56 protein-coding genes and 3 pseudogenes are annotated in these 57671 nt (G+C 49.5%); 14 read left to right on the top strand and 45 right to left on the bottom strand.

The genetic code is table 11. The annotated features are described in order from the left end of the window. Window positions 1-86: 86 nt before the first annotated feature. The 3 genes from BLD48_RS08180 to BLD48_RS08170 form a co-directional block, all read right to left on the bottom strand. Window positions 87-275: a hypothetical protein gene (locus BLD48_RS08180; RefSeq protein ID WP_071499777.1), complete on the bottom strand. Its 189-nt coding sequence runs from the start codon at window positions 273-275 to the stop codon at window positions 87-89. 13 nt (window positions 276-288) lie between these two features. Then, window positions 289-1164: an SDR family oxidoreductase gene (locus BLD48_RS08175; protein ID WP_071499776.1), complete on the bottom strand. Its 876-nt coding sequence runs from the start codon at window positions 1162-1164 to the stop codon at window positions 289-291. 142 nt (window positions 1165-1306) lie between these two features. Then, on the bottom strand, window positions 1307-1768 hold the full coding sequence (locus BLD48_RS08170) for an NUDIX hydrolase (RefSeq protein WP_071499775.1): 462 nt from the start codon (window positions 1766-1768) through the stop codon (window positions 1307-1309). A gap of 352 nt (window positions 1769-2120) precedes the next feature. Between BLD48_RS08170 and BLD48_RS08165 the strand changes: the two genes are divergently transcribed. Then, entirely contained in the window at window positions 2121-2855 is a 735-nt protein-coding gene (locus BLD48_RS08165) for a peptidoglycan DD-metalloendopeptidase family protein (RefSeq protein WP_071499774.1), read from the top strand. Between the two features lie 395 nt (window positions 2856-3250). Beyond that, window positions 3251-4180 carry a peptidoglycan DD-metalloendopeptidase family protein gene (locus BLD48_RS08160; protein ID WP_071499773.1) on the top strand — a complete coding sequence of 310 codons (930 nt, stop codon included), beginning with the start codon at window positions 3251-3253 and terminating at the stop codon, window positions 4178-4180. Window positions 4181-4221: 41 nt separating this feature from the next. Here the strand turns inward: BLD48_RS08160 and BLD48_RS08155 are convergent, their stop codons facing one another. Then, entirely contained in the window at window positions 4222-5346 is a 1125-nt protein-coding gene (locus BLD48_RS08155) for an FAD/NAD(P)-binding protein (RefSeq protein ID WP_071499772.1), read from the bottom strand. Window positions 5347-5622: 276 nt separating this feature from the next. On the opposite strand from BLD48_RS08155, the gene BLD48_RS08150 reads away from it, so the two are divergent. Beyond that, a complete protein-coding gene (locus BLD48_RS08150; RefSeq protein ID WP_071499771.1) occupies window positions 5623-6054 on the top strand; it encodes a hypothetical protein in 432 nt (143 codons plus the stop codon). Window positions 6055-6221: 167 nt separating this feature from the next. On the opposite strand, the gene BLD48_RS08145 is transcribed toward BLD48_RS08150, so the two are convergent. The 9 genes from BLD48_RS08145 to BLD48_RS08105 form a co-directional block, all read right to left on the bottom strand. Then, window positions 6222-7334, bottom strand: coding sequence for a glycerol dehydrogenase (locus BLD48_RS08145; protein WP_071499770.1), 1113 nt, complete (start codon window positions 7332-7334; stop codon window positions 6222-6224). 99 nt (window positions 7335-7433) lie between these two features. Then, complete coding sequence (locus BLD48_RS08140; protein ID WP_071499769.1) at window positions 7434-8261, bottom strand: sugar phosphate isomerase/epimerase family protein; 828 nt, start codon at window positions 8259-8261, stop codon at window positions 7434-7436. After that, a complete protein-coding gene (locus BLD48_RS08135; protein ID WP_071499768.1) occupies window positions 8206-9207 on the bottom strand; it encodes a DUF6005 family protein in 1002 nt (333 codons plus the stop codon). The genes BLD48_RS08140 and BLD48_RS08135 overlap by 56 nt, the downstream gene beginning before the upstream one ends. Continuing rightward, window positions 9207-9461 carry a phosphopantetheine-binding protein gene (locus BLD48_RS08130; protein WP_071499767.1) on the bottom strand — a complete coding sequence of 85 codons (255 nt, stop codon included), beginning with the start codon at window positions 9459-9461 and terminating at the stop codon, window positions 9207-9209. The genes BLD48_RS08135 and BLD48_RS08130 overlap by 1 nt, the downstream gene beginning before the upstream one ends. Further along, a complete protein-coding gene (locus BLD48_RS08125) occupies window positions 9458-10666 on the bottom strand; it encodes an AMP-binding protein (RefSeq protein WP_071499766.1) in 1209 nt (402 codons plus the stop codon). Before BLD48_RS08125 ends, BLD48_RS08130 begins: the two co-directional genes overlap by 4 nt. After that, window positions 10653-12299 carry an IucA/IucC family protein gene (locus tag BLD48_RS16180; protein WP_071499765.1) on the bottom strand — a complete coding sequence of 549 codons (1647 nt, stop codon included), beginning with the start codon at window positions 12297-12299 and terminating at the stop codon, window positions 10653-10655. Before BLD48_RS16180 ends, BLD48_RS08125 begins: the two co-directional genes overlap by 14 nt. After that, window positions 12256-13983, bottom strand: a complete 1728-nt coding sequence (locus BLD48_RS08115; protein WP_071499764.1) for an IucA/IucC family protein — start codon at window positions 13981-13983, stop codon at window positions 12256-12258. The genes BLD48_RS16180 and BLD48_RS08115 overlap by 44 nt, the downstream gene beginning before the upstream one ends. A gap of 94 nt (window positions 13984-14077) precedes the next feature. After that, the gene (locus BLD48_RS08110) at window positions 14078-14995 is read right to left on the bottom strand and encodes an ABC transporter substrate-binding protein (protein WP_071499763.1); all 918 of its coding nucleotides are present in this window, start codon (window positions 14993-14995) and stop codon (window positions 14078-14080) included. A gap of 88 nt (window positions 14996-15083) precedes the next feature. Then, window positions 15084-16568: a helix-turn-helix domain-containing protein gene (locus tag BLD48_RS08105; RefSeq protein WP_071499762.1), complete on the bottom strand. Its 1485-nt coding sequence runs from the start codon at window positions 16566-16568 to the stop codon at window positions 15084-15086. Between the two features lie 104 nt (window positions 16569-16672). Here BLD48_RS08105 and BLD48_RS08100 point away from each other — a divergent pair, with 104 nt between their 5' ends. Next, on the top strand, window positions 16673-17680 hold the full coding sequence (locus BLD48_RS08100; protein ID WP_071499761.1) for a FecCD family ABC transporter permease: 1008 nt from the start codon (window positions 16673-16675) through the stop codon (window positions 17678-17680). Beyond that, window positions 17680-18675, top strand: coding sequence for a FecCD family ABC transporter permease (locus BLD48_RS08095; protein WP_071499760.1), 996 nt, complete (start codon window positions 17680-17682; stop codon window positions 18673-18675). The genes BLD48_RS08100 and BLD48_RS08095 overlap by 1 nt, the downstream gene beginning before the upstream one ends. A gap of 41 nt (window positions 18676-18716) precedes the next feature. On the opposite strand, the gene BLD48_RS08090 is transcribed toward BLD48_RS08095, so the two are convergent. After that, entirely contained in the window at window positions 18717-19034 is a 318-nt protein-coding gene (locus BLD48_RS08090; RefSeq protein WP_071499759.1) for an antibiotic biosynthesis monooxygenase, read from the bottom strand. A gap of 180 nt (window positions 19035-19214) precedes the next feature. Further along, entirely contained in the window at window positions 19215-20555 is a 1341-nt protein-coding gene (brnQ, locus tag BLD48_RS08085) for a branched-chain amino acid transport system II carrier protein (RefSeq protein WP_071499758.1), read from the bottom strand. A gap of 296 nt (window positions 20556-20851) precedes the next feature. Here brnQ and BLD48_RS08080 point away from each other — a divergent pair, with 296 nt between their 5' ends. Then, complete coding sequence (locus BLD48_RS08080; RefSeq protein WP_071499757.1) at window positions 20852-21106, top strand: hypothetical protein; 255 nt, start codon at window positions 20852-20854, stop codon at window positions 21104-21106. Between the two features lie 85 nt (window positions 21107-21191). Here BLD48_RS08080 and tnpB read toward each other — a convergent pair whose 3' ends face one another. From tnpB to BLD48_RS16655, 12 genes and pseudogenes are all read right to left on the bottom strand, one after another. Then, window positions 21192-22283 carry an IS200/IS605 family element RNA-guided endonuclease TnpB gene (gene tnpB / locus BLD48_RS08075; RefSeq protein WP_071499756.1) on the bottom strand — a complete coding sequence of 364 codons (1092 nt, stop codon included), beginning with the start codon at window positions 22281-22283 and terminating at the stop codon, window positions 21192-21194. 5 nt (window positions 22284-22288) lie between these two features. After that, window positions 22289-22687: an IS200/IS605 family transposase gene (gene tnpA, locus BLD48_RS08070; RefSeq protein ID WP_071499755.1), complete on the bottom strand. Its 399-nt coding sequence runs from the start codon at window positions 22685-22687 to the stop codon at window positions 22289-22291. Between the two features lie 95 nt (window positions 22688-22782). Further along, window positions 22783-22872, bottom strand: a pseudogene (locus tag BLD48_RS16050) (helix-turn-helix domain-containing protein); the annotation flags it as partial. Window positions 22873-23046: 174 nt separating this feature from the next. Further along, a complete protein-coding gene (locus tag BLD48_RS08065; RefSeq protein WP_071499754.1) occupies window positions 23047-23865 on the bottom strand; it encodes a MetQ/NlpA family ABC transporter substrate-binding protein in 819 nt (272 codons plus the stop codon). Between the two features lie 18 nt (window positions 23866-23883). After that, on the bottom strand, window positions 23884-24546 hold the full coding sequence (locus BLD48_RS08060) for a methionine ABC transporter permease (protein WP_071499753.1): 663 nt from the start codon (window positions 24544-24546) through the stop codon (window positions 23884-23886). Beyond that, window positions 24539-25285: a methionine ABC transporter ATP-binding protein gene (locus tag BLD48_RS08055; protein WP_071499752.1), complete on the bottom strand. Its 747-nt coding sequence runs from the start codon at window positions 25283-25285 to the stop codon at window positions 24539-24541. Before BLD48_RS08055 ends, BLD48_RS08060 begins: the two co-directional genes overlap by 8 nt. Before the next feature lie 147 nt (window positions 25286-25432). Then, window positions 25433-26623, bottom strand: a complete 1191-nt coding sequence (locus tag BLD48_RS08050) for an acetyl-CoA C-acetyltransferase (protein WP_071499751.1) — start codon at window positions 26621-26623, stop codon at window positions 25433-25435. 13 nt (window positions 26624-26636) lie between these two features. After that, window positions 26637-27413: a 3-hydroxybutyrate dehydrogenase gene (locus tag BLD48_RS08045; protein ID WP_071499750.1), complete on the bottom strand. Its 777-nt coding sequence runs from the start codon at window positions 27411-27413 to the stop codon at window positions 26637-26639. Window positions 27414-27418: 5 nt separating this feature from the next. Continuing rightward, entirely contained in the window at window positions 27419-28081 is a 663-nt protein-coding gene (locus BLD48_RS08040) for a 3-oxoacid CoA-transferase subunit B (RefSeq protein ID WP_071499749.1), read from the bottom strand. A gap of 12 nt (window positions 28082-28093) precedes the next feature. After that, window positions 28094-28795, bottom strand: coding sequence for a CoA transferase subunit A (locus BLD48_RS08035; protein ID WP_071499748.1), 702 nt, complete (start codon window positions 28793-28795; stop codon window positions 28094-28096). A 32-nt stretch (window positions 28796-28827) separates the two neighbouring features. Continuing rightward, window positions 28828-29535 (bottom strand): annotated as a pseudogene (locus BLD48_RS16660) (GntP family permease); the annotation flags it as partial. Between the two features lie 86 nt (window positions 29536-29621). Next, window positions 29622-30267, bottom strand: a pseudogene (locus tag BLD48_RS16655) (GntP family permease); the annotation flags it as partial. 255 nt (window positions 30268-30522) lie between these two features. Here BLD48_RS16655 and BLD48_RS08025 point away from each other — a divergent pair. Genes BLD48_RS08025 through BLD48_RS08020 form a run of 3 tightly spaced genes read left to right on the top strand, consistent with a single transcriptional unit; the run spans window position 30523 to window position 32293 of the window. Continuing rightward, on the top strand, window positions 30523-31644 hold the full coding sequence (locus BLD48_RS08025; RefSeq protein WP_071499746.1) for a GGDEF domain-containing protein: 1122 nt from the start codon (window positions 30523-30525) through the stop codon (window positions 31642-31644). Between the two features lie 55 nt (window positions 31645-31699). Then, window positions 31700-31876, top strand: a complete 177-nt coding sequence (locus BLD48_RS16380) for a hypothetical protein (protein WP_201723143.1) — start codon at window positions 31700-31702, stop codon at window positions 31874-31876. A gap of 12 nt (window positions 31877-31888) precedes the next feature. Then, on the top strand, window positions 31889-32293 hold the full coding sequence (locus BLD48_RS08020; RefSeq protein WP_012370068.1) for a DUF350 domain-containing protein: 405 nt from the start codon (window positions 31889-31891) through the stop codon (window positions 32291-32293). 38 nt (window positions 32294-32331) lie between these two features. Here the strand turns inward: BLD48_RS08020 and BLD48_RS08015 are convergent, their stop codons facing one another. The 4 genes from BLD48_RS08015 to trhA form a co-directional block, all read right to left on the bottom strand. Beyond that, window positions 32332-32589 (bottom strand): hypothetical protein, encoded by a 258-nt coding sequence (locus BLD48_RS08015; protein WP_071499745.1) that lies wholly within the window; start codon window positions 32587-32589, stop codon window positions 32332-32334. Window positions 32590-32619: 30 nt separating this feature from the next. Next, on the bottom strand, window positions 32620-33318 hold the full coding sequence (rpiA, locus tag BLD48_RS08010; RefSeq protein WP_071499744.1) for a ribose-5-phosphate isomerase RpiA: 699 nt from the start codon (window positions 33316-33318) through the stop codon (window positions 32620-32622). Between the two features lie 46 nt (window positions 33319-33364). After that, window positions 33365-35092 carry a M3 family oligoendopeptidase gene (locus BLD48_RS08005; protein ID WP_161487704.1) on the bottom strand — a complete coding sequence of 576 codons (1728 nt, stop codon included), beginning with the start codon at window positions 35090-35092 and terminating at the stop codon, window positions 33365-33367. 127 nt (window positions 35093-35219) lie between these two features. Continuing rightward, a complete protein-coding gene (gene trhA / locus BLD48_RS08000) occupies window positions 35220-35867 on the bottom strand; it encodes a PAQR family membrane homeostasis protein TrhA (protein ID WP_071499743.1) in 648 nt (215 codons plus the stop codon). A gap of 112 nt (window positions 35868-35979) precedes the next feature. On the opposite strand from trhA, the gene BLD48_RS07995 reads away from it, so the two are divergent. Both BLD48_RS07995 and BLD48_RS07990 read left to right on the top strand, forming a co-directional pair. Then, on the top strand, window positions 35980-36501 hold the full coding sequence (locus tag BLD48_RS07995; protein ID WP_071499742.1) for a DUF1836 domain-containing protein: 522 nt from the start codon (window positions 35980-35982) through the stop codon (window positions 36499-36501). A 54-nt stretch (window positions 36502-36555) separates the two neighbouring features. Then, complete coding sequence (locus tag BLD48_RS07990) at window positions 36556-37530, top strand: DUF4003 family protein (RefSeq protein ID WP_071499741.1); 975 nt, start codon at window positions 36556-36558, stop codon at window positions 37528-37530. Window positions 37531-37665: 135 nt separating this feature from the next. Here BLD48_RS07990 and BLD48_RS07985 read toward each other — a convergent pair whose 3' ends face one another. From BLD48_RS07985 to BLD48_RS07970, 4 genes are all read right to left on the bottom strand, one after another. Beyond that, window positions 37666-37932: a hypothetical protein gene (locus BLD48_RS07985; RefSeq protein WP_071499740.1), complete on the bottom strand. Its 267-nt coding sequence runs from the start codon at window positions 37930-37932 to the stop codon at window positions 37666-37668. A 52-nt stretch (window positions 37933-37984) separates the two neighbouring features. Continuing rightward, the gene (locus BLD48_RS07980) at window positions 37985-39739 is read right to left on the bottom strand and encodes an EAL domain-containing protein (RefSeq protein WP_236629968.1); all 1755 of its coding nucleotides are present in this window, start codon (window positions 39737-39739) and stop codon (window positions 37985-37987) included. Window positions 39740-39760: 21 nt separating this feature from the next. Continuing rightward, on the bottom strand, window positions 39761-41404 hold the full coding sequence (locus BLD48_RS07975; protein WP_236629967.1) for a sensor histidine kinase: 1644 nt from the start codon (window positions 41402-41404) through the stop codon (window positions 39761-39763). An 88-nt stretch (window positions 41405-41492) separates the two neighbouring features. Beyond that, complete coding sequence (locus BLD48_RS07970) at window positions 41493-41933, bottom strand: YaiI/YqxD family protein (protein WP_071499739.1); 441 nt, start codon at window positions 41931-41933, stop codon at window positions 41493-41495. 133 nt (window positions 41934-42066) lie between these two features. On the opposite strand from BLD48_RS07970, the gene BLD48_RS07965 reads away from it, so the two are divergent. Together BLD48_RS07965 and BLD48_RS07960 are read left to right on the top strand one after the other, a co-directional pair. Next, window positions 42067-43815, top strand: a complete 1749-nt coding sequence (locus BLD48_RS07965) for an ABC transporter ATP-binding protein (RefSeq protein ID WP_071499738.1) — start codon at window positions 42067-42069, stop codon at window positions 43813-43815. Then, window positions 43812-44693 carry an NAD(P)-dependent oxidoreductase gene (locus BLD48_RS07960; protein WP_071499737.1) on the top strand — a complete coding sequence of 294 codons (882 nt, stop codon included), beginning with the start codon at window positions 43812-43814 and terminating at the stop codon, window positions 44691-44693. The genes BLD48_RS07965 and BLD48_RS07960 overlap by 4 nt, the downstream gene beginning before the upstream one ends. A 59-nt stretch (window positions 44694-44752) precedes the next feature. Here BLD48_RS07960 and BLD48_RS07955 read toward each other — a convergent pair whose 3' ends face one another. The 10 genes from BLD48_RS07955 to acnA all read right to left on the bottom strand — a co-directional run bounded on the left by BLD48_RS07955 (window position 44753) and on the right by acnA (window position 56198). Beyond that, window positions 44753-45391, bottom strand: a complete 639-nt coding sequence (locus BLD48_RS07955; RefSeq protein ID WP_071499736.1) for a DUF975 family protein — start codon at window positions 45389-45391, stop codon at window positions 44753-44755. Between the two features lie 385 nt (window positions 45392-45776). Further along, window positions 45777-46442, bottom strand: coding sequence for a copper homeostasis protein CutC (locus tag BLD48_RS07950; RefSeq protein ID WP_071499735.1), 666 nt, complete (start codon window positions 46440-46442; stop codon window positions 45777-45779). A 25-nt stretch (window positions 46443-46467) separates the two neighbouring features. Then, window positions 46468-47232, bottom strand: coding sequence for a DeoR/GlpR family DNA-binding transcription regulator (locus tag BLD48_RS07945; protein WP_071499734.1), 765 nt, complete (start codon window positions 47230-47232; stop codon window positions 46468-46470). Window positions 47233-47458: 226 nt separating this feature from the next. Then, window positions 47459-48079, bottom strand: a complete 621-nt coding sequence (gene plsY, locus BLD48_RS07940; protein ID WP_071499733.1) for a glycerol-3-phosphate 1-O-acyltransferase PlsY — start codon at window positions 48077-48079, stop codon at window positions 47459-47461. Window positions 48080-48096: 17 nt separating this feature from the next. Beyond that, entirely contained in the window at window positions 48097-49143 is a 1047-nt protein-coding gene (locus tag BLD48_RS07935) for a M15 family metallopeptidase (protein ID WP_071499732.1), read from the bottom strand. A gap of 95 nt (window positions 49144-49238) precedes the next feature. Continuing rightward, on the bottom strand, window positions 49239-49673 hold the full coding sequence (locus BLD48_RS07930; RefSeq protein WP_071499731.1) for an acyl-CoA thioesterase: 435 nt from the start codon (window positions 49671-49673) through the stop codon (window positions 49239-49241). A 12-nt stretch (window positions 49674-49685) separates the two neighbouring features. Then, window positions 49686-51929, bottom strand: coding sequence for an AAA family ATPase (locus BLD48_RS07925; protein ID WP_071499730.1), 2244 nt, complete (start codon window positions 51927-51929; stop codon window positions 49686-49688). 75 nt (window positions 51930-52004) lie between these two features. Further along, on the bottom strand, window positions 52005-52712 hold the full coding sequence (locus tag BLD48_RS07920) for a hypothetical protein (RefSeq protein WP_071499729.1): 708 nt from the start codon (window positions 52710-52712) through the stop codon (window positions 52005-52007). A 231-nt stretch (window positions 52713-52943) separates the two neighbouring features. Beyond that, the gene (locus tag BLD48_RS07915; protein WP_071499728.1) at window positions 52944-53408 is read right to left on the bottom strand and encodes a DUF3939 domain-containing protein; all 465 of its coding nucleotides are present in this window, start codon (window positions 53406-53408) and stop codon (window positions 52944-52946) included. A 66-nt stretch (window positions 53409-53474) separates the two neighbouring features. Continuing rightward, window positions 53475-56198 (bottom strand): aconitate hydratase AcnA, encoded by a 2724-nt coding sequence (acnA, locus tag BLD48_RS07910; protein ID WP_071499727.1) that lies wholly within the window; start codon window positions 56196-56198, stop codon window positions 53475-53477. Between the two features lie 255 nt (window positions 56199-56453). Between acnA and BLD48_RS07905 the strand changes: the two genes are divergently transcribed. Next, entirely contained in the window at window positions 56454-56948 is a 495-nt protein-coding gene (locus BLD48_RS07905) for a hypothetical protein (protein ID WP_071499726.1), read from the top strand. The last annotated feature ends 723 nt before the right edge of the window (window positions 56949-57671 follow it).

The raw sequence follows: 57671 nt of genomic DNA, 5'->3' as shown, positions 1-57671 counted from the left end.
GTTCCCAAATTAATTGAAATTTTTTTTGTGAATTCACGAACTAAAAAAACTGACTCTGAACGATGTCCAGAATCAGTCTCTCTTGTTTAATATGGTGTTGGGTCTTCCTGTGGTGTCTCCGGGATTTCGGTTGGTTCCGGGAACGTATCCGGCTCCGGTTGACGGATCGGATCTTCCTGCGGTGTCTCCGGAATTTCTGACGGTGGTGTCGTCGGGATCTCGTCCGGCTGTTGATTCGGTTCGTGTTCTGGGACTTCATTCGGATTTTTCTTCATGATCGTTTCCTCCTTATGATGTGATGTAGTCGCCACCATTGATATGAATCGTCTGACCGGTGACATAACTCGAGTCGCGTGACGCTAGGTAGACATAGGCTGGTGCATTCTCAGACGGTTGTCCCCGTCGCTTCATCAGCGTGTCTTCCCCGTGTGCTTCGACTTTTTCTTTTGAAAACGTCGCTGGAATCAAAGGTGTCCAGATTGGACCCGGTGCGACGGCATTGACGCGGATCCCTTTTTCGATCAAGTTCGACGCCAGTGAACGGGTCAACGTCGTAATCGCCCCTTTGGTTGCTGAATAATCAATCAACGACGGTGCTCCCCGGTACGCCGTGACGGACGATGTATTGATGATCGTATCTTCTTTTTTCAAATGCGGTAGTGCGGCCTGCGTCAAATAGAACATGGAGAACAAGTTCGTTTCGAACGTCTCTTTTAATTGCTCTGGTGTGATCGCTAAGAAGTCGTCCTGCGGAAATTGTTTTCCGGCGTTATTGACTAAGATATTCAGCTGACCAAATTCTTGGATGACGGCCTCGATGATCGGTTGGGCGTTTTCCGGACGACTGACGTCTGTCGCCAGTGTCAACGCCTTGACGCCATACCCTTCGATCAACTGTTTCGTTTTTTCCGCATCCTGTCCTTCATTTAAGTATACGATCGCGACATCAGCGCCTTCTTTTGCATAGGCAATCGCGACGGCACGCCCAATGCCGCTGTCTCCACCCGTGACCAAGGCGACTTTCCCTTTTAATTTGCCAGAACCGACATAGTCCGGGTCGTCATAGACCGGTTCCGGATTCATCTCGGATTCAATTCCCGGTTGCTGATCCTGCGTTTGTCCCCGTGCTTGTTGATGCATCTGTTCCAATTCTTCTTCACGCATCTAATCCAACCCCTTTTTCGTTAATGAATGGCTACCTTCATTAACATTCCCTTGCCATGTATCAATAAACGTCCAGACACAAAAAAACGACAAAATTCGTCGTTTTTTCAGAATCGGTTTCTTCTATATCATGATATGTAATTCATCCTTCATTCGAAAATAGTCCTGACCACTCGCCGGACTGAATCATTTCTGTGAGTTGGACTGGATACAACTTCACGGATTGCAGGCGATCAATCGGTACATATTGATAGATGAGTTGTTCTCCTTCGATCCCATGAAACGGCTCTAACGTAAGCGTCTCTAGTGTCATCAACTCAACTTCATAGAAAAAGGCAACTTCATGGAACTGAATCCCTTCATATTCAAAAAAGTTTTCCTGAGCGGATAAAAATTGTTTGACATGAACTTCCTTGCCTAATTCCTCTTTGATTTCCCGGATGATTGCCTGTTCGCCGTGCTCCATCATTTGAATCCGTCCCCCCGGCAATGCCCAAAAGTCATCCCGGACATTTCGATGGATCAACAGATGATCTTCTTTCACGATCACGGCAGCGGCCCGGTGATTAAATCGTTGCTGCTCCACGGTAAAGTTAATATCCATCTACTCTCACTCCTCGGTTTTTGTTATCGACCCATACTTTTTCACATTTTCCCATATTCTCGAATATGTCAAGATTCGTGTTGTTTGTAACAAATAAATTGTTGGTATACCTTCATTTCAGAATTATTCAAAACGGAAGATTACAATATAACTTATTTGAGTATAATTCAGAAATCAAACTGAAATGTTATTTTCAAAACGACCGATGCTATACTCGATTTATTCAATTCACTACTACGACGCAGTATTCATATACAGCCCACACATATAGCTCACATCAAACAGGCAGAATACCTTCTGTCATCCACTTTCATTGACTGTCACTTTTTTCACCATCAGGAGGAACTACAACATGAAACGTATTTTAACAACAGTCACGATGAGCGCACTCGTCGTTTCAGGATTCGCAAGCACGGGTACAGGTAAAGTTGAGGCTGCAAGCTCTTCTTCTTATAAAGTCAAGATCATGGCAGACGGGCTACGCGTTCGGACCGGCCCTTCCACGAAATACAAGGTCATTGCTGGCGTCAACGCAGGTCAAACCTTTAAATATTATGGTAAAACGGGTAACTGGACGAAGATTTCATACGGCGGCAAAACACGATACGTCTATTCCGGTTATGTAAAACGTTATAGCGCCGGCAAAAAAGTATATGCTGCTAAAGCGTCTGTCTCAACTGGCTTCTTACGTCCGACAAGTGGACCTGTCACACAAGGATACGGCAATGCAAGCGGCCGCTACGGATATACGTTCCATAACGGCATTGATATCGCAGCAGCAACAGGGACAACGGTCCGTGCGACTGCTTCAGGTAAAGTGATCACATCTGGTTATCAAGCTGCATACGGTAACTATGTCATGATGACACATAAAGTGAACGGACTTTCCTACACAAGTGTCTATGCGCACCTTAGCAGTCGTTCGGTTTATGCCGGTCAATCGATTGCCAAAGGGACAAAAATCGGAAACGTCGGCAGCACAGGAAACTCAACAGGGTCGCACCTTCACTTCGAACTTCACCGTGGTGGTTACGTCTACAGCGGATCGTCAGCTGCAAACAGCATCAACCCGCTTAACGTCTTATAAGCACAACGTCGGACACTCGATATCGGGTGTCCGTTTTTTAAACCTTTTTTAAAATAGATCATTTGAAATAAACTCATCCTATTTATTGGGAAATTCAGCATACCATAATGAAATCAACATTTCTGTCTCTTTTAACGAAAAGTCAACTCTCTTCAGGTTCAGACACCTTTTCTACCTTCATTTCAAGAGAGGATTATTTTACCATTTAAATCAAATAATCATTTTTAAATCAAAAAAATATAAAATTACGAAACACTATAGAAATAATATTGTAATATTTAAACATTTTGACAAATGGTACACTCATCTAAGAAATTCATATAGTGATATTACATAGAACACACTAATCACAGCCTTACAGATTTACTTACAGATTTAAAGGAGGATTTACTGAATTGAAAAAGTTATTTACTACGCTGACGGTCTCAGCCATCGCCGTCGCCGGATTCTCGACATATGCGGTTCCAAAAGCAGAAGCCGCAACCTTTTATAAAGTCAAAGTGATGAATGATGGACTACGTGTCCGGACAGGCCCTTCGACGACAGCAGGTGTCATCACAGGTCTTGATAAAGGAGATACGTATAAATATTTAGGACGTACGGGGAACTGGACAAAAATTCTTTACGGTTCAAAAAAAGTATACGTCTCCTCTACATATGTCAAAAAGTATTCCGTCACGACGTCGTACAAGATCAAGGTCATGGTCGATAACTTACGTGTTCGCAGCAGTTCTTCGACGAGTAGCCAACAGGTCGGAACCGTCAACAGCGGTCAAACGTTCCGGTATCTCGGTCGGACGGGTGACTGGATCAAGTTTCTATACAACGGGGACAAACGGTTTGTTCATGCGGATTATGTTAAAAAATATACGGTCACCAGCTTAACAAGTTCTGGTGGCGCAACAAAAGCCTCAAACGATTTCATTACGCCGACGAGTGGTCCGATTACACAAGGATATGGAAAAGCCAGTGGCGTGTACGGTTACACGTTCCATAACGGCATCGATTACGGCGCACCGAAAGGCACACCAGTCTATGCGACAGCGGCCGGTAAAGTCATCACATCCCAGTATAAAGGCGCATACGGCAATTACATCATGGTCAAACATACGATTGACGGTGCCTCGTTCACGAGTCTCTATGCCCACTTGAACAGCCGCTCGGTTTCCGTCGGACAATCGGTCTCTAAAGGTCAAGTTCTTGGAACGGTCGGTGCAACAGGTAACGCGTTCGGCACGCACCTTCACTTCGAACTTCATCGCGGGACGTACGTCTACAGTGCGACATCTGCCGCAAGCAGTGTCAATCCCCTCAACTATTTATAAGCCAAAGGACCTGAAGCTTCCGCTCAGGTCCTATTTTAGATTCATAACACCGCTGTCACAATCGCTCTTGCTGCGACCTGTCCACCGTAGATGGACCGTGCAAAAGGACCCACCGTTAAATCGGCAAGACTTCCTGTCGCATAGAGTCCTTCCCCCCACTCAAACGTTTCCTCATTCAGAACGGGCGTTCCGCAAGGAGATAACGGCAAGTCAAACTGTCGTTGGACGCTTTCAAGCCAGGAACCTTGAATCGTCAACGGTCGAATTCCGGTCGCACACACGATGGTCGTCCCTTTCAGATCCGTTCCGTCCGTCAGCAACACACCACCAGTCGTCTGTTGCTTGACCTCACCGATTTGATGATTGACGTGACCGGTTCGAATGAGATGACGCATACGCTGGATCAATTCTTGTGGTGCCGTCCCCGGCTTCCGTTCAGCTGCAATCAGCTGCCGCCGCTCACGCAATGACAACGATTTGAACGGGGTCAATCCTTTGGGTCCCATGAATTTCCGATCCGCGTCAAAGGCACTTTGCACCAGCGAACGTTTCGTAATCAACGTCACTTGTCCCGGAAACTTTTTGGCACAACGGATTGTATAATGAATGGCACTGATTCCTCCACCGATGACAAGAACAGGTGGTGTTTCTTCACGTTCTTCAAAGACATGTTGCGTAGCATCCGCCCAGTCCGGCAGATGAAGACGTTCCGACTGCCCTAAAGCCAAGACGACCCGGTTCGCTTGAAAGGTACGGCTCGATGTCTTAATCTGCCAGTACTCTCCTGATTTGCTTAATCCTAATACTTCCGCTTGAAACCAGCTCTCATCAGCCCCGTTTTGTTTTGCCAACTGTATCGCATGGTCGTTGAACAGTTCCAGTGAAGGACGACCATATGTATCTTTAAAGGCTTGAGACGTATACTCTTGTTCATCGGCAAATCGGCGCAAGCTCGTTGGATTTGTCGATGTATGATGTACACGTGTCGAACGCAGATAAGGCATCTCGATTCGTGCCGTCTGTCGTTGCCAGTTCGCTAACGGCGTCGCATGTCGATCGATGATGGCGATGTTTTTTTGTTTGACGCCACGTTCAAGTAAAGCATGGAATACGGTCATCCCGTGGATTCCTCCACCGATGATAAGCCATTCATATGGTTGGTTCATATCTAAATCCTCCGTTACAGTTATTAAATCGTAATCATTACGTTTTAATAACTGTAACGATTTTTGGCCAACAATTCAACCCCTGCTCGCCAGTAAAATACTCAAACTGCAACATCCATCATGACACGATTACCCTGATCTATTTTTGATCGTTAAGTTGAATTACTTAGGGTTTCTCCCTCTCTAATCGTAGCCTAGAGGAGGGAATTCAAGTATGATAATACAAAAGAAGTTTAAATTGCATGAATTTTCTAATTATAATAAGGGGGCGTCTTGTTGAACAACATAGATCTCGATTTTTTACTCAGCGTTGAAGACTACGAATTGGAATTAGATACGATGTCCTTAAATAGGAATGACCATTTCGCAATCGATATGTACTTTTATGGAGCTGACGATTCGTTAAAATTACTAATTGACGATCCTTCGCGCGATTATTTTTTGATGCGCTTCGAAAAGTATGCTGTGTTCACTGGGACTCTTCAAGAGCATGGAATCATTGAAGAAGGACTCAGAAATCCCTATCCGGTCGTGAAGCTAAAAGAGTCGGTTTTTGGTGATTTCGCTGAGAAACATATGAAAACAAAAGAAATCTACACCGAACGTGGTGAACTAAATTTATTTGTTATCAGGACGTTTGACCAAGAGTTTTACATTCTTTCTTATAGTGAACCGATTGTCATAAACAATATCGCGAAAAGTGAGTAGAAGGATTATGAAAAGTCATGATCTCAGATGAAATGGCCGACGACCCTGTTAAAAGGATCATCGGCCATTTGTTTGAAATCGGACGGAAACATGTATCCCCTCGACTCCTATGGAAAGGAAGGGCAAGTAGTGATTCCAAGGTTACTCAAGAATCAGACTGGGACGTTTTAAGATTTAGCCCGTTTCGCTTGATAGGCTTTGGAGTAACGGTCCGCTGCAATGATTGCATCCGCTACTTCATCAGCAGTGACATCAAATCCGCTGTGGATCGTCTCCCCGTCTGCCGTCGCCGCCTGTCCGACTTTGAGGATGTCTTCGCGTGACGCATCTTTTAATTTAACGTCTTCGAGTGTGACCGGCAGACCAAGGTCCATATAAAACGCAATATACCGCTCAATCTCTTCTTGAGGATGTTCTTCGAGGGCCAGTTGGACAAGTGTCCCGAACGCAACCTTTTCACCGTGCGTCAAGTGATGGATGTCCCCGTCGAGTGCCGTAAAGCCGTTATGGATGGCGTGCGCTGCCGCAAGCCCCCCGCTCTCAAAACCAAGACCGCTCAGCAAAGTGTTCGCTTCGACGACGGCTTCGAGAGCCGGCGTGACGACTTTCGCCTGAACCGACTCGTAGGCGAGGCGTCCGTGCTCAAACAAGACCTCTTCACACCGTTTCGCGATGGCTTCCGCTGCAATCGTCGGGCGTCCACCGGCCATCGTCGATCCGCCAAAAGCAATGACGCTTCGCACTTCGACCCATGTCGCCAGTGCGTCGGCAATACCCGAGGCAAAGAAACGTGCCGGTGCTTCCGAGATCAACTTCGTGTCGACCAGAACAAGATCCGGATTTTTGTTGTAGAATCGATAACTCTCAAAAATTCCTTCATCGGAATAAATGACCGATAAGGCACTGGTCGGTGCATCGGTCGACGCGATGGTCGGGACGATGACGACCGGCAGATGGAGTTCGTCGGAGACGGCTTTCGCTGTATCAAGCGTTTTCCCGCCGCCTACGCCCATGACGAACTTGACACCAACGTCTTTCGCTTGCGTCGCAATCCGTTCGACTTCATGCTTTGAGGCTTCTCCGCTGAAGTCCGCTTTTTCGATTTTGATTCCTTCGGTTGAAAATGAAGCTTGGACACGTTCCTCGACAATTCCCCAGACGACATCATCCGCGATGACGAGGGCCACGTCACCGATCGGGCTCACGTATGTACCGAGCCGATCAATGACATTTTTTCCTTGGACGTACTTTGCCGGACTAATGAAAACACGTTCTGACATGTTCAACATCCTTTCTTTTTCAACGAGACCATCAACAATGACTTACATTCTATTGCTTTCCTTTTCGTCCGGTCCTCTAAACTCCTTGAGCCGTGAACATTAGGTGAATTGCAGAACCGGTCGTGCCAAACGTTGACGTACCAATCGTCCGTCATTCACCAATCGTTCATCCGGATGCTCTCCGAACCATTCGAGACTCGCCGTTTTTGCAACCAGCGCCGATTTGAGTTCGTCAAAAAATCGGTCGTAATCAACGATGCCGTCAAATAACGGCACCATGCCGTCCCGTGAGCCGCTTGCCGCATACACATTAGCCGGTTCAAAGACGTCGAATTGATCGGCTCGTGCAACCGTCTTCAAGTGAAGGTGTTCGATGACCGGTTCGAGCCGGCGGTAAGCTGCGACCGGATCGGCGCCGGATTCGACGACATGAAGGACGTCGAAGTTCACGCGGCAGGCCGGATGATTGACCTCGTGCAATAACCGTTCCGTCGACTCGATCGTGTCGGCCGCCGTATTCGGATGGATTTCAAGCAACACCAACTGCTTCGCTTGATCCAAGACTTTACAGACACCGCTCAATTGATAGACAAGTCGCGCCCGTTCCGCCTCCGTCAGTTGATGACTTGCCTTGTGACCGGCAAAAATCCGGATCCGGCGGGTCCTGAGCCGCTGGGCGAGACGAGACAAGGCTTTCGTTTGTTCAAGCAAGACAGACAGCGGAGCATCAAACGACAGGTAATGGCTGAGCATGCTGACATAAACTCCGCTGTTTTGTAACAAGACGAGGTCTGCTTCCTGCAGATGCTTCGCATGAACACCCCAAACATCCATCGCCTCAAACTCGTTTGCTGCGGCAAACCTCACCAACTCATCGAATGACCGTAGATGATGCCGGTAGCTGATTGTACAAAGTGCGAGTTGCATCCGTTTCCCCTTCTTTCTGTTGAAATCGGCTGAACAAATCGACAAGTTGCCGTTTGATGTCATCTTCCAGCGTCGTTTGTGCGACGAGCCATTGTTGGATATCCTGTAAATCTGCCCGGTCGCGGGTCATGCTGTATTTGATCGCCCGGTGTTGAATGATTGTGTATTGATTGACCAATTGCTCGATTTTGTCACACCAGTCGTCAAAATCGGATGCCACTAAATCAATGCCTAAGCGTTCATAAAAATAAGCAAAGGCATGCTCATAAGCATATTTGCGGATAGCGATGACGGGCAGTTGCTTTAACGCCTCCGGCAACTTTTCCGGTCTCGACGCGTGGTGTAAGATGACCTGTTCGACCGCTTCCGTCAATGGATGGTGCCGCTTGAGACCACTCATGAAATACGCGGAGACGGTTTCCGTGTCCGGCAATTTGACCTGACTCCCGTCAAACCAAAAGCCGCCGGCGACAGTCGGCTGATCGATCGCCTGAAGAATCCGTGTCCGATCAAATTCACCTTCATACCGGAAGTCCGGATCAAGCATCCGCCACTTCTCTTCATCATCCGTTGGTTCGAGCATCACGTAATGCGGAAAGACCTCGTGATGGAATTTGTTCTCCCGCTCCGGTAACCGGGCGAGGTCGAGCATGACGATGACGGACTGTTCCGGTCGTTTTGTTTTCATGAACTGTTCCAGAACGGTGAGGTTCGCTGCTTTAGAGCGGGACGGATCGTACCAGGACTGAACGGTGATTCCATACAGCAAGCGGTACCAATCGAGCATCGCTTCATGACTGATATGCGCCGCATGGTGGGACAGGATAAACTCAGACGTCAACGCAAAGTCAGCGTCCCAGATGCCAAAGTAGTACGGACGATGGTCGGCGTCCGATCGTTTGATTACTTCACACACACAACTGACGAGACAGTGAACTTTAATCATCAGACGACCTCCTTTCGTGCCAACGATTGCAGCAACTGATCGACCGTCATCTGCGGCAGTTGAGCAAGCTTCTCATCAGCCAGGACATACCCGTGTTCGAGTTCCAGATGAACGAGCAATTGCAACAACCGCATCGAATCCAGCTGCAGATCGTCCCGAAGCCGTTCTCCTCCCGTCACTGGTTGTTCCATAGTCACTTCCAGCTGTTCCTCGGCAATCTGACAAAATGACGTGTAATCAAGGAGTGGACTCATGACGTCACCCCCAGACGAACGCGACTGATTTTCCCGTTCGGCAGCTTTTCAATGGCCGGCACAAACGCCCAATCCGACGGACATTGATGCGGTGCAAGCTGTTCCCGACAATAGGTCCGCAACGCGTCTTCCGTCGCCGAGCTGACGACTTGGACACAGACACGTTCACCCTGCAGACGGTCCGTCCGTTTGAAGACGACGGCCTCTTCGACATCATCATGACGGAGTAATACATCCTCAACATCCGCCGGATAAACCGACAGACCGGACACATTGATCATTTCGTCGAGACGACTGAAGAACCGCAATTCGCCGGTACTCGTCTGCCCCATTAAATCTTTGGTTCCGATCCACTGGTCTCCTGCCTTCACCATTAACTCAGCCGGCTCGTCAACGGTGCCAGACTTGATTTGCAGATGTGGCAACGGATAGCCGATCGCTTGAGCTGATTTCGGAGCAGGATGTAAGGCGATGCAGCCGATTTCCGAACAGCCGTACTGTTGCAACAGATGATCCGTTACGTTGTGGATCGCTTCAAACCAGACGGTCGGCAAGGTCATCCCGGAAATCATCACCGCAAACAGCCGTTGCTTAAATTGGCTGAGTAAATAGACGAGTCCCGGTCCGGCATACAAAATGGCGTTTGGATGTGCCTGACAGACGTGTAAAATATGCTTCGGTGACAGATTTTCCAAGATAATCGGTGTCGCTCCGCGCTCAAGTGTCGCCAAGACCCCGCAAATCAATCCGAATGAATGCGACGTCGGGCAGGCAACGATGGTTCCGGTCGTCGCCGTTAACGGAAAACGTTGACCATAGGCTGTCAGTTCCTCGTCAATCGAAGCCCACGTCCGGTGAATGACTTTGGCGTCTCCCGTCGTCCCGGAGCTGAACTGGATCAGTCCACCTGGACGAGGTTTTGCTGCGATCAAGCGGATCGGTTGCTGAAAATCGTGATAGACCAAATAGTCGCACCCGGCTTGTTCTGCCAGACGTCTTGCCCCGGCTTCCGGCAAATCCGGATGGAGCGGTACGACCGTCCCGTTCATCTGTTTCATATAGAGACAAAACGCGATCCATGCCGCTGTGTCCTTGACGCAGACGGCAACGACGGTCTGTGCAGGATCCGTGAGCCAGCTTAATCGACAGACCGGATGATCGGTCAGCATCTGTTTCGTATAAAACGTGTCTTCAATGTATAACATGCATTTCGCTTCCTTTCGGTGTTTGGGATTGCAGAGGATTACGGACCAGATGCCGGCACTGCGTCGTGTTGAATTTCCGTGCAACAAGCGACTCCGTATAGATCGTCGGCGTATCGAGTTGCAACGCTTCCAGACGAGCCGGTGGCAAATTTAGTCCAGCGAGTATGTCGGCGGTCCATTTAAAAAAGGTCGTCTCGTCGAGCTGATGTGTTTCTTTCAGCTGATGCGACAACTCCGTCAGATGAAAGACAAACACCGTATCGACGACCAGCTCACGCAACGCTTCGACCTGGTCCATCTCATAGTACAGATTAGTCGTTGAGCGAAAAGCCGGATGCAGCGTATCGAACGTCGGAATCTTTTCCGGACGTCGGACAAAGGAACGGACAAATTCAACGCTGTCATGAAAATCCCGTAACATCAGCTGCGTCGGCCAACCGTCCTTCAAGACCAACAAAGCATTTTGGGCATGCGCCTCCACCGCGATTCCTTCTTCAACGAGAAGCCGGAAGACCGGTTCCAGATAGACGGTCAGAAACTGTTTCAGCCAGCGCTCCCGTCCGTAGGTCTTGAACCACGGTTCAAGAAACAGGGTCTCGTTCCCTTCACGGAGGGCGAGTGCTGTCAACGGGATGACCGTTTCGTCCGGTGACACAGCCGCCAAGACATTGTCCCGGTACAAACAGCCGATTCGTCCCGACAAGTTTCCGTCTGTCGTCTCAACAACTTGACTGGCAAATTCCCGGAGCACGGTCACCGGCAGTTTTTGCGTCCGGTCGATCAACCAGTCGGACAAAACAGGTGCTGCGACGATGTTCGGAACGGTGAACGTCCGTCGTGAGGACGTCTGCATCAAATCGAGCGGGAGCTTGATGTGCGGAACCGTCGGCGCATCCGGTCGAAAAACGGTCCGGATCGATTGGGTCGCTTGAAACAAGGGACCGGCTTCCCCGAGATCGATACCGCCGGATGCACGGACGTCCGCTTCGACGTGTTGCCATTGCCACGGGTGGACCGGCAGAACGTGATAACAGGTCGGATCGTTGACCGCAGAGGCCAGCTTTTCCTGCAACCGGAGATACGTCTCGTGCCCAAACGTCTGCTCCATCACACCTTCCATGCGTTGTTGATGAACGATTGATACCGGAAGGGCAACAAAGTGCAACCGGAAACGTTGTCCTGCTTCCGGTCCATAGCGCAAGTGGTCGTCACGCGAAAAGCCAATCCGGGACTTAAAACACGGATGGTACGGATGCCCTTCGACCAATGCTTGTTCCAGTTGTTCGTAGGACAGATGCGTTCGCAGCTCGGGATATGTCGGACACACGTCGGCAAACTGAACCGTCTGCCGCAGTTCCAACCGCAGCGGCTCCGCGAGTTGAAAACAGTCCATGATGTGCTTAAGCGTCGGCGATTGCTCGTGATTTCCCCGCGTCAAGACGACCGTCTCGATGTCGAGCCAAACGCGGTCAAACGCTCCCCGTCTGCCGTCGACTGTCAGTTCATACGGCGGACGGACAAAACGAAACGTCGTCTGTCCCTGTCGCCGGTGTTCGATGAACGGTTCGATCCGTTCAAACAGGATGGCTTCAAGAAGTTGTTTGCAGACACGTCGTTCGCTCAATTGTGGCATGGTATCCCTCCCGCTGTAATGGATTATCGATGTCGATGAAGATGACCCGTTCCCCGCTGACTTCCAGTTCGTCAAGTGCATGCAGGCGCGTCAACAAGTTTGCCTTGTAAGGTAACGTCTGACGCGAACGGAGATACTCGATCCAGTCTTTCCCAAGTCCGGATAACGTCGCTTGTCGGTCTTCGAACCAGTTCCCGAGCCAATCGAGCAGATCTTGTTCCGGCAAAAGTCCATCACGGTCGAACCGCTGAATCAGACCGGCCAAGTGATTCCAAATCACGTAATAGGTCAGTCGTTCCTGAATCGTCGTTTCGTCATAAAACAGTTCCGGTGCCCGGGCGAGTGAGGGTTCCAGTCGTACTAATCGTTCTTCGTGTGTCCGGGCGAGATAATACCCTTGGTTATCCCGGAACTGATAGCTGACCGGACGTCCTCGTTCGACGCGGATCAGACTGTTCTGTTGGTGCGCTTCGAGCGCAATCCCGTAAGTCTCATACAAATCAATCAGCGCTCCAACGGTCAGTTCGATATACGCTGCAAACCACTCCCAGGCAGCTTCGTCTAACGATTGACCCGATTGTCTGGCTTCGTGGACAAGCGACATCAGAACAGATGGTTCTTGATCGAGCGGTTCCTGAACGAGGGCCGCGACATTGATTGCGTCTCCTTGCGCTTCGCGGTAGATGACCTCAAAACCGGATTCTGCCGCCTCCGTTTGAATCGTCGCATAGGCCGGATCGTGCGTAATTGAAAACCCCTTTGGTAACGTCAACTGTTCAGCGAGACGTCGCATGACCAGTCCTGCCGTCAATTCATGCCGTTTATTGACCCGGCGTGAATTCGTCACCTGGACCGGAATCGAAAACTTCAGCATGTGCGACCGATCCGCTTGCAGGACCGTCCGAATCGAGGATGTCGCGAAGTACGTCGGACCAAGCCGTCCGAGATGGCGCAGTTGGTTCGTCGCGAGCAACTGTTGCACGGTCGGTTGCAGTAAAAGATGTTGCGTCTGCAAAGGATGAGCGGGTAACAGGCGTTCTGACGCTGACAGTGTAACCGCTGATCCAAGTTGCTTCCGCATCTGTTCACTGATCCATTGATCCGTCGCACTGGCTTCCGTCAGCAAAGACTCGTCGACCGCAAAATAATCGAGTTGGAACCCGTTCCTAAATTCCGGTGCATACGCGACTTGCTCCCAGTCATGCATCCCGACCCGGCTTTTCGGCGTCGGGTGGAACCAATGTCCGAACCGGACCGTCTGCTCGTGTTCAAGAAACGTCTCAGGACAAACCGGCTCGTTCAGCTCATGCGCGATGATGTGACACATACCCCGGTGACTGTCGAGAACCCGGTACAATAAATCCGTCACGCCGGGAGCAAGCCGTTGCAGATGTTGGCAACAGGCGATAATGAAAGTCAACGGTGCTTCCTCTGTCCACCCGCTCGTCGTTTGCCGGTAAATCCGTCCGATTTCGTGACGCCCGATCCGTGAACGGCGGCGGATTTCAAGAATATAGACGGTCCCAACGTCGATCCGGCAGGCGGTATCACCGAACCGGACATTCTCCTCGTCTGTTGGAATGAACCACTCGATCATGTCGATTTCACGGAGGTAGCTGTTACCGAATGCTTGGAGCGTTGCACGGGTTGCAATCTCTTCGGTTCGTTCTGTACGTGTCGTCATGACTGTCACACTCCTTCTAACAATTGATAATCATTCTCACTCTTGAAAAAGAGAAAAACGGGTTTCCCCGTTTTTTCTCCTGCTTTTTCTATGATCATTTCAATAAAACATCTTCGAGTTCTTTTAGCCCTTTTTGACGTTCAATCGGATCCCAGAACCCCCACGTCGTCGACAATTGGTGGACTTGGTCTTGTTTGACTGCCGTCAGACCTTTCCAAACCTTCCCGTTCGTCACTTCATCGTAGTACGGTCCATTGTTGAAGTACGACAGATCAATGATGTGGTCGGGATTATATTTTGCCAGTCCTTCGATCGAAATGTTTTCCCCGAAGTCTTTTGGCAGACCTTTCGTCGGTGTCAACCCGATGTCATCAAACAAGAGCGAGTTCGTCGCGTGGTTCGTCAGACCGTAGACCCGAATGTCTTTTTTGTTGACCGAGACCGCCATGAAGGTCTCGTCCTTGACGTTTTCCTTGATTCGTTGACCGATGTCTTTTGCTTCTTTCGCCAAGTCATCGATGACCGCTTGTCCTTCTTCTTTCTTGTTGACCGCTTCCGCGACCTTCAGGTGATCCTCTTTCCAGTCACCTCCCACCTCGACGGCGACCGTCGGGATCGTTTTCGCCAGTTTGTCATACAGCGGTTTGTACCGGTCACTGATGATCAACAAGTCCGGATCCAGTTTGACGATTTCTTCCGGATTGATTTCGTCCGCATATGGCAATGCCTTCGTTCCTTTGAGTTCTTTCGTCAAATGTGGCGGGAACTCATTATCGTACGCCATCACGGCATACGGTTTAACACCGACCGAGACGAGCGACCCTTCCCATGAGACGTGTGACAGGACAACCACTTTTTTCGGATCATTCGGAACTTCCGTTTTTCCAAAAATATGTTCAACGGTGTGGACGGCGGCTGCTTTTTTTGTCGGTTGTTCGCTTGCCTCGCCCCCACAGGCGGCTAATACAACACACGTCGCAAGGACAGATGTGACACTGATGATTTTTTTCATGTGATTCTTTTTCCCCTCTCACTCTCGTTCTTCACTAGTAATGATAATCATTATCAGTTAAGAACGACATGGACGAACCAATCAACTTTCATGGACAAATCAAGCGTGGTTCATTTTCGATATAGTCTAACAATTGCTTCAGCATGTGGGTGCGTCCGAGTGGTCCCCAAGGATCCCAATCGACGCTGTCCGGATAATGGACTTGATGGTGCCTTACCGCCTGCAAGGTCTGCCACGTCGCTTCTTGTTGCATCCGGTCGACATCAACCGGTTGACTCCACAAAATCAACAGATTTTCGGGGTCGATTCGTTTGATCGTTTCGATCGTGACGATTTCATAGATCGTTTCCGGCAATCCTGGTGCCGGCGTCAAACCCAAATCATGAAACAAGAAGTCGAGCATCGTGTGTTTTCCAGTGCCGTATAACCGCACCTCGTCCGGTCGGATCCAGATGACAGCCCACGTTCCGGTCTTGTTCCACGCCAAACGCTCCTTGACCGTTTGTTCGAGCGCCGTAATCTGCGCGACGATCGGCTCGAGCCGGTCTTCCCGATTCGTTGCGGCAGCAATCAGTCGGAGATAATCACTCCAGCAGGTTTGATGCGGCAACTCAAAGACATGGTCCGCCGGCAACCAGCTGATATCCTGTCCCTTTTCTAAACTCGGTGTCTTGATAATCAAATCCAGTGCCGTCGTCTCGAACCACTCCCGCTCAAGCGGTTGATTGGCGTCGTATAAGCGGGTTCCGTCCAGCCCAGTCAAAAACACCGGTAATCCGCTTGCTCCGTATTCCGTCGGATAACTTGGTGCGAGGATTGGTTGCAGACCAAGTGCCAACAGATGATCCTGTAACAAGAGGCGGCTGGCAATCCCAATCCGGGGCGTGATCCGTTGTAAAAAATGGGTCGGCGACAAACCGGTCCGCTTTTTGAAGAGGCGGCTGAAATAAAATTCGTCCTGCAGCCCCACTTTTTGTGCGATTTGCGCCAACGTCATCTCGTGTGAAGCAAGCATCCACTCCTTTGCGGTGCGGATTCGCAGTTGCGTCACATATTCTTTTGGTGTTGCGTGATACCGCTCTTTAAACAGCCGGTTAAACGTCGGTACTGACATTCCGAGATCAAGCGCCAGCTCAGACACGGACCGTTGCATCGTCAAGTCCTTCAGCCAAGCGGCAGTCACTTCCTCAAACACATGATTCTCCTGTTCGCGGCTCAATGTCTCAAGCAGTTGATACAAGATTCGTAGCTGGGTCAACCTTTCCTGTTCCGAAGTCGGGCTGACATACAGTTGCCGTAACCAGTCGTGCAGAGTTTCTGCGTCTTGCCGGTACAGGGCACACCGGTATCCCGTCAACGTCAGGTGGTAGAACAAACAGGTGTCTTTCGCAGCTGGCAACACCTCGTCGATTTGTTCGATCCAGACGGCGTCGCCCGGGTATAACCGGTGCCGGTTGCTGTATAAAAATCCGCTCCCCGCAACGACGATGACCAGTCCCGGCTTGACTGCTCGTCGGTCACCTTCGAGTAACCAATGCTTCTCGATTAGTAACGGTTTGATCTGTAACTCCATCCTGCCCACTCCCTAAAAAAACATTTGACAAAAAATTGGTCTTCGATGTACGTTTAATCGCGTTGATAATGAATCTGATTCTCAATTAAAAAGGAGAGACGTCTATGACTACATCCGTTCGACCACGCTCGATCCTGACAATCTTTTTTCTCACGGTTGGACTGCTCACGGTATTGAGTGCACTGTCCTTGTTTTACGGTGCCGTGCCGATTTCCCGGGCGACCGTCCTCGCCTCGTTTCACGCCTTTGATGCCGGTAATCTGCAGCATCAACTCGTCCAAGAAGTCCGGTTTCCGCGCCTGATTTGTGCCGGGCTTGTCGGCATTGCATTGGCGTTGTCGGGGACAATGATGCAAGGGTTGACCCGGAATGCGCTGGCTGACCCCTCCCTGCTTGGCATCACCCACGGAGCAGGACTTGGAGTCGCCTTGTCGCTTGCCTTTGTCTCGGAGCATTCATTTGTGACTTCGCTTGCCTTTTCGTTTGGCGGCGCTGCACTTGGGACAGCCGTCATTCTGCTGATCACGGTGTTTGCCCGCGGCCGCTTTTCACCGGTCACGTTGACCGTAGCCGGTGCGGCACTGAGTGCTTTATTCAGCGCCTTGTCGACCGGCATCACTCTGTTTCACCAAGTCGCCCAAGATCTCAGCTTTTGGTATGCCGGCGGGTTATCCGGGGCAAAATGGGCGCACGTGTTTGTTTTGCTCCCGGTCGTCCTGCTTGGACTCCTCATTTCCTTACATATCGCCCGTAGCATGACCGTCCTCTCGCTCGGAGAAGACGTTGCGACCGGACTGGGTTCCTCGTTGACGAAAGTCCGGCTGCTTGGATTTTGCAGCATCGTCCTGCTTGCCGGTGTTGCCGTGTCGGTCGCTGGCGTCATCGGCTTTGTCGGCTTGATCATTCCCCATATCAGCCGTTTTTTGGTCGGGACGAATTATTATCTGTTGCTACCGGTCAGCGCCCTGTTCGGCATGACGTTGTTGATTGCATCCGATTTGCTGGCACGAATGATCAATCCACCGTTCGAAACCCCGCTTGGAGCCGTCACCGCCCTGGTCGGGGTACCCTACTTCCTTTATCTCGCTCGTCGAAAGGAGTTGTCTGTCTGATGGATATCTGGCATGCCGTAAAACAGGCGCGATTGACGCTGTTTTGTTTATGTAGTCTGCTCATTTTGACATTTGTATACAGTCTGTCGACCGGAATTCTCCCCGTTTCGTTTGGGGCGATTGCCCGAACGGTGATCGGACAAGGGACGGAAGCGGAACGATTGATTCTCGTGGACCTCCGTTTACCCCGGATGATGCTCGCGCTGTTGATTGGCGCGGGACTTGCCGTCTCCGGGACGTTACTTCAAGGGATGTCACGCAACGCTCTGGCTGACCCCGGGATTCTCGGAATCAATGCCGGTGCCGGACTGTTCGTTGTTTTGACGCTGTTTTTCTTTCGCTCTGCTACACATCAACTTCCGGTTCTGCCGTTCGTCGCTTTTTTCGGTGCGACGCTTGTCGCCTGGACGATTTACCGGTTGGCGGGAAAAGCCGTCCAACCGGGACGTCTATTGTTGGTTGGCGTCGGAATCAACGCCCTGTGCGGTGCCCTCTTGATCATTTTTCAGTTGAAGATGGATCCGCGCGATTTTCAGCAGGCGACGGTTTGGTTGACCGGAAGCATCTGGCAGGCGGATTGGTCATCCGTCTTGACGCTCGCCCCCTGGATCATCTGCCTCGTGCCGCTTGCTTTTTTAGACAGCCGGTCGTTGAATCTGTTGCAACTGAGCGGCTCGCTCCCGCAGACGTTAGGGTTACAGGTCGAACGTACACGGAAAAGGATCTTGTTGATCGCTGCCGCGCTTGCCGGTTCCTGTGTCGCTGCCGGCGGTGGAATTTCCTTTATCGGATTGCTCGCCCCGCATATCGCCCGACGTCTCGTCGGACCAAACCATTTTAGTCTGATTCCAGTCGCCGCACTCGTCGGCAGCCTGCTCGTGTTGCTGGCAGACTTAATCGGGAAAAACCTGCTTGCTCCGGCCGACATTCCGGTCGGGATTGTCATTGCAATCCTTGGAGCACCTTATTTCATCGTGTTATTGTTCCGGAAATGAAGGCAGACCGATCTGTCACGAATCGACGGATCGGTCTTTTTTTAACTTTTTACTTTTTGACCAAGGACCTCGTAATACGCTTGGCTGCTATCGAGGATAAACGAAGGTGCCGGTTGCCCACGGCGTTCCCGGTGACCTGCGAGATGGACGTCACTCGTCTCCCACGTTTTCCAGTCCTGTTCCGACTCCCAGCGGATCACAATCATGACTTCTTCTTCGCCCCGCGTCCGCTTTTTTTGCAGGACACTTAAATCGACGAAGCCCGGCTGTTGTTCGATGATGCCTTCGCCCGCGAATCGTTCGATCATCGTCTCTGCGTAGCCGACTTCGACCCGGATCGTCTTCAGTTGAATAAACACATACACCACTCCTTTTAATTGATAATGAATCTCATTTGCAATACTACTATATCATCGATCCTGTTCCCTTTGTCAATACCATTCCAATTTGTTTCCATCGATGATGGTTGGGCAGACAGCAAAAAAGCTGCTTCGATTCCAGATCGAAACAGCTTTGAGTCCATTCGGTTTATCGTTTGTTCAGGCAACGCGTGATTGTTCCGTACGGTAGGCTTTTTTTCGCCCAAATAATCCGCCTAAAACGGCACCGATGATGGCTGGTACGACCCAACCGAGACCAACGGAGAAAAACGGCAACACGCTTTCAAACACGCGCAAGACCGGTCCGACTGGTGCTTCTGCCGCCTTCAGTCCGTCAAACAGACTGACGGCAAATGTCATCCCCATTGCTCCCTGATAGACAGCGGGTTTTCCTTTAAAGACGGAATGTAAAAACGTCAGGAAAATCAGACAGATCGCCAGTGGATACAGCGTCAGCAGAACCGGTTTTGAGATCGCAATCAACTGTGTCAGACCGATATTGGCGACGAGTGCGCTGAAGATCGACAGACCAATCGTCCACTTGACGTACGAAATCCGTGGCAACAGGAGTGAGAAGAAGGACGCACAGGCGGTGATCAGTCCGACACTTGTCGTCAGACACGCAACCGTGATCATCAGACCGAGTAAAATCGCACCATACGATCCGAAGTAATAATCGGAGACGGCGGACAGGATTTCTGCCCCGTTCTTCAACGGACCGATTTTGGCGACACTGGAAGCCCCCATGAACGCAAGTGCGGAATACGTAATCGCAAGTAAGCTTGCCGCAATCAGAGCGGCTTTCGAACAAATAATGAGCAATTGTTTCTTCGACGTGACGCCTTTTTCCTTGATGGCTGAGATGATGATGATACCAAAGACAAAGGCTCCGAGGGCATCAAGCGTCAGATACCCTTCTTGAAATCCATTAAAAAAAGCGTTGTGTTGATACGTCGTCAAAGGATTCTGAAAACTTCCGATTGGCTTGATGACGGCAACGAGAATCAACAGTCCGATAAACGTAATCTTGATCGGTGTCAAAATTTTTCCGACGACATCGACGATTTTTGTCGGATTCAGCGACAACAGGCAGGCAAGCGTATAAAACAGAATCGAAAAGATCAGCAGTGGTGTCGATGAAACCGATTCTCCGAAAAATGGTTTGATCCCGATTTCATAAGAAACGGTTCCGGCGCGCGGAATCGCAAAAAACGGACCAATCGCTAAGTACAAGATAATGGCAAAAACCAAACCAAAGATAGGATGGACACGAGACGCCATCGCCCGTAAATCCGCTTCCCCGGAATAGGCGAACGCTAAAATCGCGAGCAACGGCAAGCCGACGCCTGTGACAAGGAACCCGGCATTGGCGACCCAGACTTGCTCCCCTGCCATCTGACCGAGCATCGGTGGAAAAATCAGATTACCTGCCCCGAAAAACAAGGCAAACAGCATCATACCGATGACGACAATAAAGGATGTTGGAACTGTTTTAGACATAAGAAACCCCCACGATTTAGTTACGACCTGATTGTTTTGATCAATCAATCAGGTACTTCGTTCGAAAGGATAACATAGGTCTGTGACCTCGTGCTAGGAGTTTATCTGGTGAATATTCTGACATTTCTCAAAAAACCTTTCTGTTTCACCCTTTTCTAAAATAATGACTACTGATCTGCTCAAATGATGTAATCGGTAACATAAGTTCATCTGACTCAGTTCAGAAAAGAGGAACCTTTTGTCCTTAATCGGTGTATGGATAATTGTGGTATATTTCGTTAAAAGGAGGGTTTTTGATGAAACGATTGTTGATTGGCATGACGGTAGCAAGTCTGCTTGCCGGCTGTTCCAGCACGCCGGAAGCCGAAAAAGTAAAACCACCGGGACTGACCTTCAAACAAGATGAACAGACGATTCAAATCATTCCGCTCTATGATGCGTATCAGTCGTATGTCGATGCAACATTTAAAGAACTGACCGAGAACGCAGAAGAGCTGAATAAAACGATTGCCTACGTGAACTACTCACCACTTATTTGCTTCGCAAATTGAAGTGGGCGCTTCTTGGGAAGACCGTACTTTTACTAGCTACGGTTATTTACCAAGCTCATCGGGTGGTTCCCACCCTGAAGGGTTTTCAGTCTGCTAACAGCAACAAGTTGATACTCGCATTAATATCTCTGTCATGATGAGCGCCACAAGTACACGTCCATTCGCGTACATCGATCGTTTTCTTCTCACCTTTTACTCCACAAGAAGAACAGATTTGAGTAGAGGCGTACCATTGATCCGCTTTGATAAGTGTTCGTCCATAGAATGTGCATTTGTATTCTAACTGTCGGACGAACTCATACCAACTGACATCTCCAATCGATTTGGCGATCTTATGGTTCTTCATCATGTTCTTCGATTTAAGTGTCTCGACGACGATGACTTGGTTATCGTCAACGATCCGTTTCGACAGCTTATGAAGAAAATCTTGACGTTGATGCGCAATCTTTTCGTGCTTTTTGGCGAGGATGATCCTCGCTTTCTCTCGGTTCTTACTCCCGATTTTTTTGCGGGACAAGGCGCGTTGTGCTTTCTTTGTCTTCTCTTCGGACTTTCGAAGGAAACGAGGATTGGCAACTTTCTCAGAAATCCACTTATCATTCGTCATGATGGCGAAATGCTCCAGACCAAGGTCGATTCCTACTTTATTTTGGGCTGGAATCCATTGCGCTTCGGCTTGTTCTACAAGGATGGAGATGAAGAATTTCCGCGTCTTCGTCATCGAGACCGTCGCGGACTTGATGACGCCATCGAACGGACGATGTTGCTTCAACTTCACGAAACCAATCTTAGGAAGCTTCAGCTTACCCTCTTCGATGCGGATGCTCCCCTTCAGATTGTTTGTTGTGTAAGAGGCCCGGTCGTTGTGCTTCGATTTGAATTTCGGAAACCCGACAGACTGATCTCGAAAAAAGTTGTGATACGCCTTGTTTAAGTCCATCTGAGCGTTCGCAAGAGAAAGACTGTCGACTTCTTTGAGGAAAGGGAATTCGGGCTTGTACTTCGCTGGGGTTGGGAGCTTCTGCTTTACGTGAGGGTCGAGCTTCGAATCTTCATACAATTGGATACGCTCTTCGAGCATCTTGTTGTAGACGAAACGGACACAACCGAACGTCTTCATGAAATATTCTTGTTGTGGTTTCGTCGGATAGAGTCGAAACTTGTACGCCTTCAGCAAAGCAATCACTCCTTTCCTTGTTTTTCGATATAGTGTCTGATGACGTCGCTTGTCGCACCTCCGGTCGTCACTAGACAGTAACTTCGAGACCAGAACATTTCTTTCCATAGTTGTTTCTTGACATGCGGAAAGTCTCGTTTGATCAGTCGGCTGCTTGCACTCTTGTAAGCGTTCAGAAACTTTGACATCTCCGTGTTCGGGTGTGCTTTGAACCGCACATGGATATGATCGCCGTCATGATGCCACTCGTTCAGCGTGATATGATACGAGGCGCCGATTCGTTCGAACGTCTGTCTCGCGAACTCCGAGATGGCGTCATCGATCACTTTTCGTCTGTATTTCACGACTAGGACAAGGTGATAATTCAGAAGGAAGACTGAATGTTTATTTGTATCCATTTTCATTGATATATCAGTCCTTTTGATGAGTTACACTGATTATATCGAACGATTGTAGTATTGCCAGGACGGGCGATTCATCTTCCACCTAATTTAGTTAAACGCGAACACCCAATCATCTTCGCAATCAGAATTTGCTGCTCTTTTGTAGGGTAGATTCTAAATTTGTAGGCCTTGTGTTTCAACACCATTTTTTACCTCCTTCAAAGGGAATATACCCGAAAAGCAGGCTAGCGATTCATTTCCCACCTTCAACTTCATTTAGAAGTGGGAGTATTCTCACCTGATTTTGATAAAAAAACCACGGATCACGTGTCTCTGAAACAGACAGGCGAACCGTGGTTTTAATATTTTCCTTTGTTCACTCATTTAAAGGCCGGAATCGCCGTTTCATCATAATTGTCTTCGAGGAACTTTTTGACTTTCGGACTTGTCATCGCTTTCGCAAGCTTCTGAATCGCTTCCGCATCCTGATTGTCCTCACGGGCAACGAGCGTGATCGCAAAGTCATTCTCGACACCTTCCGTGACCAGCGCATCCTTCTTCGGCGTCAGACCGAGCGGTGAGGCATAGGCCGGCGTCATGATGACCGCATCTGCATCGTCATAAAGACGTGCCAGCATCAGTAAATCTACTTCCTTGAATTTAAAGTCGCGTTTGTTTTCCGTGATGTCTTTCATCGTGTAATACGGACCGGTTTTCTTTTTCAACTGGATGGCATCATGTTGGGCAAGTAAAGCTAGCGAGCGGTCGATGTTCGAGACGTCGTTCGCAATCGCGATGACGGCACCTTTCGGCAATTGATCCAGCTCTTTGTATTCTTTCGAATAAAGACCGTAGTTCGCGAAGTAAATCGGTTCAATCGGAACGAGTTTGGCATCGTTGTTCCGGTTAAACTCTTCCATGTACGGGACGTGTTGGAAGAAGTTCGCATCCACTTCTTTTGCCGCCAGGGCACTGTTCGGTTGAACGTTGTCACTGAGGACGACGACTTCCAAGTTAATGCCTTCTTTTTTCAGTTCCGGTTTGACGAGGTCCAAAATTTCCGTCATCGGTTTGATCAGTGAAGCGACTTTTAACGTCTCCATTTTTGCCGCCGAACCCTGTTCGTCATTCTTGTCCGCGTTCCCGCATCCGGCTAATGCCAGGACAGCAACGCTGAGTAGTGCCATGATTTTTTTCATTTGAATTCCTACTTTCGGTTAACGTTTATCGAGCAAGCGTGCTACGGTCGTCCCGGCAAACTGAATCAATTGCACCAGGATGACCATAATTAAAATCATATAAAGCATCAATTCCGTCTGAAACTGCTGGTAGCCGTACCGGACAGCAAAGTCACCGATTCCTCCGCCCCCGACAACCCCCATGATGGTCGAATACGAAATGAAGCTGACGATTGACGTCGTCAGACCAAGGACAAGACCGGACCGGGCTTCGACGAATAAAAACTTCAGGACGACTTCGCGTGTCGAAGCCCCCATCGAGACGGCGGCCTCGATGACACCTTTCGGCACTTCAAGCAGCGATTGTTCGACGAGCCGTGAGTAATGGGCGATCGCAATGACCGCAAGCGGGACGGTCGCCGCTGCTGTTCCGATCGCCGTCCCGATGATGATCCTCGTAAACGGAATCAGGAAAACGACGAGCAATAAAAATGGAAATGAACGGATCGTATTGACGAGTAAGTTCAAACTTGAAAAGACGAACCGGTTCGACAATAACTGTCCTTTGCGTGACAGATAGAGCCAGGTTCCGAGCGGTAAACCAACGAGAACTGCCGCGAGAATCGAGATCCCGACCATCACGAACGTTTGTCCGATCGCCAGTCTGATTTCCGAAGCATATTCGAGCACGATGTCAGGCATGTGAATCCCTCCGCTCTACCAATTGGGTCAGGAACCAACCGGCGTCACTCGTAATTTCCGTAATTCCCGCCGGTTCGGTCGCTACCGTCGCTTCAATCCGACCGTCTGCCATGATCGTGACCCGGTTGCAGATGCTTTGAATCACCTGCATCTCATGGCTGACGAGGACAATCGTCACCCCGAGTGTCTGATTGATGTCCTGCAGCACCCGTAAGATTTCCGACGTCGTACTCGGATCAAGCGAAGACGTCGGCTCGTCACATAACAGGACACGCGGCCGATTCGCGATCGCCCGGGCAATCGCAACACGTTGCTTTTGTCCCCCGCTCAATTCAGTCGGATACTTGCGGGCAAAAGACTCCAAACCGACAAACCGGAGACACTCTTGAATCCGGTCCGTCCGCTCGTGCTTTTTGACACCGGCCAGTTCAAGCGAAACGGCGACGTTTTGTTCGACCGTCTTGTTTCCAACCAGATTAAAGTCTTGAAAAATCATGCCCATCTCTTGCCGGATTTGCCGGAGCTTTTGTTTCGGTAAAATCGTCAAGTCGGTCCCGTCAAACTCGACAATCCCCGCATCCGGTCGTTCGAGCAGATTCATCAGTCGCAACAGTGTGGATTTGCCGGCTCCGCTTGCTCCGATGATTCCATGAATCTCCCCCTGCTCAATCGAGAGGGTGACGGACTGAATAACGGGTTGTTTGGAAAAACTTTTATCAACGTTTCGTAATGAAATCATGTGGCACCCTCCCTTACAACGTGTTTCATTTTACCGTAATCCGTCCATTTTTGTCATGTTGAATGCTTTTTTTCTTTCCCGCGTCATTTCACTAATCAAGTAAATCGTTTTAATAACAAAAAATCTGAACCGAAGTCCAGATTTTGATTATTCTTCGTATTTCTTGACGATCGTCGCAATCCCTTGACCGCCACCAATACAGAGTGTCGCGAGACCATAGCTTTCACCGCTCCGTAACATCTCATGGATCAACGTCACCATGATCCGTGTTCCACTGGCGCCGATTGGGTGACCAAGCGCAATCGCCCCGCCGTTTCGGTTCAACTTCGCCGGATCAAATTGAAGTTCCGCGTCAACCGCAAGCGACTGCGCGGCAAACGCTTCGTTCGCCTCGATGACGTCTATCGCGTCTAGGCTCAGACCTGCTTTTTGCAACGCCTGCCCGACCGCTTTGACGGGACCGATCCCCATGATGCTCGGGTCGACGCCGGACGTCCCGTTTGCGACGATCTCGACGAGTGGGGTCAGTCCAAGTTCTTTCGCTTTACGGGCGGACATGACGACGACTGCTGCCGCTCCATCATTAATCCCGGATGCATTGCCTGCCGTTACCGTACCGCCTTTCTTGAAGGCCGGACGCAAGCGTGCGAGTGATTCCGCTGTCGTTCCGGCACGCGGGAACTCATCTTCGGCGAACACAATCGGATCACCTTTGCGCTGTGGAATTTCAACCGGTGTGATTTCTGCTTCGAAACGACCCGCTTCAATCGCTTGGCTTGTTTTTTGTTGACTGGTCGCTGCAAACTGGTCTTGCGCCTCCCGGGAAATCGTATATTGCTCGGCTAAATTTTCCGCTGTGATGCCCATGTGGTAGTCGTTAAAGGCACACTCCAGACCGTCCTTGATGATCGTATCGACAAGCGGCTGGTCGCCCATCCGTAAGCCGGTCCGGGCACCGCTTAACACGTACGGTGCCTGACTCATGTTTTCCATTCCGCCGGCGACGATGATCTCCGCCTCGCCTGACTTGATTGCTTGAAACGCGAGGTGAATCGCCTTTAAGCCGGAACCACAGACTTTATTGATCGTCATCGCCGGGACCGATTCCGGGAGACCGGCGAGGAGACTGGCCTGCCGTGCCGGATTTTGTCCGAGTCCCGCCTGGAGGACATTACCCATGATGACTTCCTCGACGAGCTCCGGTGCGACATTCGCCTGTGCGAGTGCCGCTTCGATGACCGTTGCCCCGAGCTTTGTTGCCGGAACATCCTTTAAACTGCCGTTAAAACTGCCGATTGCTGTTCGTGTCGCACTGACGATGACAACTTGCTCACTCATCCTGGCTTCCCCCTTATTGAATCGTATAACCGCCGTCTAAGACATTGGCCTGTCCCGTAATCCCTTTCGCTTTTCGACTGGCGAGGAATAACGCATAGTCAGCGATTTCCTCGACGGCAAGCAACCGCTTTTGCGGAATGAGCGGATAGATGACGTCTTCGAGAACCTTTTCCAGTTCGACCTGGCGTGTTTTCGCAAGATCCGCCATCTGATTACGGACGAGCGGCGTATCGACGTAGCCCGGGCATAAGGCATTGACCGTGATCCCGTGTTCCGCCCCTTCCAGTGCCGCCACTTTCGTTAAGCCAAGGAGTCCGTGTTTCGCGGAATTGTAGGCCGCTTTTCCGGCAAAGCCGATCAGCCCGTTGATCGATGCCATGTTGATGATCCGACCGTATCCTTGTTCCTTCATGATCGGGAAAACATGCTTGATGGCCATAAAGGGTGCCGTCAACATAATTTTGATCATCAACTCAAACTTCTCCGTCGGAAAATCTTCGATTGGTGAGACATGTTGCAGACCGGCGTTGTTGATCAATACATCAATCCGACCGTACTGCTTCATCGTTTCGGCAAACGCAGACTGGACTTGGGTTTCATCCGTCACGTTCAGCGTCAGACCAATCACGTCATGTCCCGCTTCCTGCAACGTCTGGGCTGCTGTTTGTGCCGCTTCTGTGTTGACGTCCGTAATGACGACCTTCGCTCCTGCTTCTACGAACGCCTTTGAGATTTCAAGACCAATCCCGCTTCCTGCTCCCGTCACGAGGACGATATCTCCGTTGACCATCTGACTCACTCCCCTACTGGCATACGTTCAAGTTCCGGGCTGACCGTGAAGTTCGCTTCCGTCACGGCACGGATGTCTTCGACCGTCAGTCCGGCGAGCGTTTCGATCAAGACCATTCCGGCATCCATGAAATCGAAGACGGCTTTGTCGGTAATCAACCGGTGGACGACTCGGCTTCCGGTCAACGGTAACGTACAGCTCGACTTCACTTTGGATTCGCCGTACTTATTGACATGTTCCATGATGATGACGACCCGTTTCGCCCCGTTGACGAGATCCATCGCTCCGCCCATTCCTTTGACCATCTTGCCGGGAATCATCCAGTTTGCGAGGTCGCCGTTTTCGGCGACTTCCATCCCGCCTAAAATCGCGAGATCGATATGACCACCGCGAATCATCGCAAACGATTCGGCACTGTCGAAGTAGGACGCGCCTTTTTGTGCCGTGACCGTCTCTTTGCCGGCATTGATTTCGTCGGCGTCGACTTCATGCTCGAGCGGATACGGTCCGATGCCGAGCAAGCCGTTTTCCGATTGCAGCATGACATGCCGATCGTTTGGAATCGCATTGGCGATCAATGTCGGAATGCCGATGCCGAGATTGACGTACATCCCGTCCTCGATTTCCTGCAGTGCGCGGTTGATGATGATGTCTCTAGAGGTTGCCATAGTATCTCCCCCTTATGCTTCCCGGACTGTCCGGCGTTCGATGCGTTTCTCGTAGTCCGTCCCGACGATGATGCGTTGGACGTAAACCGCTGGTGTATGAATCTCGTTTGGATCCAGTTCACCGACTTCAACCAATTCTTCGACCTCGACGATTGTCACTTTCCCGGCCGTCGCGACAAGTGGATTGAAGTTGCGTGACGTTTTACGGAAAACAAGATTGCCGAGTTTATCCGCTTTCCAGGCTTTGACGAGTGCAAAATCACCGACAATCCCTTCTTCAAGCAAATACGTTTTTCCGTCGAATTGTTTTTGTTCCTTGCCTTCCGCAATCGGTGTTCCGACACCGGTCGGCGTATAGAAGCCGGGAATGCCAGCGCCGCCGGCCCGAATCCGTTCTGCGAGTGTGCCCTGTGGTACGAGATCGACTTCAATCTCACCGCTCAAATATTGTTGTTCAAACGTCTTGTTTTCCCCGACATACGACGAGATCATCTTTTTGATTTGACGGGAGTGTAATAAGATCCCGAGTCCAAAATCGTCGACGCCGCAGTTGTTGCTGACGACCGTCAACTCCTTGACCCCTTTCTCTTGTAAGGCGGCGATTGATTTTTCCGGAATCCCGCAGAGTCCAAATCCGCCGACGACGAGCGTCGCTCCGTCAAAAATATCTGCTGTCGCTTCCGTAAATGAATCGTAGATTTTCCCCTGTTGCATCGTTCATTTCCCCCTTTTTTAGACCCAACTTCTTAATAGAGACCAGTCAAATTGTACAGTCCGATCATCAGGAAGACCGTCACCGTTTTTAGAATCGTGATCATGAAGATGTCACGGTAGGACTGCCGGTGCGTTAACCCGGTCACGGCAAGCAATGTGATGACGGCTCCGTTGTGCGGTAACGTATCCATCCCGCCGGACGCCATCGAGATGACACGGTGCATGACATCCGGCGGGACGCCGCCGGATGTGATCGCTTGGGTATATTTATCGGACATCGCGCTGAGGGCGATCCCCATCCCACCGGACGCGGAACCTGTCACACCGGCAAGGGCCGTCGTCGTGACGGCTCCGTTGACAAGCGGATCGGTAAACGTCGTCGAGATTCCGTTTGATACCGTTTTGAAACCCGGTAAGGCGGCGATAACGCCACCAAATCCATATTCTGCTCCTGTATTCATGACAGCGAGTAACGCGCCGCCGATACTGACATTCAGACCTGCTTGGAAGTTCGTCCGGACTTTTTTGAAATCATATAACATCGCTGAGATGATCCCGATGATCAACGCCATCTGGACGGACCAGATCGCAAGGACAGCCGGCGTCTCGATTTTCCCGAACGCTTCGAGACCAATCGCCGCGAAGTCAAAGCCTTCCGGATACCAGTTTGGAATCGCAAGCGTAAAGTACTTGTTCATGACAGCGACTAAAATCAAGGGAACAAAGGCAAGGACTTGACGATAGACCGGCTGTTGCGCCGTCTCAAGCGTTAATTCCGGTTCATTTTTCAGCTCCATCTGCGGGGCCGTACTCGCTGCCGTTGCTTCAAATCCGGCGTACCCTTCCCCTGCTTGATGGGCTTTTCGTTTACGGGACTCCAGGTAGAACATCCCGACGGTCAAGATGATCAAGCCACCGACTGTTCCCATGATCGGCGCCGCATAAATATCCGTTTTAAAGAAGGTCGTCGGAATGACGTTTTGGATTTGCGGTGTCCCCGGCAACGCATCCATCGTAAACGTAAACGCACCGAGGGCAATCGTTCCCGGAATCAACCGTTTCGGGATGTTCGCTTCGCGGAACAAGTTCGCCGCGAACGGATAGACGGCAAAGACGACAACAAACAAGCTGACGCCACTGTAGGTCAAGATTGCGCCAAGCAAGACGATGGCGAGAATCGCCCGTTTCGCTCCGATCATCCGAATGATCGACTTCGCAATCGATTCAGCAATCCCTGACATCTCGACGACTTTCCCGAAGATCGCTCCGAGGAGGAAGACCGGGAAATAGGCCTTGATGAAGCCGACCATTTTTTCCATGAAGATATTCGAGAAGAATGGTAAGACCCAATCCGGGTTCGTCAGTAAGACAGCGAACAAGGCACAGATTGGAGCAAACAAGATGACCGAAAAACCTCGATACGCCACGAACATCAATAAAGATAAGGCAAGAAGAATAATGACAAGTTCCATGGTGTGTCTCCTTTTAACTTTAGTAAGCGCTTTCAATTACTTCTTCATCATTTAACAATTGAATTCGGCAACGGTCAATCAAAATCCACAAACCTATAAGTATAGCTTATAGGTTCTATAAGTTCACATTATAGACATATTTGATTTTTAGATGCTTTTTCTAGAAATCTTTTATTAGAATACAGGATTTTGTAAAGCAACTAGCGTATTCTAACGATAAGTACGATTTGTTTGACGAAAGCAAGGTGAATAAGCTTGAAAGTAATTTTATATGATGTGCTGCATAACCTGACCCTTTTGATGAGTGGTTTTTATCTGCTTGGTAAATTATCACCGCATCCGATCACCGTCGACTCCAAACGGTCGGTCCGGATTCTCTATGGCATCAGTTTAAGTGTCCTGTCGCTTCTGTTAATGCAAATGACGATTGAGCCCGTCCCCGGCGTGCTTGTCGATTTACGACATATTCCCGTCATCGTCGCCGCCTATTTTGCCGGACCCTTACCGACCTTCATCGTCACGGTCGTCATCATCCTCTACCGGTTCAGCATCAGTACGAACGCAGCCGCTTATGCCGCCGCGCTTTTCATCATATCGATTGCCGGCGGGACGTCTCTGCTCGTCAAATGGTTCCCGATCTACTCGAAACGAACCTTTACGCTCGTCACGATTTACGCGACTGTTCTGCACGGTGCCGTCCTGACCTATGTTTTATCCGAGACTGGACTAGTAACAACGATTTTGAGCGTCGTCATCCCCGCCTCATTCGTCAGCAGCTGGCTTGCTCTTGTCATCATCCGCGATATCCGGCTGACGAAACAGTCGATGCGGACGTTACAGCAGACGGCTCAACGTGATTTTTTGACCGGCTTACATAATTTCCGGGCCTTCACGGATCATTTTGATGACTTGAAACAACAAACCATCTTACACCAACACGAAATTGCTTTGATTACGATTGATATCGACCATTTCAAGCAGGTTAATGACACCTATGGACATGAGGCCGGTGATGAAGTGTTACGTCAATTCGCAATCCGCCTGAAGGATGGTGTGACGGATGCCGGGTATGTCTCTCGCAATGGTGGGGAAGAGTTTTCGATTCTCGTCGAGCAGCTGACGATTGCTAAGGTCGTCGCTCTCGCAGAACAGTTACGGGAACGAATCGCGACCTCTCCTTTCCAGTTATCGACCGGTGTCTTTCTGCCATTGACCGCTTCATTCGGTGTTGCGAGTTTTCCGAAAACGACGACAGAGATTCAACATCTTGTCACGGATGCTGATGCAGCGCTTTATCAATCAAAGCAAAATGGACGGAACCAAGTCACTCTTTTTTCAACCGAACAGGAGGTAGCGACGACCTATCATTCGGATTAGGGATGGACGAATCGTGAAAAATCAGATACGTTTGACAGTGAGGTAGGTGAGTTTGATGAAATTAACAAAAGGACCTTACATTATAATCGGTCTGCTCCTGGGGCTTCTCTTTGGTTACATCGGTGATAATTTTTACCTGTACGTCTCAGCCGGGATTTTAGTCGGTGCGATGCTCGAAGGGTATGTCTCGTGGCAACAACGAAAAGAACGAAATAAATCAAATCATTCCTAAGGGGGAAATACAGTGGGTTTTAGTGAACTGTTTTTATCGACGCTTGCGTATATCGGAGTCGCAACGCTCCTGCTTGCAATCGGGGTCGTCCTGTTTGAAGTGACGACGAAATCAAAAGAGATGGAGCTGATCCGTCAAGGGAAAAAAGCGGCCGTCTATGCGTTCGGCGGACGGATCCTTGGTCTTGCGATCGTTCTTTATTCAAGTATCACGAACTCCGTCAGCATTCTCGACATGGTGTTGTGGGGAGCGCTTGCGATTGTTTTCCAGATCGTCTTGTTCTACTTGGCTGACTTGATCATTCCACGTCTCAGTATGACAAAAGAGATTGACGCCAACAACGAAGCCGTTGGTTTACTATTACTGTTTTTATCGATTTCGATCGGATTGATCATCGCCGGTTCCCTTACATACTAAAATCACGCCAGCGCCCCGAACCGGAGTGCTGGCGTGATTTATTTTTCTAAATCTTCGAGTTCTTTTTGGGAACGCGGATAGCCGTTCGCTTGCCACTCGGCACGATAAATCGAATCGAGTTTCGTCAAGCCGACTTCATCCGGATCTTTGTCGGCGTCCGGACTTGCGTCTTGATCCAAGTGAGTCAAATACTCTTTTAACGGATCCATATTTCGTTTGTCTTTGTTCTTTATCAAGAGCAGACCGGCACCAGCCAAGACGCTCGCTCCGAACACATACCGTTTTCGTAATCGCATCGGTTCCCCTTCTTTCTACCAGAACACAGCTCAGACAAGTCCTCCCCCGTCCCGCAAATCCGGGTGAGCCAACTGTCGGATTTTCCCTTGCTCGACGGTCAGGACGTGATCCGGTTGCCGTTCGAAATAACCGGTTTCGAGCACCCCCGTCAAACTTTTTAGTTCCTGGGCAAAATGACGCACATCTTGAACCTGCTTGAGATCCACATCTAAAATCAGATGTCCGCCATCCGTCACGAACGGTTTACCGTCGTGTTCCCGCAGTGTCACGTCCAGCTGCTTGTCCCGCAGATAACGTTCGACATACGGTCTCGCAAATAAATCGATTTCGACCGGTAACGGTCCGGTCAAGTGATGCACGAACTTCGAGGCGTCCGCTAAGTAGAGGACTTCCCGACTCATCAGCGCGACGACTTTTTCCCGGAATAATGCTCCGCCTCCACCTTTGAGCACACGGAACCGTTGATCGATTTGGTCGATGCCGTCGATCACGAGATCGATATGGGTCACTTCTTCCAGTGACAGGAGCGGAATGTTGAGACGTTTTGCTTGTTCAACCGTCTCGTTTGATGTCGCGACCCCCTGAACCTCGCCGCCCGCTTTGACCCATTCGCCTAAGGCATCGATGAAACTCCGGGTCGTCGAGCCCGTCCCAAGACCAAGGATCATGCCGTTCTTGACCTGCTTGATGGCCGCTTCCGCCAGCATCTTCTTCTCCTGCTCATACATCAGCATCCCTCCTTCGTTAGTACTCTATTCCCGGTTGAGGCGGACTTCAATCGACGAGTCCTTCCGTCTCTTGTACATACAACTCGATTGCCGAAAGAAGCGGTTCGAGTGCTTGTTGCCAAAAAGCGACCGAATCCGGTTCTCCGTCCAGGTACTGTTCCATCAACTCTTCGATCGAAGCCCGACCCGATGCCCGTAACAGCGGTTCAAATTGATTGCTGAACGCCGTTTGGGATTGTTTGACCTTCGTATACAACTGATTGCTCAACAAGTAGCCGATCGTATAGGGAATATTGTAAAATGCCTTGCCAGTGTCATAAAAATGACTGACATAGATCCATTTAAACGGAGCCGCCTCGTCCAACAGATCCCCGTAAAAGCCAGCTTCTTCTTCCCGCATCAATGCTGCGATCCGTGCGCTTGAGACCGGTCCCTGCTTCCGCTCGGAATAAAAACGTTGCTCAAACCGGAACATGTTCGGCACGGTCCCGACGTATTTTAAGCCTTCGTTGATTTTGGTCTCAAGCATCGCCAATTTTTCTTTTCCTGCCGACTGTTCGATGACGGCGTCGAGGACCAGATTTTCCATGAACGTCGACGCGGTCTCGGCGATACTCGTTCCTTTGATTTGGTCGAGGAACGGTAGATCGTGCAACAATGAATTATGATAGGCGTGACCAATTTCATGGGCAAGCGTGACGACATCCTGATACGTCTCGCGGTACGTCATGAAAATGCGGCTCTCTTTCAGGACCGGAAGTGACGCACAAAAACCGCCTTCCGCTTTATTGGGCCGGTTTTCGGCATCGATCCAACCTGCTTCAAATACGTGTTTCGTAAAGGTGGCCAACCGAGGATGCAGACGTTCAAATTGTTTTAATATGATTGTTTGCGCTGTTGCATACGAGACAGGACGGTCCGATTTGAAGGTATTTGCCTCTAAATCGTGCCACTGTGGTTCCGTGATTTGGGCGAGACGCAATTTCCGTTCGTAGTACGACTGGAACAACGGACGATTTTGATCAATCGCCGTCAGCATCGCTTCAATCGTCGGTCGCTTGATCCGATTTTGTTCGCAGAGTTCAGTCAAGAGATCGTCCCAGCCGCGTTTTTCATACACTTGTAATCGAAATCCGGCAATCCGGTTAAGAATCATCGCAAAGTCGTCCTGTTCAGCGGCGCAGGTCTGCACAATAGCGGTTGCTGCCGTTTGACGGTCGATTCGTGTCGTACCGTGGGCCGCCTGATGCCAGGCTTGTCCAATCGTGACCGTTGCTCCATTCAAGGGTAGTCGTAATCTAGTCAAACGTTGTTCATACAACTGTTCCCAGGCAGAAAATCCGTCGACTGCCAACGCCTGAATCAACTGTTCCTGCTCCGCCGGCAGACGCCGTTCCATGATGGCACGGCGTTCCGTCAGGTAATAGGACGCCTCTTCGTTTTGTAACGCTGTCCACTCGTCGTTTGACAACGTCCGCAGTCGTTCCTCGAAGAAAGTTCCACCCGTCTCGAGACTTGCCTGCAACGTATCCGTTTGTTCGAGCAGATCAATTACCTCTTGACGTGACACGTCCTCTGCGTACAGGCAATAAACGAAATCACTGAGTTCTTCGACCTGACACATGAGCTGCTCAAGTGTCACTAATTGTGAGCGGATCGGTGCTTGGACGGTTTGGAACCGGTCAAGTTCCTGCTGTAACATCTCTAACTTTTGTTTGACCTCTTCCGTTGTATAGCTAGCGTTCAACTGCCAACGCGATGTCATGGTCGACATACCCATTCCTCCTTTTAAGCCTTTTCTGTCCCTCCCTTCATTCGTTTCCGTTTAAGACAAGTCCTGTTTTTCTAGTTATTTCCACAAAAAAACATCCTTTCGCTTGATGGAAAGGATGTCGGAACCATTAAATGACGAAGAAATAGACACAAAGGAAATGCGCTAAACTGCCAAGCAAGACAAACACATGAAAAATCTCATGGAACCCAAGATGTTTGAACGAAAGGATACTCGGCTTCAGACCGTAGATGATCCCACCGATCGTATAGAAAATTCCACCGAGGAACAGAAGACCGATGCCGATCGGTGACAACACAGCGGCAAGTGGTGTGATCGCAAACACCATGATCCATCCCATCCCGATGTAGAGCGTCGTCGACAACCAGCGTGGACTGTTGAACCAGACCAGTTTGAAGGTGATACCGAAGACAGCAATCAGCATGACGATACTGAATAATACCCAGCCGGTCGGTCCGTTGAGGCTGATCAGGCAAAATGGGGCGTACGATCCGGCAATCAATAAATAGATCATCGAGTGATCGAGACGTCGCCAAGTCGCAATCGCCCGGTCGCTTGCTAATACCATATGATACGTTGCTGAGACAGCATACAAGGCAATCATACTGACTCCGAAGATGATCGTCGCGACAATCGCTAATCCCGTTCCTCGCTCAAGTGCCGCTTTGATGACCAGTGCCAGCAGCCCGATGAAGGCGAAGACTGCGCCTCCGAGATGCGTCAGTCCATTAATCGGTTCTCTCATATACGTTTTCATAATTTCCCTCCATTGTTATGTAGTTTTCAATACTACATAGCGTTATATGAACATTCTATCATATAGTAGAGAAATAGGAAGTCATTCCGTACTATTTTTTGGAGGTTTTTTCATGACACACGCAAATCAACCAAAACCATCACTTGACCGGCAACTGGATTTAACAGACATCCCGAATATCGATCTGTACATGGACCAGGTCATTCAATTGTTTGAACGGACATTCGAAGAGACGACCCGCTCCAAAGGCGAGACGATTTTGACGAAAACGATGATCAACAACTATGCAAAAAAGAAACTGTTTTTCCCGGTGACGAATAAAAAATATAAGAAAGACCATCTCATCTTGATCAGTCTGATTTATCAGCTCAAAGGAACATTTTCGATCAACGACATCAAAACGATTCTGACGGACTTGAATACAGGAATCACCAATCAGACGATTGACCTGGAAGCCTTTTATCAAACGTATCTCGACACGACGACGACCAACCAGACTTTTTTCGCAGAACAACAGCAGCTTCCTGATGACTTGGATCATTTAGAACAGTTACAACTGATTTTGTCACTGGCCCATATGAGCAACTTGTATCGCCGGGCAGCCGAACGGTTGATTGATCAATTAGAAGATTAACTTTCTAACCTCTCTCATGGTAAAATAGGGGAAATGAATAGCGAGGTGGACAGGATGGATGTCGTCGGACCCTTTTTAGCACGACTTGAGGAAACAGGACACTATTTCGTGAATTATCAGGACGGGATTTTAATTGAACTTGCTTTTGATGCTACAGTCGGTCGACATCACACGACGTTTACCGATTTGGAGAAAACCGCTACCGATCTCGAAAAACGCCTGCGCTCCCATCAGACCCAAGCGTTATTGCTCGCGTCAAAGATTCACGCCTACGACGCGTCACCATCAGAACGAGTCACCCAAATGATGTCAATCTACAGTTTTTTTGCGACCCACCGGCTTGTCCATCCGCTGAATGCCTATTCGACGGCATTATTGATCAGCCGGTTGGATGCGACCGATGCGCAGCTGCAACGAACGGTCGATCTGTACCGACTTGTCAAGGACTCCCACCGCTTCATCGTCTCGCCGTTACTCATGTCGTTTCTGTTCTTAAACAGCTTACGCCGCGGAGAGCTGACGGACATTCACGACCAGATCGAGTCGACCTATGCGGTGCTGAAAAAACGGTTTGGCCGGTCACAGCAGACCTACGTCACGGCTCTGCTTCTTTCCTTACTACCGGTCGAAGATCATTCGACTTATATCGACCAACTGACCCAGTCCCGGAACCTATACCGGAAACAAGGTATTCCGTTGTCGTTTCATGGTTTACTCGCCTTGCTTGGCGATCCGCGCAGCCATCAACCGGCGTTACAACAAATGACGGAACAATTACGCCACAATTCGCACTTCAAGTACCGGAAAGATTTAGTGTTCCTGACCGCCGTTCGGTTATATGTGGCCGATCATCCGACACTGCATCAGCTGTTTGCTCCATTCACGCCGTCCGATTTGACAGACTCGTCCGACTTCTTGCCTGTCTACCTATTCCCCGTCGACCTGACGGATACGTCACATGCGACTGATGGCGGTATGGCGGACGGTGGATTTGATGGGGGCGATGGGGGTGGTAGTGGTGGTGATTGATCGTCCACTTCGACGGAACATACCTGTGCCGACAAACCAATACCATTTCTGCCCATGACAAAAAAGACGGAAGCGACTTCAAAAGCGCTTCCGTCTTCTTTTTTAGTAGAACGACAAGCCAGTCCGTTCTTCTGATTATTTTTCTTGGTTGTCCGCATCAGACGGAGTCACGTCCCCGTCCTCATCGGCTTCATGTGAGAGATCAGGTGCTTCGTCGGATGTTGATGAATCCGGTTGGTCACTTGTTTCTTGATCAGACGCTTGATTTGACGCTTCGTCCGTCTGTGAATCGGATTTTTCTTGTGACGCCGTATCGGATTGGTCGCGACCGGCGATATCATCTTTTGTCATTTTATTACCTGATGTAATCGGATCTGTTTGTTTTTCATGTTGGTCTGCCATTAAAAATCCCCCTCAAGCTGTGATGTTAAGAGTATTCCCTCACGCGGAACGATTAAACATCCGACGTATGAATCACTTTTGCGAAATCAGCAATCAGATTGCTCATCGGCTGGGGATGATGGAGATAATGGCCTTGGACGTATAACCGTTCTCCGAGTGCAACGATTTGCCGGAATTGCGAGACGGTCTCGACTTCCTGTATGACAAGCGCGATATCAAGGGCCTGTGTCAATGCATAAACCGATTGTAACATGGACTGTTCGAGCTGGTTTTGTGCCAACCCTCTCGTGAAGATCGGATCAAGTTTGACCGATTGGACCGGCAACCGTAACAATGAGTTGAGTGACGCATAGTGGCTCCCGAAATGATCGACACTTAATCGATAACCTGCTTGGCGTAGGCTTTCTAAACGTTCGATGGCCGTCCGTTTCCCCATTTGGAGTACTTCTTCCCGAATTTCGAGGACAATCCGGTCTCGTTTGAACGTGTCTTGCCCAGCAAATTGTAAGAGTTCAGCAATCATCGAATCCGACTGGAACTGACTCGCTGACAGATTAACGGAAATCATCACAGGTCGTCCCAGCTCGTTTTCCAATCGCAGACTATCTGAAATGGCCTGACAGACCGTAAAACGTCCGATCTGACCGAATGTCCCCATTCGCTCTGCAATCGGAATGAAATCTGTCGGACTGACGAATCCTAAGATGGGATGATTCCAGCGGAGTAACGCTTCGACAGCAATCGTCTGTCCGAGTTTTGCATTCAGGATTCGTTGGTAATACAACTCAAACTGATCGCGCTCTAACGCATGGCTCAGTTCTTGTTCGAGGACATGATTAAACGGATGTTGTTCGAGATCCCGTTGCTGGTCGACAAACAAAATGCCCGCTTTGCCATCGAGCTTGACCTGTTGCATCAATGCTTCTGCTGCATAGACCTGGGTCTGCCGGTTCATATGGTCGCCCGTCAACAGACTGACCCCGGACGATGCCGTCAAGTGAATCGGTTCGTCGGCCAGATGCATAATCGGCCGCTCAATCGATTCGATGATGGATCGGGCGAATTTTTTGCCTTGATCGGCAAACGCCATTTGTTCGAGTGGCGCCAGGATGATGAATTCATTTCCGTCCATCCGCCCGACGACATGATCCGGAATCGGAACATGTTTGAGACGAGACGCGATTTCCTGTAAGACACGATTTCCGACCCGGTACCCGTACGTGGCATTAATCGCATGAAAGTTATCGAGATTCAGGACCATCAAAAAGGCAGGATGATTCGTCACACTGGAGATCAAGCGATTCATATACCGTTCATTGTAAACATCCGTCAACGCATCCTTGATGACATACGTCTCGACACTGATGGATTTACTGATGATGTCTGCATAACTTTCAATCAGTTCCAAATCCGCTGAATCGAATTCATACGGTCGATCATCAAACGCACATAACGTCCCGATTTTCTCATTGTCGGCATTTTTAATCGCGACACCTAAAAAACTACCCGTTCCAAGTTTCTGTGTGACTGGATGATTGACCGTCTGCGGATTTGCCAACAGATCATTGATCTGAATCTTCCCGTCTGCTTCATCGATGACAAGCTTACAGAGGACGTGCTGAAAGACATGTGTCGTCCCTTCTTCGATCAATTCTTTGTCCTGGTTGATCGCCTTGACGACGAAATTGCTGTTCAAATCATTGAGCGCAAAAAACAGGGTGTTGACCCCGATTTTTTCACTCAACTTTCCTAGAATCTCTTCGACAAGTGGGTGTAATGCCTCATATCGCATTTGCGAATTATCCAATGCCTCTTCCTCCTTTCTCGATTATTCAGCCATCGTCTCAATTGAAAACTGAACCGTAAATACACTCCCGTGCCCTTCTTCCGATTGAACGGTGATGGTCCCGCCGTGATCCATGACGATCATTTGGCAGATCGCCAAACCAAGACCTGTCCCGCCAATCTTCCGTGTATCAGAGTTATCCGCCCGGTAAAATTTATCAAAAATGAACGGCAGTGCTTTTTCGGGAATGCCGATTCCTTCATCTTCAACCATCAGTGAAATGAATTGGTCCTTCACTTGCCCATGAATTTTAATGGTCCCGCCATCCGGTGAATACTTAATGGCATTCATGATCAGGTTCGTAAAGAGCTGTTTCATTTTTTCTTCACTTGCCGTCATCCGGTAATCCCCTTCTTCAAACGAAACGCGAATACGATGCAGATGACTCGCGAGATCAAACATCGGCTTCATGTCAAAGATCAGTCTTTTCAGATCGAGGCGTCTTTTGACCGTTCCTTGCGACACATCTTCACCCTTTTGAATTTCCAGGATATCATCGATCAATTCCGCGAGACGGACCGTTTCCGAATGGATCGTCTCTAAATACTTTTTCTGCCGCGGTCCATCTAACGTCCGGCGCATCAGCAGTTCCGTGAATCCCATGATGGACGAGAGCGGTGTCCGCAACTCATGCGACACGATCGAAACGAACTCGGACTGTTTTAAATCCAATTCTTTTTCTTTCGTGACGTCCCGTAAGACAAGCATCATGCCCCATTCGACATTGGCGATCGCAATCCGCTCGGCATAGGCACTGAGCAACAAGTTGCCACGAAACGCCGATAATTCAATCGTTTCACCTGGTATGTCACCATTCATCAGTTGACCGATGTAGTCATGAAGCGCATCCGGCTGATCGACGTGTTCAAATAGAGACGTCGCCCGTTCATAGGCATGTCGAAACCCTTGTGCCTGACTGACCAGCTTCGGCGGAAACATGTTCAATAACGCCTGGTTGGCATAAATCTGTTCGCCACTGCTTTCAATATATAAAACGGCTTCCCGAATCGAATCGAGCAACTGATAGGTCTTGATTTTTTCGTGTTCCATCTGATGGAACAATAAATGCCGTTCGAGTGTCATCCCGAGTTTACGGGACAAGTCGAGAATGTCACCGACCTGTTCCAAGTTAAACTGTTCAAAGGGATGTTTCAAATAAATCACACCGACGACACCCCCGTTGCTAGGTGACTGGACGGGAATCGCGGATTCATACACCCCTTCTGTCAAAGGTAACTGGACAGACTTCCGCATGACGAAGGCCCGGCGTAAGACTGAATATTGATCCAAATCTTTTTCGATCAATTCAATGTCTTCGACACCTTGCGTCACGAGATGACTCAACTGTTCACGACGGTACAACAAGATGGCACCGGCCTCTAAATCAACGAATTTAAGCAGCTTGACCAGTAACGTCTCACAGGCTGATTCGACATTTTGTGTCGCCAACGCTTCCATGATTTCGTTACGGTGCTTCAATTTATGTTCGACTTCTGCCAAGTTTTGTGTCAGCTGACCAATTTTTTGTTGATCCGTCGTTTTCAGCTCATACGCTGGAAAAGGACTGGTCTTCAAGCGATAAGGGCGGACCTTTTTTTCCGGACGATACCGTACGATTTTTTTCAATGCGCCTCTTCCTCCCAATTCGTAAATAGTTGTCTAAAATTATAACATGGGACGCAGTTTTTTTCGTCGCATCTCACCTTGTTACGCCTTAAGAAATCGAGCTTGCATCCGCTACCAAACGGACAAATGACTGCTCAAACGCCAGATCCTCCTGACGTGTCCGCTTCTTTGGTCCCTTTGTTCGTCCGCCTGCACGTCGAATCTCTTGTCCGACATGCCGTGTATGTAACAGAAAATCAATGTTCTCGTTCGTGAAGATCCGCCCATTCTGATCGATTGCGCGCCCTTTCCGTGCCAGTGACAATGCTGCAAGACCGTAATCTTGAGTCACGACGATATCGCCTGGGGCCATTCGATTAACGATGGCAAAATCGACGGCATCCGCCCCTTGACCAATCGTGATCGTCGTCGCGCCTTCCCGGCTAAATTGGTGTGCCGTATCACAGACTAAAAAAACCTCAAACCCTGTACTCAGATGAATCGTCAGATCAACGACCGGACATCCGTCTGCATCAATCCATATTCTCACGTATCATGTCACTCCTTATTTCCCAACACTTTCTTTTAGTGTCCTTGACGAAAGGAATTACTGTCAAGTGAATCGTTCGAAGTTGACCGTAATTCCTTTAGAACAGACAATAGGTAGGAAAGGATGTGCCAACTTGAAATCTGCAACGTTCAAATCATTTTTATCGCTACTGAAGAAAAGCGAACCACCGATCGGACTGCTATCCGCCGCCGTGACAGTCTCCATCATTCAAGCGCTTGCCGCCCTGATGATTCCTTGGTTCTTAAAATCGTTGATTGATAATTTTTCCGTCGACCGGATCACACCGGGATTGATTACCTTGTTCGTGCTCGTTTTCGTCGTCCAGATGGTCAGCAATGCCTTTTCGATCTACTGGCTCCAAGTGGCTGGCCAGCGAATCGTCGCGAATCTACGGACGATGTTATGGAAACACTTGCTAAGTTTACCCATTCCGTTCTATGACGAAACGAAGTCAGGCGAACTCGTCTCCCGTCTCAACAATGATGCGACGACGTTACAACAATTATTATCGGAACAACTCGTCCGTCTGTTGACGTCAATCGTCTCGATCGTCGGTGCGATCACGATTTTATTTTTCCTCGATTGGCAGATGACGCTCGTCATGGTGATTGCCGTCCCGTTTACGTTACTGATCATCATTCCACTCGTCCGGAAACTGCATCAAATTTCCCGCGAGACTCAGAAAGAACTGGCCGGCTTGTCCGGATTTTTCGCGGAGATGTTAGGTGAAGTCCGCTTGATCAAATCGCAAGCGACGGAAGAATACGAGATGGATCGAGGCCGGACGCGGATTGAACATCTGTTTGGTTTTGGTGTCAAAGAAGGAAAAATCCAAGCGATCTTGTTACCTGTCTTTAATGTCGCCCTGACCTCGATGTTGATTGTCATCATCAGCTTCGGTGCCTACCGCGTCTCGACCAATCAGATCACGGCCGGTGAGCTCGTCGCCTTTTCATTGTACCTGTTCCAGATCATGTCTCCTCTCATCATGATGACGGAGTTCATCTCTAAATTGCAAAAAGCACGTGGCGCGACAGAACGGATTTCCGAGCTCCTTGAAGAACAGCCGGAACACGACGGGACACGACACGTCGAACGACCATTTTCAGCTGTCCATTTTAATCAGTTGTCCTTTGGTTATGATGACACCACCTTGCTGCATGACGTCAGCTTTTCCTTGCCACGTGGTCAAACGACGGCGATCGTCGGACCAAGCGGCTCCGGGAAATCGACCTTATTCGCCTTACTCGAACGGTTTTATCTGCCGACGTCTGGTCAGATCGAACTGGGACCACATGCCATCAACCAGTTCGAGCTCGCGAGCTGGCGTAATGCGATTGGCTATGTCGCACAAGATTCGCCGGTCCTGTCCGGGACGATCCGTGACAACCTGTTGTATGGGTTGACGGGGGACGTCACGGAACAACAAATCCGGGAAGCGGCCGAGATGGCCAATGCCGACGAATTCATCCGCTCGTTCGCAAACGGATACGAAACGGAAATCGGAGAACGCGGGGTCAAACTATCCGGTGGACAACGGCAACGGATTGCGATCGCCCGGGCGTTGCTCCGTGATCCCGAATTGTTATTACTCGATGAAGCGACATCGAGTCTCGACTCGGAATCGGAACGGGTCGTCCAGGAAGCCCTCGAACGTTTGATGGAAGGCCGGACGACATTCGTCATCGCCCACCGTCTCGCAACGGTCCGCCATGCCGATCAAATCGTTGTTCTCGAACAAGGACGGGTCTCCGGCATCGGGACGCATGACTCTCTCGTCGCGTCGAATGTCTTGTATAATAAACTCGTAACGCAACAATTCATCGGGCAAACCGAAACAACAAGGGGGAGTAACAGATGACAAAAACAATCGGCTTCATCGGATTAGGCGTCATGGGGCAAGGAATGGTTCGCAACTTGTTAAAAGCCGGTTTTTCCGTCAAAGGGTATAACCGGACCAAAGAAAAAGGATTACTGCTCGAGCAGGACGGTGCTGTCATCGTCGATACGATTCAGGAGGCCGTGACAAATGTCGACGCCGTCATCTCGATTGTCGGGTATCCGCAAGATGTCGAACAGATTTATTTCGCCGAGGACGGCATTTTGGCTTCGGCTAACCCGGGGACGATCGTCATTGACATGACGACATCAAGTCCCGCACTCGCGATCCGGATTGCGGAACAAGCCGCTCAAACAGGTCTTCACGCGCTCGACGCACCGGTCACAGGCGGCGATCTCGGCGCAAAAAACGGGACACTCGCGATTCTCGTCGGCGGTGACGAAGAGGCATTCAACAAAGTCAAACCGTTGTTCGAGGCGATGGGGAAATCGATCGCCCGCTTTGGTGGTCCGGGACAAGGGCAGTCGGCTAAACTCGCCAACCAGATCGCAATTGCCGGATCGATGATTGGAACAGCGGAAATGCTACTGTTCGTCACGAAATCCGGCATCGATCCAACACAGTTCGTCGAGACGATCAAAAGCGGCTCGGCCGGCAGCTGGTCGCTCGAGAATTTGATTCCGCGTGTCATCGCAGAAAACTATTCACCGGGCTTTTTCGTCAAACACTTCATCAAAGATATGCGTTTGGCACTCGAACGTGCGGATGAGATGGGCATTTCGACACCGGGTCTCGCCCTCGTTAAAGACTTGTATGAGGAATTGGCCGCGTCCGGTCATGCCGAATCCGGAACACAAGCTCTTTACCTGTTATTAAAAGAGAAAACACCGTCACGTTAAGAGACGAAACGACAAAACGAGTCTGACCTACCCAGTGATGGGAGGTCAGACTCGTTTTTTTACGCTGAACGTGTCGCTGTCTGTTGCTCTTTTTTTAATTGTTCATAGAAATGCGCCATCGTCGTATCGAAATACGGTGTCAGCAGGACAACTCCGACGGTACTGAGTAACGCGAGAATCCCCCAAAGGATGAAACTGAGGTAGAGTTTCGCAAGACGCCATTTATGACCATGCATCATCCGTCGGCTTTCTCCAAGAACTTGGAAAAACGACAGATCCCGTCGGTCGATCAACAAAAACGGAACCAGTCGATACATCAAGTAAAAATAGATGGCCGGTACGATCAAAAAAGAGCCCAAGTAGACGAGGAGCGTGACAACCGTATAGGCAGCCATTACCTTCAGATAAAAGCGGATGGATGAAAACCCTTCAAATAGTGTGCCAATCCCTGCCGTCTCACCACGGACGAGGCGTAAGTAGGAAATCGTCCGTCCAACCGTAACCGGTGCGAGGACAATCGTCACGACGATGTTCAAGGCGACGAAGCGAAGCATGCTGTCGAGATTGTCTTGATCAAACGACATCCGGCTTGCAGCCAGCGCAAAGATCAAGAAATAGACGATTGAGATGCTGAGCGCTGTCAGCCACTTTCCTTTCAGCGTCGCGAGTGCAGCTTGTTTGTACTGTAGATTTGTCATGATGAGCTCCTTTACCTTTCAACTTTCCTGTTATAGTTTACCGTAGTCTATCCTGAAAAAATAGCAATCCCTATCCCGATCCATTCAAGATGTGTCGATTTTTGGGCAACTGTGACAATTGGATTCCCTTCTGTTCTTAAAAGAGCGATGCAACTGAAACCACTTTTTCTTCACTCGCTTTCCTCAGGCGAGACACAAGCCAGTTTTCCTGTCCTTTGGGGCAGGAAAGCGGGTCTTGTTTGTCTCTGACAGCGCAAAAATTTGCGCTTTTTCCTGTAGGAATCTCGTGAATGCGTGGTTTCTTCAAAATAACAAAAGAGGAACAGATTCAAGTCTGCTCCTCTTTTCGTATAAGGTTAACTATCACGAAAGCTAATGTTTTTGATTAACGCGCAAGCAACTTTTTCAGCGCCGCGACTTTATCAGCATCAACTTGACCGTCCACAAGAACGGCGGATCCGACATGTAGCTCGGTTGCCTGGGTTGCTTTAAGTAATTCTTCCGCCCGCTCGACCGTGATGCCGGAACCCGGCAAGACGATCAAGTCGGGGTGTTGCTCAATCAATCGGGCGATGACAGCTTGACCTTCTAGTGCCGTCGCGTGTCCGCCTGACGTTAAGATTCGGTCGACCTCCGGAAAATCAGCCAATACTTCAGCCGCTTCCACGATGTCACGACTGCTGTCGATCGCCCGGTGGAACGTCAGCGACAAATCGCCCTTATGTTTGATGATGCGTCCGAGGAACCCTTCGTCGACGCGTCCGTCTGCCGTCAATGAACCGACGACAATTCCGGCTGCCCCCAGTTCCCGGATCAGATCGATGTCCGTGATGATCGTTTCCTGATCGGCTTTCGAATAGACAAACGATTTGCTGTGTGGTCGCACGAGGACATGGACCGGAATCTCGACCGAAGACAAGACTTGCCGAATCAATCCGTAACTCGGCGTCAATCCGCCTTCTGATAAGGCCGAGACCAGCTCAAGCCGGTCGGCTCCCGCCCGCTCGGCGGCTGTTGCTTCTTCTACTGTTGCTGCAATGATTTCTAACATGATACATCCCTCCCGCCCTAGTGTATCATGAGACGACGGTCCAATTCACCCGTTCATTAAACAGCTTCATCTCCCAAGACGGCGGATAGGTCGAGGGACTGAGGACGATTTTAGCGCGGCGGAATTCCGCAACCTTATACTTCCGGTTTCCTTCGAATTCGTCACACGCTAAAAAGGCATAGACATCCTTCGTCCGACCAATGATGGCTTTTTGAATCAACGACGACTCGATGTCATCGCTGACGAATCCCCGTTCGATCTCAGCTCCATCGAACGTCAAAAAAGACGCGTCAAATGCGTAGGCGTCAAGCGCCTGCAAGACTTCGACCCCAACCGTCTGTCCATAGGAATCGACGGTTCCGCCGAGCAAACGGATTTCACCATGAAACGGTCCGGTTTCCCGGCACTGTTCGAGATGACTGGCAATCGACAGCGAGTTCGTGACAATCGTTGCCCCACCGCTCAAATACGGTAACAGATGTTCGACCGGCTCCCCTTTTCCTAAAAAGATACAGGAGTAGTCCGCGAGCCAACCTTTCGCATACCGCGCCAGCCGGCGGGACAATTGATCGGTCCGTCTTGAAACCGGTGACTCTTGTTTGCCCCCTTGATAGATCGCTCCCCCGTAGACCCGTTTCAGTTGCCGTTCGCGCTCGAGTTCCTCGAGATAACGCCGGACTGTCTCCCCGGAGACATCCAGGCGGTCAATCAAATCCTTCGTCATGACTTTTCCTTCTTCTTCGAGCCATTGCATGATTTGTGATTTTCGTTCCTCTCCTAATAACGACACATGAACTACTCCCTTCACAGACAAGTACTACTTCTAGTGTAGCGAACGTCTGTAAAGGTCTTGTAAATCCGATGTAAAAAAACGTGTAATTCCTATGAAATGTTGTTGAATTCGTTTATTTTTCAGAAAGAGCGGTTTTCAAAAGTCCTCGGCTGTCCGAAATAACTAAAAAAGCCGGTGAATCCCCGCGCTTCCTAACAGGAAGGAGGACATCCACCGGCTCGAATCAATCGATTTCTTTTTTGTCTTTCGCGAACATGTTAATCTTCGATTCCGTCCCTTGACGGATCCGACTGATGTTTTCGCGGTGTTTAAAGATGACGAACAGCGCAAGGACCGTAAAGAACGTTGGGACAATCCAGTCCTGCTCGACGATGCCGATCGTGATGGCGGCGACAATCCCGATGCTTGCGGCGACGATCGAGCTGAGCGACACCATCCGACTGAATCGTAACGTCGTCAAAAACGAAATCAACAAGATGAGAAACAGAATCGGACTCGAAACGAGTAACATTCCGCCAGACGTCGCGACTGCCTTCCCTCCCTTGAACTTCGCGAAAATCGGATAGATGTGACCGATGACCGCTGCTAACCCGGCAAATAAGGGATGTAATTCTGATCCAAGTAGGATTGGTACGAGACTGGCTACTGCGCCCTTACCGAGATCACCAATCAGGACGATGATCCCCGCCTTTTTTCCAAGCACCCGAAACGTATTCGTCGTGCCTAGATTCCCACTGCCATGCTGGCGGATATCAATGCCGTGTCCCCATTTTCCGACAAGCAGGGCAAACGGAATCGATCCGAGCAAATAGCCTAAAATTAAAATCCCGATGATTTCAATCATGGTCAACCTCCAACGTATTAGTGACCGACCTTCATATATTCTTCGAGAGTCTGTCCATTATTTTTAATTTGTGTGGCTGGACCAACACCGACGTAACGAATATGCCACGGCTCATACGTGTAACCCGTCCGTGACTGGAATCCACGATCGTACCGGACGATGAATCCATACTTCGCTGCGTTGTCCGCAATCCATTTTCCTTCTTTTGTATCACCAAGCGCTGCCGTCAATCCATTGCCGACACTTGGGGCTGAGATGTCAAAAACAAGCCCGGTCTGGTGTTCACTGTGACCCGGACGGGCCGAGTACTGATCGGCTGCTTCTTTTCCGTCACGCGCGACATAGTTGTTGTACAGAACCGTTTGACGTGCGCCTGAGCGGAAACCACTGACCGCATTTAATGTGACGCCGTCTGCTTTTGCTGCTGCGAACATTTTTTCCATTTGTTTCGCTGCCGGTGCCCGCATGTAACTTTGTTCAAGCACACCCGAGTAAGAGAAGCTGACATCAGGTACAACCAGATCCGACGGTTTATAGTCGATCGGCAAGCTGTACTTTTTGTTGACGACGACTAGCTGGCCGAGGGACAGATCCGCTTTCGTATCCGATTTATCGACGTCCGGTGTCTCTGACTCCGGTTTTGATGGTTTCGCCGGTTCCGGATCCTGTGCAGAATCGGTTTTTCCGTCGTCTTTCTTCTCTTCTGTTGTCTCATCTGTTTTTTCTTCTGTTGCTGATTCATCCGTCTTATCTTCAGCGGTTTTTTCTTCAGCTGCCTTTTTGTCGGCTGCCGCTTTGTCTTCGGCTGCTTGTTGGTCAGCGGTTGCTTGTTCTTCCACTTTTTTCTCCGCTTCGGCTTTTGCCTCGGCTTCTTTTTTCGCTTCAGCCGCTTCTTTTTCTTTTGCTACTTCGGCATCACTTTTTTCATTATCTTGTGCGACCTTTTCGTCTGCGTTTTGATTCGCCTGTTCTTCTGATTTTGTGTCTTTTTCCGCTTCCTGATCCCCAGGATTACAACCTGCAAGGAGGAGCGCCAATGTACTGACTGCTACGATTTTTTTCATTTTTAATTCCCCACTTCCTTGGTGCTATTCTATGTTACCTCTAATCGACCGATTAGAAAAGCCCTCACGCAAGAAATCCTGCTGAGGGCGGAGGCTTAATTCGAGATGAGGACGGCATCCTCGGCACGCATCTGTTCATAGATCGCATGCCAGTTCGGAAAGACTTTCGGCAGACGGATCGGACGGAAGTTTTCTTTTTTGACGACGACGTGCGTCGTCTTGGCCGACACGGCCAGTTGACCGTCGGCATTCTTGACTTCGTATCCGTAAATCGTCCGCAATCCGTCATAATGGTCGATCCAGACGGAGACGTGTGCCACGTCACCGTATGTCAAAGACCGTTTATAATCGAGATTGACGTTCGTGACCGGGGAGACGTACCCCGTTTCTTCCATTTCCTTGTAGTCGAGCCCCAGAGACTTGATCAGTTCCGTCCGTGCAATCTCAAGATACACGAGATAATTGGAATGATAGACGATACCCATCATATCGGTTTCTGCGTAACGAACTGGTATTTCAATCGTGTGCATGCAGCTTCCCCCTTAAAAATCCTCTTTTTCAAGATAGGACCATTCTGAACCGGTTAAGCTAAGTTTGTCAATTAATCGAACGGATTGTTTAGCAATCGCCCGTTCGACGATCGTAATCGCGGCACGCGCATTTCCGTTCGGCACCGTCTCAATCATTTGCTCGAGCGTCTGTTTCGCTTCACTCGTCAACTGATACCCGTACTGCGTCGCATAGTTGATGATGATTTCGATCAACTCGTCCTTCGCATAGTTCGGGAAGTGGAACTCGCGTTTGAAACGGGATTTCAGCCCGGGATTACTGGCGAGTAACGTTTGCATCGGTTGCTCGTAACCGGCAAGGACGACGACGAGATTATCGGCATGTTTCGTCATCTCATCAACGAGCGTATCGATCGCTTCCTTGCCAAAGTCGTTTGCCCCACCGTTCAGCGCGTAAGCTTCATCGATGAACAAGACACCACCGAGCGCGTCACGGATCACGTCCCGCGTTTGTTGCGCTGTTTGTCCGACGTAGCCCGAAACGAGATCGGCGCGACTGACGACTTTCAAATGCCCTCGCTTCAAGTAACCGCACTGCTGCAAGACGTCCGCATAAAGCGCCGCGACCGTTGTCTTACCGGTGCCGCTGTTCCCGCTGAAGACAGCATGGAGTTCGACCGGCAAGACTTTAAAGCCGGCCTCCTGCCGGCGTTTTTGCATCGACAATAAGGCTTGGATCTGTTTGATTTCTGCTTTGAGCGGTTGGAGCCCGACCAGTTGATTCAGCCGTTCCTCGACCGTACTGTCGTCTGACGCGACAAGTTCGAAATCGGCTTGTTCGAGCAGGGCAAAATCCTCATGGCTGGCACTTTCCCCGAGGCTTGCACCTTTTTTAAAGATCGCATCAAGAACGATATTCCGGACGGCCCGTCCGTTGCCGAAACTGGCATCGACCCGTTCGCGTTCAAGTCGGGCGAGCAACGCCCGCTCCGCCTGCTCCGTCAAGACATAATCGTTTGCCGTCGCGATCGAGCGTCCGATCTCAAGCAGTTCCGTATCGGTATAGTCGGCCAGCAAATAATGGTTCGATTCCGGGAACCGACTCCGCAGACCGGGATTGGCCTTTAAAAAATCACGCATCTCTTCCGGATAACCGGCGAGGACGACGGCAAATCGTCCTGCATACTCACCACTCGTCATCGCGGCGACGAGCGTATCGATTGCCGCCTGCCCATAATCGTTGCCGCTTTGTCCGGCTCGCTTCAAGGCATACGCTTCATCGATGAACAACACCCCACCGACCGCTTCCCGGACTTTACTCATGACCTGTTCTTCCGTCTGTCCGACAAAGGCACCGACGAGCGACGACCGGTCCGTCTCGACGACTTCCGGCCGTTCGAGCAGACCTAACTCATGATAGATTTTCGCCATCAACCGGGCGAGCGTCGTTTTTCCGGTTCCGGGATTTCCCATGAAAATCATATGCAGGGACGGTTGGTCACTCGACCGGTAACCGTCTGCCGTCCGTTTTTGCTGATACTTCAAAAAACGGTACATCTGATGGACCCGCAACTTGATGTCATCGAGCCCGATCATCGCATCGAGTTCTTCGAGCGCCGACCGTTCGACCTGTTTGATTTCAGCCGGCAACAACGAGACGACCCGCCGTAAGTCCTGGATCGCAGTCGCCTTCAGTTCCGTCATCTCCCGAAACGCATCCCGCGAATAAAATCGTTCCTGCAGGCTGTTGAGAAACTCGGTTGCCGTCTGTTCAAGCGTCGCACTCGACAACAACAACGCTTTCCCCGCTTCAAATAATTCCGACCAGCGACTGGCGTCGATCCGGCGCAGGCGTTCCGTCAATTCGACGACCTGTTCCGTTTCATGGAGAATCTGATCCGTCTGTTGAATCAGCTCCGTCGTCGCCGAACGTTTGGCATTGGCATTGTCGGTCTCGCGAATCGTCGGGAAGGTGTGTGCGACGAGTAATTGATAACTCGTCTGCAATTGTTGTTCGATCAGCAATTGTTCCAGGCGTTCCGGCAGGCGGTCGTGTTGCCGGATTTCCTGCATCCAACTTTCGGCTAACGCATCGATTCGTCCCGTCATGATATACCGGTGTTCGACGAGTAACGCTAAAATCCGGACTAACGCCCCGGTTTCCTGCAACAGACGGCTGCTTTGGGCATAGCGTAGTGCGAGGACTTCCTCGACTTTCGCTCCGTCTTCCCATGCGGAAATCTGTTTGAACATCTCCTCTTTTGAGAACGTCTCCATCTTGAGTTGATTCCTCCTAATTCTCGAAAAAACCGACTTTGCGCGTCACGGTGTGACGCTCAAGTCGGTTTGTCCTCAATTGACTTTTAACCAGTTCGGATCGAATGTATCCAATGTCTCGAGTTTTTTCATCTTGACGGAATAAAACAGCTTTCCGTTGTTACGCGACTCGGCGCCAAGTACTTTTGACCGGTCGGACGCAACATAGTACGTCGCTTCTTCCGAATTGTCTTCCTTGTCGAAGAACGACGGGTATTGTTTGATCCATTCTTTTGGTACCGTGCTTGCCGGCTCCTTTTTGACGTAGACGTCTGCTGCGAGTCCTGCGATATCGGCTTCCCCTTCGACTTGACCGAAGTCACCGTCTTCGATGAACTTGATGATCTGTTCATTAAAACCACGCGAGAGGAACGGACGCGGCGCACTGACGCTTTTCGAAGCCTTGGTTTCGTTCAGTAATTTTCCATCCGCATTGTATTCACGGAACATGTCACCGTCCCAGATGGCCATCGTCCCTTTCGAGGGACCGTCGATGACTTCTGTCCGGAAGTGACCTTTGTCGTCAAATACAACTTCATACGTCCGTGTTTCAAGCGCATCTTCCGTCGTCGACAATTTCTTTTCGACGTACTGGATGCGTGACATCGTATAAAACGGCTTGACCGGTGTGGTCTTATCTTCGTTTGCGGTCTGTGTCTTATTCAGGAGATAAAAATTATAGGCAAGGAGTATCGCCATTGCCACGATTGCGACTGCAATCCATGTGCTCGTTCGTTTCGTCATGCCATGTACACCATCCTAGATTTGTCTCGTTTCATGTTAATCGTATCGGTTTTAGGCTTAGAATACAAAGGGTTTGTCCAAGTTTCACGCATTTCTGAAGAAATACGTCAGACTTTTGAACAATTGATTCCATTTCGCTCAGGGAATACAAGCGGCAGCGAACATGTCAGGCAAACGACCGATGGCCAACTCAAAAAATGGACTCCCGTTCATCCGGCAGTCCATCTTCGTTTAATCGGTTTTTGGTTCAAGCGAGACAATCATCGATTCATCGACGATGTAATACGTTTGATGGGGCAACTTGCGTAAATACCCTTGTTCAAATAACTTCGCACAATCGACTTGAAACGTCTTTGAGTACGGTTTGAGCGGTAACTTGCGTTCTTTGTCAAAATAACGGTCGACCGCGACTTGGACATAATCCATTTCATAGACCGTCAAATGGTCTTTCGCCTCCATGATCGCAAACGTCTCGCGTGACATATAAAAAACTTGTGTCGAACGGACACCGAGATGTGGTGCCAACCGTGTCATGTCAATCCGTTGTTCATCGTCGAGTAGAATCGTTCGGTTCGTCCCTTTTGGTAACGTCAGTTCAAATTTGTGTGTCGCCCGTTTGACTTCATCGAGCGTGACGTCGCGAACCGCCAGCTCGGGTTCTTCTTTTGCTTGAAACCATTTCTTGAATCGGTTCACGGTCTCGCCCCTTTCTGCATCAAAAAAGGTGGGGTTTCCCCCACCTCAAACGTTAATGTAAACGGTTTAGTTTTGCAAGCGTTCGCGGAGAACCATCGGTAAGATTCCGCCGTGACGGTAGTAATCGATATCGACTTCTGAATCAAAACGAGCAATCGCTTCGAACTTCGTGACTTTTCCGTCTGCAGCTGTCGCTGTGACTTCCACGATGTCACGCGGACGAACTGACTCGTCGATCGCGATGCTGATTGCTTCTTCACCTGTTAATCCAAGTGATTCAGCCGATGTGCCAGCTACATATTGGAGCGGCAAGACACCCATCATGACGAGGTTAGAACGGTGAATCCGCTCGAAGCTCTCGGCGATGACGGCTTTGACACCAAGAAGGTTTGTACCTTTTGCTGCCCAGTCACGTGATGAACCCATCCCGTAATCTTTACCGGCGAGAATGACAAGACCTGTGCCATCTTCTTTGTACTTCATCGCAGCATCGTACATCGCCATCGTTTCGCCTGTTGGCCAGTACGTCGTGAAGCCGCCTTCTGTACCTGGAGCGACTTGGTTACGGATCCGGATGTTCGCGAATGTTCCGCGCATCATGATCTCATGGTTACCACGGCGTGAACCGTATGAGTTGAAGTCTTTTGGTGCGACACCTTTGCTGACAAGGTATTGTCCGGCTGGTGTTGTTTTCGAGAATGAACCGGCTGGTGAGATGTGGTCTGTCGTGACAGAATCCGCAAACTTACCAAAGACACGGAGGTTGTTCAATGCTTCGACATGACCCGCTTCTTTCGCCAAGTTTTCGAAGAACGGTGGATTTTGGATGTATGTCGATTCTGCATCGAAGTCATACTGATCGCCTGTCGGCACGTCGAGGTTGTTCCAACGTTCGTTTCCTGAGAAGACCGAATCGTACTCGGCACGGAAACTTTCCGGTGTGACGACTGTGTTGATGATCGTTTGGATCTCGTCACGTGACGGCCAGATGTCCGCGAAGAAGACTTCTTGTCCATCTTTACCTGTTCCAAGTGACGCGTTCGTGATGTCGACGTCGACTGTACCGGCAATTGCATACGCGACGACGAGTGGTGGTGATGCCAAGTAGTTGGCTTTGACGAGCGGGTGAACCCGTCCTTCGAAGTTCCGGTTTCCTGAGAGGACAGACGAGACGAGCAGGTCTGATCCGAGGATCGCGTTTTCGACGGCGAGGTCAAGTGGACCCGAGTTTCCAATACATGTCGTACATCCGTAACCGACTGTGTTGAAGCCAAGTTGATCAAGGTACGGCTGAAGACCTGATTTCTCAAGGTAATCCGTTACGACTTTTGATCCCGGTGCAAGGGATGTCTTGACGTATTTCGGAACCGTTAATCCAAGTTCGATTGCTTTTTTCGCAACGAGTCCGGCACCAATCATGACGTATGGGTTCGATGTATTCGTACAGCTCGTGATCGCTGCGATCGCGAGGTCTCCCGTACGCATCTCAACCGCTTCGTCTTTGAATTGAACGACAGCGACTTTGCTTGCTTCTTCTTCCGCGAGACCAAAACCAGCGTTTCCTTGTGGTGCTGTCAACGCTTTTTGGAACGACGTGTGCACGTCTGTCAAGTCAATCCGGTCTTGTGGACGTTTTGGTCCGGCAAGTGCAGGAACGATTGTCGACAGATCAAGTTCAACGGTCTTCGTGAACGTTGGATCTTCATTTTGCGGCGTGTAGAACAAGCCGTTTGCTTTTGAGTAGTTCTCGACTTTTTCGATCAAGTCTTCATCGCGGCCTGTCAGACGAAGGTACGTCAACGTTTCCGTATCCACCGGGAAGAATCCGCATGTCGCACCATATTCAGGTGCCATGTTGGCGATGGTCGCACGGTCAGACAGTGACATCAGGTGAAGCGATGGTCCGAAGAACTCAACGAATTTACCGACAACGTTGTGTTGACGCAACATTTCAGTCACGCGAAGGGCAACATCCGTTGCTGTTGTTCCAGGGTGCATTTCACCTGTGATGCGGACACCGATAACTTCAGGAACCGGGAAGAATGACGGTTGTCCGAGCATGCCGGCTTCTGCTTCGATTCCACCAACACCCCAACCAAGGACACCCAGTCCGTTGATCATCGTTGTGTGAGAATCTGTTCCGACGAGTGTATCCGGGTAGACATCAACCGAACCGTCAGCTGTTTCTTTTTCAAGGACGACAGATGCCAAGTACTCAAGGTTCACTTGGTGGACGATTCCTGTTGCAGGCGGTACGGCACGATAGTTATCGAATGCCGTTGTTGCCCAGCGTAACAATTTGTAACGCTCTTCGTTACGTTCGAACTCAAGGTCCATGTTTTCAGCGAGTGCGCCGGCGAATCCGTAAGAATCAACTTGAACCGAGTGGTCAACGACGAGATCAACTGGAACTTCCGGGTTGATGACCGATGGATTGCCACCGAGGTCCTGCATCGCTTTACGGAGTGATGCGAGATCGACGACAGTCGGAACGCCCGTGAAATCCTGTAAGATGACGCGTGACGGCTTGAACGGTACATCGATATCATTCGATACTTGGGCAGTTCCCCATTTCGCCAAGTTTTCGACATGCTCTCGTGTGATCGAACGACCGTCTTGTTGACGAAGGACGGATTCAAGCAACACACGGATTGAATATGGAAGGCGTTTGACTTCCGTCAGACCGAGTTCTTCCAATTTTTCAAGGCTGTAATAGTTGTAATTTTTACCGTTTGCTTCAAACGAACGGCGTGCACCAAAGACATCTTGCGTTGGTTGCGTTTGCTTCATGCTGATTCCCCCTTTAAGTGTTGACGACATCAAGCCCCTGATACCGCTTACTTGTACAGCTCTATCATAGTATAATATGAGCCTCGTTACAATTTGAAAGAACAAAAGACCTTCAATAAGTTTTACTTATCGGCTAATTGAGAAACTATATCAATCATATGCTTATGACGACACGCGCTTTCTAGTTTTTAATGGTTCTGTTACGGGTACTACTAAATTGTAGAACGATATCAGAACTTTCTGGAGGCGGAAATTATGGCACAATATAAAAATGAGGCAACACACGTCGTTACGACGATCGTTTTTCATGATTTGGAAAAGGCAAAAACCGGTTTTGAGATGATCAAGGATCTCGAAGCAATCAAAGAGATTGAGATGGAACAGATGGTGCTTGCCAAACGCAACGAGACGGACGGCTTCTCGTTCATCGATGCAATTGACTTCACGCAACAGGACCAATCGTTTAAAGGCTCCATGATCGGAATGGCGGTCGGCGTTGTCGGTGGACCGTTCGGTATGCTCGTCGGTTCCGTCGCCGGATACCTGATCGGGGCGAACCGTGATGAAAAAAACGAACGCGATTCGTTTGATTTGTTTAACCGGACACTCAACCAGATCAATCCTGACCACTATGGCGTCATCATCATCAGTGAGGTCAACGAGGATTCGGAAGCCATCAACGCGATTGCCGCGGAACTCGGAGCGACCGTGCGCCGGACCGGTGAAACGTTTACGGATGAGACGGTGTGAATTAACATTATAAGGTGCATGCTTCGTCCCCTGTTGTTTGGGGGGCGTTTTTGATTTCGAAGGTTTTATTTGAATCTTATTCGTTTTACTTGTGATAACAGATAATTATCACAAGTAAATCGATAAAGTAAATTAGTTTACATAACACTTTTTTATTTAGAACGGGCGTCGTGAATGGAATTATGTATCCAGAGTGAATTAGTTTAATTAGTATAGAAAGGTATTGAGTTTTTAACGAAATGTAACATTTATCGCCGATCGCGAGCTGAAATCCATTACTAATGCGAAGTAAATATTTAATCTTCTAAGAATCTTTAGCAAAGATTCGGGTTTTTATATAAAACGTTATCTACAGTTCATAAATAGACACTGATTAATATATGATTAAATACAAGGCTTTTTGCTTCGTTTACTAGGTTTTTGAGTAATTAGTATTTTTTATATTAAACGACCGTTTTATATAATTGTAAGACGTCATATTTTTTATTGACTATTGATTTACTCACTATAAATTTTATATACGGAAATGAAATGATTGAACGAATCTTTTTTAAATTCATTAATAATACATATTTTTTATAATGTATAAAGTTTATTTACAATGAATGCAGCAAAATATTTGACTTGTATTAACTACCTTTATTTCTTCATTCTTTAATATTCATAGAAAAAGAGTGCCGTTTTAAAAACGACACTCTTTTTCTCAGACTGAAGACCAAGTAC

The organism is Exiguobacterium sp. KRL4 (assembly GCF_001870785.1).
In the GTDB taxonomy this organism is placed as follows: domain Bacteria; phylum Bacillota; class Bacilli; order Exiguobacteriales; family Exiguobacteriaceae; genus Exiguobacterium_A.
Note: the sequence above shows the minus strand (reverse complement) of the source record. Positions and strands in the feature narration are given on the sequence as shown.

Bases quoted from the DNA above. Each gene is read 5' to 3' on its own strand.
- BLD48_RS08170 (WP_071499775.1), bottom strand. From the start codon at position 1,768: ATGGATATTAACTTTACCGTGGAGCAGCAACGATTTAATCACCGGGCC.
- BLD48_RS08145 (WP_071499770.1), bottom strand. From the start codon at position 7,334: ATGTCAGAACGTGTTTTCATTAGTCCGGCAAAGTACGTCCAAGGAAAA.
- BLD48_RS16180 (WP_071499765.1), bottom strand. From the start codon at position 12,299: ATGCCACAATTGAGCGAACGACGTGTCTGCAAACAACTTCTTGAAGCC.
- BLD48_RS08165 (WP_071499774.1), top strand. From the start codon at position 2,121: ATGAAACGTATTTTAACAACAGTCACGATGAGCGCACTCGTCGTTTCA.
- BLD48_RS08035 (WP_071499748.1), bottom strand. From the start codon at position 28,795: ATGCAACAGGGGAAAATCTACGATTCATTTACGGAAGCGACAGCAGAT.
- BLD48_RS07920 (WP_071499729.1), bottom strand. From the start codon at position 52,712: ATGACGAAACGAACGAGCACATGGATTGCAGTCGCAATCGTGGCAATG.
- BLD48_RS08050 (WP_071499751.1), bottom strand. From the start codon at position 26,623: ATGAGTGAGCAAGTTGTCATCGTCAGTGCGACACGAACAGCAATCGGC.
- BLD48_RS07905 (WP_071499726.1), top strand. From the start codon at position 56,454: ATGGCACAATATAAAAATGAGGCAACACACGTCGTTACGACGATCGTT.
- BLD48_RS16380 (WP_201723143.1), top strand. From the start codon at position 31,700: ATGAAATTAACAAAAGGACCTTACATTATAATCGGTCTGCTCCTGGGG.
- BLD48_RS08060 (WP_071499753.1), bottom strand. From the start codon at position 24,546: ATGCCTGACATCGTGCTCGAATATGCTTCGGAAATCAGACTGGCGATC.
- BLD48_RS08040 (WP_071499749.1), bottom strand. From the start codon at position 28,081: ATGGCAACCTCTAGAGACATCATCATCAACCGCGCACTGCAGGAAATC.
- BLD48_RS08110 (WP_071499763.1), bottom strand. From the start codon at position 14,995: ATGAAAAAAATCATCAGTGTCACATCTGTCCTTGCGACGTGTGTTGTA.
- BLD48_RS08100 (WP_071499761.1), top strand. From the start codon at position 16,673: ATGACTACATCCGTTCGACCACGCTCGATCCTGACAATCTTTTTTCTC.
- BLD48_RS08005 (WP_161487704.1), bottom strand. From the start codon at position 35,092: ATGTCGACCATGACATCGCGTTGGCAGTTGAACGCTAGCTATACAACG.
- BLD48_RS08175 (WP_071499776.1), bottom strand. From the start codon at position 1,164: ATGCGTGAAGAAGAATTGGAACAGATGCATCAACAAGCACGGGGACAA.
- BLD48_RS08130 (WP_071499767.1), bottom strand. From the start codon at position 9,461: ATGAGTCCACTCCTTGATTACACGTCATTTTGTCAGATTGCCGAGGAA.
- BLD48_RS07935 (WP_071499732.1), bottom strand. From the start codon at position 49,143: ATGAAAAAAATCGTAGCAGTCAGTACATTGGCGCTCCTCCTTGCAGGT.
- trhA (WP_071499743.1), bottom strand. From the start codon at position 35,867: ATGAAAACGTATATGAGAGAACCGATTAATGGACTGACGCATCTCGGA.
- BLD48_RS08180 (WP_071499777.1), bottom strand. From the start codon at position 275: ATGAAGAAAAATCCGAATGAAGTCCCAGAACACGAACCGAATCAACAG.
- BLD48_RS07955 (WP_071499736.1), bottom strand. From the start codon at position 45,391: ATGACAAATCTACAGTACAAACAAGCTGCACTCGCGACGCTGAAAGGA.
- acnA (WP_071499727.1), bottom strand. From the start codon at position 56,198: ATGAAGCAAACGCAACCAACGCAAGATGTCTTTGGTGCACGCCGTTCG.
- tnpA (WP_071499755.1), bottom strand. From the start codon at position 22,687: ATGAAAATGGATACAAATAAACATTCAGTCTTCCTTCTGAATTATCAC.
- BLD48_RS07990 (WP_071499741.1), top strand. From the start codon at position 36,556: ATGGATGTCGTCGGACCCTTTTTAGCACGACTTGAGGAAACAGGACAC.
- plsY (WP_071499733.1), bottom strand. From the start codon at position 48,079: ATGATTGAAATCATCGGGATTTTAATTTTAGGCTATTTGCTCGGATCG.
- BLD48_RS08135 (WP_071499768.1), bottom strand. From the start codon at position 9,207: ATGATTAAAGTTCACTGTCTCGTCAGTTGTGTGTGTGAAGTAATCAAA.
- BLD48_RS08115 (WP_071499764.1), bottom strand. From the start codon at position 13,983: ATGACGACACGTACAGAACGAACCGAAGAGATTGCAACCCGTGCAACG.
- BLD48_RS07960 (WP_071499737.1), top strand. From the start codon at position 43,812: ATGACAAAAACAATCGGCTTCATCGGATTAGGCGTCATGGGGCAAGGA.
- BLD48_RS07950 (WP_071499735.1), bottom strand. From the start codon at position 46,442: ATGTTAGAAATCATTGCAGCAACAGTAGAAGAAGCAACAGCCGCCGAG.
- BLD48_RS08155 (WP_071499772.1), bottom strand. From the start codon at position 5,346: ATGAACCAACCATATGAATGGCTTATCATCGGTGGAGGAATCCACGGG.
- BLD48_RS07930 (WP_071499731.1), bottom strand. From the start codon at position 49,673: ATGCACACGATTGAAATACCAGTTCGTTACGCAGAAACCGATATGATG.
- BLD48_RS07925 (WP_071499730.1), bottom strand. From the start codon at position 51,929: ATGGAGACGTTCTCAAAAGAGGAGATGTTCAAACAGATTTCCGCATGG.
- BLD48_RS08080 (WP_071499757.1), top strand. From the start codon at position 20,852: ATGAAACGATTGTTGATTGGCATGACGGTAGCAAGTCTGCTTGCCGGC.
- BLD48_RS08095 (WP_071499760.1), top strand. From the start codon at position 17,680: ATGGATATCTGGCATGCCGTAAAACAGGCGCGATTGACGCTGTTTTGT.
- BLD48_RS07995 (WP_071499742.1), top strand. From the start codon at position 35,980: ATGACACACGCAAATCAACCAAAACCATCACTTGACCGGCAACTGGAT.
- BLD48_RS08045 (WP_071499750.1), bottom strand. From the start codon at position 27,413: ATGGTCAACGGAGATATCGTCCTCGTGACGGGAGCAGGAAGCGGGATT.
- BLD48_RS08105 (WP_071499762.1), bottom strand. From the start codon at position 16,568: ATGGAGTTACAGATCAAACCGTTACTAATCGAGAAGCATTGGTTACTC.
- BLD48_RS08065 (WP_071499754.1), bottom strand. From the start codon at position 23,865: ATGAAAAAAATCATGGCACTACTCAGCGTTGCTGTCCTGGCATTAGCC.
- BLD48_RS08125 (WP_071499766.1), bottom strand. From the start codon at position 10,666: ATGTTATACATTGAAGACACGTTTTATACGAAACAGATGCTGACCGAT.
- brnQ (WP_071499758.1), bottom strand. From the start codon at position 20,555: ATGTCTAAAACAGTTCCAACATCCTTTATTGTCGTCATCGGTATGATG.
- BLD48_RS08015 (WP_071499745.1), bottom strand. From the start codon at position 32,589: ATGCGATTACGAAAACGGTATGTGTTCGGAGCGAGCGTCTTGGCTGGT.
- BLD48_RS08140 (WP_071499769.1), bottom strand. From the start codon at position 8,261: ATGCAACTCGCACTTTGTACAATCAGCTACCGGCATCATCTACGGTCA.
- BLD48_RS07985 (WP_071499740.1), bottom strand. From the start codon at position 37,932: ATGGCAGACCAACATGAAAAACAAACAGATCCGATTACATCAGGTAAT.
- rpiA (WP_071499744.1), bottom strand. From the start codon at position 33,318: ATGTATGAGCAGGAGAAGAAGATGCTGGCGGAAGCGGCCATCAAGCAG.
- BLD48_RS08055 (WP_071499752.1), bottom strand. From the start codon at position 25,285: ATGATTTCATTACGAAACGTTGATAAAAGTTTTTCCAAACAACCCGTT.